This window comes from Actinomycetospora chiangmaiensis DSM 45062 (genome assembly GCF_000379625.1).
GTDB lineage: Bacteria > Actinomycetota > Actinomycetes > Mycobacteriales > Pseudonocardiaceae > Actinomycetospora > Actinomycetospora chiangmaiensis.
The window spans coordinates 56237-113727 of sequence record NZ_KB903247.1; the positions used below are offsets into that span (position 1 = coordinate 56237).

51 protein-coding genes and 1 riboswitch (2 of these 52 running past the window's edge) are annotated in these 57491 nt (G+C 73.9%); of the genes, 35 read left to right on the forward strand and 16 right to left on the reverse strand.

The window, feature by feature from the left end; all coding sequences use genetic code 11:
* Window positions 1-259 carry the 5' end (the start) of a DinB family protein gene (locus A3CO_RS0127100; protein WP_018335400.1) on the reverse strand. Its footprint begins 365 nt before the window's first position, so 259 of the gene's 624 nt are visible here — the first part of the coding sequence; it begins with the start codon at window positions 257-259; its stop codon lies beyond the left edge, outside the window.
* A 10-nt stretch (window positions 260-269) separates the two neighbouring features.
* Window positions 270-974, reverse strand: a complete 705-nt coding sequence (locus A3CO_RS34580) for a maleylpyruvate isomerase family mycothiol-dependent enzyme (RefSeq protein WP_157647873.1) — start codon at window positions 972-974, stop codon at window positions 270-272.
* Window positions 975-1088: 114 nt separating this feature from the next.
* Here A3CO_RS34580 and A3CO_RS39220 point away from each other — a divergent pair, with 114 nt between their 5' ends.
* A complete protein-coding gene (locus A3CO_RS39220; protein ID WP_026205056.1) occupies window positions 1089-1877 on the forward strand; it encodes a hypothetical protein in 789 nt (262 codons plus the stop codon).
* Between the two features lie 78 nt (window positions 1878-1955).
* Here A3CO_RS39220 and A3CO_RS0127115 read toward each other — a convergent pair whose 3' ends face one another.
* Both A3CO_RS0127115 and A3CO_RS0127120 read right to left on the reverse strand, forming a co-directional pair.
* Window positions 1956-4049, reverse strand: coding sequence for an NAD(+) synthase (locus A3CO_RS0127115; RefSeq protein WP_018335402.1), 2094 nt, complete (start codon window positions 4047-4049; stop codon window positions 1956-1958).
* Window positions 4050-4101: 52 nt separating this feature from the next.
* The gene (locus tag A3CO_RS0127120; RefSeq protein ID WP_018335403.1) at window positions 4102-5019 is read right to left on the reverse strand and encodes an aldo/keto reductase; all 918 of its coding nucleotides are present in this window, start codon (window positions 5017-5019) and stop codon (window positions 4102-4104) included.
* 196 nt (window positions 5020-5215) lie between these two features.
* On the opposite strand from A3CO_RS0127120, the gene tig reads away from it, so the two are divergent.
* The 4 genes from tig to clpX all read left to right on the forward strand — a co-directional run bounded on the left by tig (window position 5216) and on the right by clpX (window position 9631).
* Window positions 5216-6706: a trigger factor gene (tig, locus tag A3CO_RS0127125; protein WP_018335404.1), complete on the forward strand. Its 1491-nt coding sequence runs from the start codon at window positions 5216-5218 to the stop codon at window positions 6704-6706.
* Between the two features lie 166 nt (window positions 6707-6872).
* Complete coding sequence (locus A3CO_RS0127130) at window positions 6873-7478, forward strand: ATP-dependent Clp protease proteolytic subunit (RefSeq protein ID WP_018335405.1); 606 nt, start codon at window positions 6873-6875, stop codon at window positions 7476-7478.
* An 11-nt stretch (window positions 7479-7489) separates the two neighbouring features.
* On the forward strand, window positions 7490-8143 hold the full coding sequence (locus A3CO_RS0127135; RefSeq protein ID WP_018335406.1) for an ATP-dependent Clp protease proteolytic subunit: 654 nt from the start codon (window positions 7490-7492) through the stop codon (window positions 8141-8143).
* A 201-nt stretch (window positions 8144-8344) separates the two neighbouring features.
* Window positions 8345-9631 (forward strand): ATP-dependent Clp protease ATP-binding subunit ClpX, encoded by a 1287-nt coding sequence (gene clpX, locus A3CO_RS0127140; protein WP_018335407.1) that lies wholly within the window; start codon window positions 8345-8347, stop codon window positions 9629-9631.
* A 147-nt stretch (window positions 9632-9778) separates the two neighbouring features.
* Here clpX and A3CO_RS34585 read toward each other — a convergent pair whose 3' ends face one another.
* Together A3CO_RS34585 and fdhD are read right to left on the reverse strand one after the other, a co-directional pair.
* Window positions 9779-10729, reverse strand: a complete 951-nt coding sequence (locus A3CO_RS34585) for an alpha/beta hydrolase (protein ID WP_018335408.1) — start codon at window positions 10727-10729, stop codon at window positions 9779-9781.
* A gap of 62 nt (window positions 10730-10791) precedes the next feature.
* Window positions 10792-11634, reverse strand: coding sequence for a formate dehydrogenase accessory sulfurtransferase FdhD (gene fdhD, locus A3CO_RS0127150; protein WP_026205059.1), 843 nt, complete (start codon window positions 11632-11634; stop codon window positions 10792-10794).
* Window positions 11635-11735: 101 nt separating this feature from the next.
* Here fdhD and A3CO_RS34590 point away from each other — a divergent pair, with 101 nt between their 5' ends.
* From A3CO_RS34590 to ndk, 6 genes are all read left to right on the forward strand, one after another.
* Window positions 11736-13118 (forward strand): OFA family MFS transporter, encoded by a 1383-nt coding sequence (locus A3CO_RS34590; protein WP_018335410.1) that lies wholly within the window; start codon window positions 11736-11738, stop codon window positions 13116-13118.
* On the forward strand, window positions 13115-13234 hold the full coding sequence (locus tag A3CO_RS40510; RefSeq protein ID WP_018335411.1) for an MFS transporter small subunit: 120 nt from the start codon (window positions 13115-13117) through the stop codon (window positions 13232-13234). The genes A3CO_RS34590 and A3CO_RS40510 overlap by 4 nt, the downstream gene beginning before the upstream one ends.
* Before the next feature lie 22 nt (window positions 13235-13256).
* Window positions 13257-14798 (forward strand): bifunctional tetrahydrofolate synthase/dihydrofolate synthase, encoded by a 1542-nt coding sequence (folC, locus tag A3CO_RS0127165; RefSeq protein ID WP_018335412.1) that lies wholly within the window; start codon window positions 13257-13259, stop codon window positions 14796-14798.
* Window positions 14795-15178, forward strand: coding sequence for a DUF4233 domain-containing protein (locus tag A3CO_RS0127170; protein ID WP_018335413.1), 384 nt, complete (start codon window positions 14795-14797; stop codon window positions 15176-15178). The genes folC and A3CO_RS0127170 overlap by 4 nt, the downstream gene beginning before the upstream one ends.
* A 17-nt stretch (window positions 15179-15195) precedes the next feature.
* Window positions 15196-15363 carry a hypothetical protein gene (locus tag A3CO_RS0127175; RefSeq protein ID WP_157647874.1) on the forward strand — a complete coding sequence of 56 codons (168 nt, stop codon included), beginning with the start codon at window positions 15196-15198 and terminating at the stop codon, window positions 15361-15363.
* A 235-nt stretch (window positions 15364-15598) separates the two neighbouring features.
* Window positions 15599-16006: a nucleoside-diphosphate kinase gene (gene ndk / locus A3CO_RS0127185; RefSeq protein ID WP_018335416.1), complete on the forward strand. Its 408-nt coding sequence runs from the start codon at window positions 15599-15601 to the stop codon at window positions 16004-16006.
* 1 nt (window position 16007) lies between these two features.
* Here the strand turns inward: ndk and A3CO_RS0127190 are convergent, their stop codons facing one another.
* Window positions 16008-16919, reverse strand: coding sequence for an alpha/beta fold hydrolase (locus A3CO_RS0127190; protein ID WP_245561618.1), 912 nt, complete (start codon window positions 16917-16919; stop codon window positions 16008-16010).
* A gap of 59 nt (window positions 16920-16978) precedes the next feature.
* Here A3CO_RS0127190 and A3CO_RS0127195 point away from each other — a divergent pair, with 59 nt between their 5' ends.
* The 9 genes from A3CO_RS0127195 (at window position 16979) to A3CO_RS0127235 (ending at window position 29845) form a co-directional block, all read left to right on the forward strand.
* Window positions 16979-18985, forward strand: a complete 2007-nt coding sequence (locus A3CO_RS0127195; RefSeq protein WP_018335418.1) for a TIGR03960 family B12-binding radical SAM protein — start codon at window positions 16979-16981, stop codon at window positions 18983-18985.
* On the forward strand, window positions 18982-19830 hold the full coding sequence (locus tag A3CO_RS0127200) for a TIGR03936 family radical SAM-associated protein (protein WP_018335419.1): 849 nt from the start codon (window positions 18982-18984) through the stop codon (window positions 19828-19830). Before A3CO_RS0127195 ends, A3CO_RS0127200 begins: the two co-directional genes overlap by 4 nt.
* A gap of 129 nt (window positions 19831-19959) precedes the next feature.
* The gene (locus A3CO_RS0127205) at window positions 19960-23325 is read left to right on the forward strand and encodes an Rne/Rng family ribonuclease (RefSeq protein WP_018335420.1); all 3366 of its coding nucleotides are present in this window, start codon (window positions 19960-19962) and stop codon (window positions 23323-23325) included.
* A 169-nt stretch (window positions 23326-23494) separates the two neighbouring features.
* Window positions 23495-23794, forward strand: coding sequence for a 50S ribosomal protein L21 (rplU, locus tag A3CO_RS0127210; protein ID WP_018335421.1), 300 nt, complete (start codon window positions 23495-23497; stop codon window positions 23792-23794).
* 13 nt (window positions 23795-23807) lie between these two features.
* Window positions 23808-24065 (forward strand): 50S ribosomal protein L27, encoded by a 258-nt coding sequence (gene rpmA, locus A3CO_RS0127215; RefSeq protein WP_018335422.1) that lies wholly within the window; start codon window positions 23808-23810, stop codon window positions 24063-24065.
* A gap of 78 nt (window positions 24066-24143) precedes the next feature.
* Window positions 24144-25688 (forward strand): GTPase ObgE, encoded by a 1545-nt coding sequence (gene obgE, locus A3CO_RS34595; protein ID WP_018335423.1) that lies wholly within the window; start codon window positions 24144-24146, stop codon window positions 25686-25688.
* Window positions 25689-25696: 8 nt separating this feature from the next.
* The gene (proB, locus tag A3CO_RS0127225; RefSeq protein ID WP_033415119.1) at window positions 25697-26857 is read left to right on the forward strand and encodes a glutamate 5-kinase; all 1161 of its coding nucleotides are present in this window, start codon (window positions 25697-25699) and stop codon (window positions 26855-26857) included.
* A 562-nt stretch (window positions 26858-27419) separates the two neighbouring features.
* On the forward strand, window positions 27420-28673 hold the full coding sequence (locus A3CO_RS0127230) for an aldehyde dehydrogenase family protein (RefSeq protein WP_033415092.1): 1254 nt from the start codon (window positions 27420-27422) through the stop codon (window positions 28671-28673).
* 236 nt (window positions 28674-28909) lie between these two features.
* Complete coding sequence (locus tag A3CO_RS0127235) at window positions 28910-29845, forward strand: hypothetical protein (protein ID WP_018335426.1); 936 nt, start codon at window positions 28910-28912, stop codon at window positions 29843-29845.
* A 3-nt stretch (window positions 29846-29848) separates the two neighbouring features.
* Here the strand turns inward: A3CO_RS0127235 and wsfD (A3CO_RS0127240) are convergent, their stop codons facing one another.
* The 5 genes from wsfD (A3CO_RS0127240) to wsfD (A3CO_RS0127260) form a co-directional block, all read right to left on the reverse strand.
* Complete coding sequence (gene wsfD, locus A3CO_RS0127240; protein WP_018335427.1) at window positions 29849-31456, reverse strand: glycan biosynthesis hexose transferase WsfD; 1608 nt, start codon at window positions 31454-31456, stop codon at window positions 29849-29851.
* A gap of 63 nt (window positions 31457-31519) precedes the next feature.
* Entirely contained in the window at window positions 31520-33034 is a 1515-nt protein-coding gene (locus A3CO_RS0127245; protein WP_018335428.1) for a fatty acyl-CoA synthetase, read from the reverse strand.
* A 186-nt stretch (window positions 33035-33220) separates the two neighbouring features.
* Complete coding sequence (locus A3CO_RS0127250) at window positions 33221-33430, reverse strand: hypothetical protein (RefSeq protein ID WP_018335429.1); 210 nt, start codon at window positions 33428-33430, stop codon at window positions 33221-33223.
* Between the two features lie 37 nt (window positions 33431-33467).
* Window positions 33468-35612, reverse strand: a complete 2145-nt coding sequence (locus tag A3CO_RS0127255) for a RecQ family ATP-dependent DNA helicase (RefSeq protein ID WP_018335430.1) — start codon at window positions 35610-35612, stop codon at window positions 33468-33470.
* Window positions 35609-37168, reverse strand: coding sequence for a glycan biosynthesis hexose transferase WsfD (wsfD, locus tag A3CO_RS0127260; protein WP_018335431.1), 1560 nt, complete (start codon window positions 37166-37168; stop codon window positions 35609-35611). The genes A3CO_RS0127255 and wsfD (A3CO_RS0127260) overlap by 4 nt, the downstream gene beginning before the upstream one ends.
* 98 nt (window positions 37169-37266) lie before the next feature.
* Between wsfD (A3CO_RS0127260) and A3CO_RS0127265 the strand changes: the two genes are divergently transcribed.
* A complete protein-coding gene (locus A3CO_RS0127265) occupies window positions 37267-37905 on the forward strand; it encodes a GntR family transcriptional regulator (RefSeq protein WP_018335432.1) in 639 nt (212 codons plus the stop codon).
* Window positions 37906-37914: 9 nt separating this feature from the next.
* A complete protein-coding gene (locus A3CO_RS0127270) occupies window positions 37915-38925 on the forward strand; it encodes a 1-aminocyclopropane-1-carboxylate deaminase (protein WP_018335433.1) in 1011 nt (336 codons plus the stop codon).
* Here A3CO_RS0127270 and A3CO_RS34600 read toward each other — a convergent pair whose 3' ends face one another.
* The gene (locus A3CO_RS34600) at window positions 38926-39144 is read right to left on the reverse strand and encodes a hypothetical protein (RefSeq protein WP_018335434.1); all 219 of its coding nucleotides are present in this window, start codon (window positions 39142-39144) and stop codon (window positions 38926-38928) included.
* Between the two features lie 118 nt (window positions 39145-39262).
* Here A3CO_RS34600 and A3CO_RS0127280 point away from each other — a divergent pair, with 118 nt between their 5' ends.
* The 4 genes from A3CO_RS0127280 to A3CO_RS0127295 all read left to right on the forward strand — a co-directional run bounded on the left by A3CO_RS0127280 (window position 39263) and on the right by A3CO_RS0127295 (window position 42959).
* Window positions 39263-40153, forward strand: a complete 891-nt coding sequence (locus tag A3CO_RS0127280; RefSeq protein ID WP_026205063.1) for an AAA family ATPase — start codon at window positions 39263-39265, stop codon at window positions 40151-40153.
* Window positions 40153-41607, forward strand: coding sequence for a VWA domain-containing protein (locus tag A3CO_RS0127285; RefSeq protein WP_018335436.1), 1455 nt, complete (start codon window positions 40153-40155; stop codon window positions 41605-41607). Before A3CO_RS0127280 ends, A3CO_RS0127285 begins: the two co-directional genes overlap by 1 nt.
* 18 nt (window positions 41608-41625) lie before the next feature.
* Window positions 41626-42237, forward strand: a complete 612-nt coding sequence (nadD, locus tag A3CO_RS0127290; protein WP_018335437.1) for a nicotinate-nucleotide adenylyltransferase — start codon at window positions 41626-41628, stop codon at window positions 42235-42237.
* Between the two features lie 110 nt (window positions 42238-42347).
* Window positions 42348-42959 carry a YdeI/OmpD-associated family protein gene (locus tag A3CO_RS0127295; protein ID WP_018335438.1) on the forward strand — a complete coding sequence of 204 codons (612 nt, stop codon included), beginning with the start codon at window positions 42348-42350 and terminating at the stop codon, window positions 42957-42959.
* A 44-nt stretch (window positions 42960-43003) separates the two neighbouring features.
* Here the strand turns inward: A3CO_RS0127295 and A3CO_RS0127300 are convergent, their stop codons facing one another.
* Window positions 43004-44212 (reverse strand): FIST signal transduction protein, encoded by a 1209-nt coding sequence (locus A3CO_RS0127300; RefSeq protein WP_018335439.1) that lies wholly within the window; start codon window positions 44210-44212, stop codon window positions 43004-43006.
* A 59-nt stretch (window positions 44213-44271) separates the two neighbouring features.
* Between A3CO_RS0127300 and rsfS the strand changes: the two genes are divergently transcribed.
* The 5 genes from rsfS to A3CO_RS0127325 are packed head-to-tail and all read left to right on the forward strand — an operon-like array spanning window position 44272 to window position 49322.
* Window positions 44272-44655, forward strand: a complete 384-nt coding sequence (rsfS, locus tag A3CO_RS0127305) for a ribosome silencing factor (protein ID WP_018335440.1) — start codon at window positions 44272-44274, stop codon at window positions 44653-44655.
* A gap of 18 nt (window positions 44656-44673) precedes the next feature.
* Entirely contained in the window at window positions 44674-45270 is a 597-nt protein-coding gene (locus tag A3CO_RS0127310) for a histidine phosphatase family protein (RefSeq protein WP_051086114.1), read from the forward strand.
* The gene (gene octT, locus A3CO_RS34605) at window positions 45267-46052 is read left to right on the forward strand and encodes a diglucosylglycerate octanoyltransferase (protein WP_018335442.1); all 786 of its coding nucleotides are present in this window, start codon (window positions 45267-45269) and stop codon (window positions 46050-46052) included. Before A3CO_RS0127310 ends, octT begins: the two co-directional genes overlap by 4 nt.
* Window positions 46053-46062: 10 nt before the next feature.
* The gene (locus tag A3CO_RS34610) at window positions 46063-46962 is read left to right on the forward strand and encodes a ComEA family DNA-binding protein (RefSeq protein WP_018335443.1); all 900 of its coding nucleotides are present in this window, start codon (window positions 46063-46065) and stop codon (window positions 46960-46962) included.
* Complete coding sequence (locus A3CO_RS0127325) at window positions 46959-49322, forward strand: ComEC/Rec2 family competence protein (protein WP_018335444.1); 2364 nt, start codon at window positions 46959-46961, stop codon at window positions 49320-49322. The genes A3CO_RS34610 and A3CO_RS0127325 overlap by 4 nt, the downstream gene beginning before the upstream one ends.
* 8 nt (window positions 49323-49330) lie before the next feature.
* Here A3CO_RS0127325 and thrC read toward each other — a convergent pair whose 3' ends face one another.
* The gene (thrC, locus tag A3CO_RS0127330; RefSeq protein WP_018335445.1) at window positions 49331-50593 is read right to left on the reverse strand and encodes a threonine synthase; all 1263 of its coding nucleotides are present in this window, start codon (window positions 50591-50593) and stop codon (window positions 49331-49333) included.
* 12 nt (window positions 50594-50605) lie between these two features.
* A riboswitch (SAM riboswitch) is annotated at window positions 50606-50720 on the reverse strand.
* A gap of 137 nt (window positions 50721-50857) precedes the next feature.
* Between thrC and holA the strand changes: the two genes are divergently transcribed.
* The gene (gene holA / locus A3CO_RS0127335; RefSeq protein ID WP_018335446.1) at window positions 50858-51859 is read left to right on the forward strand and encodes a DNA polymerase III subunit delta; all 1002 of its coding nucleotides are present in this window, start codon (window positions 50858-50860) and stop codon (window positions 51857-51859) included.
* Between the two features lie 205 nt (window positions 51860-52064).
* Here holA and rpsT read toward each other — a convergent pair whose 3' ends face one another.
* Window positions 52065-52358 (reverse strand): 30S ribosomal protein S20, encoded by a 294-nt coding sequence (rpsT, locus tag A3CO_RS0127340; protein ID WP_018335447.1) that lies wholly within the window; start codon window positions 52356-52358, stop codon window positions 52065-52067.
* 157 nt (window positions 52359-52515) lie between these two features.
* Here rpsT and lepA point away from each other — a divergent pair, with 157 nt between their 5' ends.
* The 3 genes from lepA to A3CO_RS0127355 all read left to right on the forward strand — a co-directional run.
* Window positions 52516-54453 (forward strand): translation elongation factor 4, encoded by a 1938-nt coding sequence (gene lepA, locus A3CO_RS0127345; RefSeq protein ID WP_018335448.1) that lies wholly within the window; start codon window positions 52516-52518, stop codon window positions 54451-54453.
* 163 nt (window positions 54454-54616) lie between these two features.
* Entirely contained in the window at window positions 54617-56431 is a 1815-nt protein-coding gene (locus A3CO_RS0127350; protein WP_018335449.1) for a DEAD/DEAH box helicase, read from the forward strand.
* Window positions 56432-56551: 120 nt separating this feature from the next.
* Window positions 56552-57491: the 5' portion of an FAD/NAD(P)-binding protein gene (locus A3CO_RS0127355; RefSeq protein ID WP_018335450.1), read on the forward strand. It continues 995 nt past the right edge of the window; only the first 940 of its 1935 coding nucleotides appear in the window; its start codon is at window positions 56552-56554; the stop codon falls past the right edge of the window.

Sequence of the window (57491 nt, forward strand, 5' to 3'; positions counted from 1 at the left end):
CGTGGGCGGGCACCCAGAGGTCCGCCTCCGGCTCCGGGTGGGCCTCGAACCAGCCGACGGTCTCGACGAAGGGCCGGTCGAACACCTCGCCGAGGTAGCCGGACTCGACGATCGCGAGGTGCTTGACCAGCCCGAGGAGGTTGGTGCCGGTGGGGGTCAGCGGACGTCGGACGTCGTACTCACCCAGCCCCTCGAGCTTCCAGACGACGGCGTCGCGGGCCTGGGTGAGGTAGCGGTGCAGCGTCGCCTTCGGATCCACAGGCGATGGTCTACTCCACCAGGTCGGTGTCGCGCAGGGATCCGAAGCCCGAGATCACCGGCTCGTACTGCTCGGCGGCCAGCGGGTCGCTCCACGCCCACGAGCGCACCTGCGCGGCGGACCGCAGGCCGGTCAGCGCGCGCTGGAACTCGAACTCCTCGACGGCGACCCGGACGGCGGCCTCGCCGTCGCCGAACGTGCGCTGCCACGCCCCGGCGTCCACGTGCAGCGCCGGGAGTCCGTGCTCGCGCACCCGCCCGTCGAAGCCGTCGGCGAACACGTCGAGCGTGATCCGGTTGCCCGGCTGGTCCTTCGCGCCGGGCTGCCCGATCGCGCCCCGGAAGTCCTGCTCGTGGACCGACGCATCGACCACCATGCCGCCCTGCAGCGCCTCCGGGGCCTGCGCGAAGAGCTCGTCGGCGTGCTCACGGTGTCCGTCCCACTCGGCGAGCACCTCGGCCAGCGAGGCGTCGGCGCGCTGCCGGACGTGGGTGTCGGTCCAGCGGTCGGAGAAGTCGTCGTCGACGTCGCCGTTCCACGCGTCGGTGTCGACACCCGTCATGTGGGCGAGCAGGTCCTTGGCCGTCCAGTCCGGGCAGGCCGGCACCGTCGCCGCGGCCTGGGCGTCGGTGAGGGTCCGCGCGAGGCCCGCGACCCGTTCCTGGGTGTCCAGCCAGATCGCCTGGTGATCGGTCATGCGGCCGGGTAGCCGCATGGTCAACTCCGCATGCCGGGCCCCGCCCGGAGAGTGACCGGGTCCATGAGGCATCGTCGCGGCCACGGCACGTACCCGTGCCGCCACCGGCGAGAAGGGGAGCAGGGACCCGCGATGACCGAGGGACGCACGAGCGTCGGCCAGCCGGACGCGGAGGTCGAGCACACCTCGACGACGCCGGAGACCACGCCCGAGCACACGGACGCGGAGGGCTCCGACGTCGAGCACGCCGGCTCTGGGCCTGCCGATTCCGAGCACGGCGAGCACGGCGAGCACGGCGAGCACGGCGAGCACGCCGAGCACGCCGAGCACGCCGGCGCGGGGGAGGCGACCACGCCCGCCGTCGGGACCTCCGGGGAGCCGCAGCCGGGCGACACCGTCGCGGCCGCGTCGCTGCCCGGGGAGCAGGACGGGGCCGAGGGCCGACACGGCGCTCCCGAGGACGAGAACTCCTGGGCCGACGCCGAGGACAAGGCCTACAAGCAGGAGCTGCGCAAGGGCCTCGCCCTCGGGATCGCGGGCGGGCTCGTGCTGGGGGCGATCGTCGCGCTGCTGCTCGGCGCCTTCGTCTACCCGGGCTATCTCGGTGGTCCCGGCAGCCCCGACGACACGGCGAACCAGGTGGTCACCGCGCTGGCGGCGAAGGACGCGGCCGGTCTCCAGCAGGTCTCCTGCAAGGGGCCCGACGGCAACTCCGTCTCCCCGCTGTCCCCGCAGGTGCTCCAGCTCATCGCCTCGGTGAAGCCGTCCGGGCCGACGACGACGGTGATCGACACCGAGGCGCGCACCCCGGTCGACCTCACGCTCACCTACCAGGGCCAGACCCAGACGCTGCCCTCGGAGATCGTGCTGGGCCAGTCGCAGGGCTCGTGGTGCCTGAAGGGCCTCGCTCAGCGTCAGTAGCCGCACCCGGGGTTGACGGTGTGCGCCGCACCGGCGCACACCGTCCCCGGGTCGGACACCGCCGGCCCGACGTCCCGGTCAGTGCGGCCATGCCTCCGGGACCTCGCGAGCGATCTCGTCGCACCAGATGCGGGCCGAGGAGTCCGAGGGCGCGCGCCAGTCGCCGCGAGGCGAGAGCGAGCCGCCCGCCGAGACCTTCGGGCCGTTCGGGACCGCGGACCGCTTGAACTGGGCGAACTGGAAGAAGCGCTGCACGAAGACCTCGAGCCAGTGCCGGATCTCCGGGAGATCGTAGGCGACCCGGTCGTCCTCGGGGAACCCGGTGGGCCAGGCGCCCGCCTCGGCGTCGTGCCAGGCGTGCCAGGCGAGGAACGCGACCTTCGAGGGCCGCGACCCGTGGCGCAGGATCTGGAAGAGCGTGAAGTCCTGCAGGTTGTAGGGCCCGATCTGCTGCTCGCTCGACTGCACGGGGGCGTCCTCCGTGGCGGGCACGAGCTCGGGCGTGATCTCGGTGTCCAGCACCGACTGCAGGACCTCGCCCACCTCCTCGTCGAACTGGCCCGAGGAGATGACCCACCGGATGAGGTGCTGCATCAACGTCTTCGGGACGCCGCCGTTGACGTTGTAGTGCGACATCTGGTCGCCGACCCCGTAGGTCGACCACCCCAGCGCGATCTCGGAGAGGTCCCCGGTGCCCAGCACGATCCCGCCGCGCTGGTTGGCCGCGCGGAACAGGTAGTCGGTGCGCAGGCCCGCCTGGACGTTCTCGAAGGTCACGTCGTAGACCGGTTCCCCCTGCGAGAAGGGGTGGTCGAGGTTCTTCAACATCAGCCGGGCGGTCTCGGTGATGTCGATCTCGGCGAACGTGACGCCGAGGGCCTCGCACAGCCGCTGCGCGTTGCCCTTCGTCCGCTCGCCGGTGGCGAACCCGGGCAGCGTGAAGGCGAGGACGTCGCTGCGGGGACGCCCCGCCCGGTCCAGCGCGCGGGCGGCGACGATGAGGGCGTGGGTGGAGTCGAGGCCGCCGGACACGCCGATGACGATCTTCGGCTGGCCGATCGCGCGGAGGCGCTGCTCGAGGCCGGACACCTGGATCGAGTAGGCCTCGTAGCAGTCCTGCTCGAGGCGCGACGGGTCGGCGGGCACGAACGGGAAGCGCTCCACCTCGCGGCGCAGCCCGAGGTCGCCGTCCGCGGGGTCGAGCGTGAACTCGACGGTGCGCCAGCCCGCCAGCCGGTCGGCGTGGGCCCGGCGGTTGTCGTCGAACGTGCCCGCGCGCAGCCGCTCCGCACGCAGCAGGTCGAGGTCGATGTCGGCGACCGCGTGCTGCTGGCCCTGCGGGAAACGCTGCGTCTCGGCGAGCAGCCGGCCGAACTCGTGGATCGAGGTCTGGCCGTCCCAGGCCAGGTCGGTGGTCGACTCGCCCTCGCCGGCCGCGGCGTAGACGTAGGCGGCCGCGCAGCGGGACGACGCAGACCGGGCCAGGAGCTGCCGGTCGTCCGCGCGGCCCACGGTGATCGGGCTGCCGCTGAGGTTCGCGAGGACGGTGGCCCCGGCGAGCGCGGCCTCGGCACTGGGTGGGACCGGGACGAACATGTCCTCGCAGATCTCCGCGTGCAGCACGAACCCCGGGACGTCGGTGGCCGCGAACAGGAGGTCCGGGCCGAACGGGACGTCGGCACCGAGCAGCCGGATCGTGCCGTGCTGGTCGTCGCCCGCGGCGGCCTGCCGACGCTCGTAGAACTCGCGGTAGGTCGGCAGGTACGACTTGGGCGCCACCCCGAGCACGCGGCCCCGGTGGATCACGACCGCGCAGTTGTACATGCGGTGGCGGTGGCGCAGCGGGGCGCCGACGACGAGCACCGGGGTGAGGGCCGCGGTCTCCTCGACGACCGTGCCGAGCGCCGACTCCACGGCGTCGAGCAGCGTGTCCTGCAGCAGGAGGTCCTCGACGGAGTAGCCCGAGAGCGTGAGCTCGGGGTAGACGACCAGCGCCGCCCCGTCGTCGTGACACGTCCGGGCCATCTCCACCACCGCGGACGCGTTGGCGGGCGGGTCGGCCAGCGACGTCCGCAGCGTGGCGGCCGCGACGCGGGCGAACCCGTGGCGGTAGGCGTTCCTGAAGTCGTACGAGCCGATGCCGGGCAACGCGGGTCCCTCCCCGGTGATCACTGGACGACCGGAGTGTGCCCGACAGGTCCGACGACGACGCCGGAACTTCTCCTCAGACCCACGCCATCGCGCGCCGTGCGGTCCAGTACTCCGCCGCGGGCCGGGCCAGGGTGCCCAGCGTCGCGAGGTCGTCGTCGGTGAGGTGCACCGGGGCGAGGTTGGAGCGCAGCTGCGCCGGGTCCGCCGCCCCCGAGAGCACGACGTCGACGAAGGGCTGCGCGGCGATCGCGGCCAGCGCCACCGCGTCCGGGCCCACCCCGTGGTCCGCGGCGACCCGGGCCAGCGGAGCGGGCGGGTCGACGACGAGGCGGCCGTTCGCCACGCCCTCCTTCACCAGGACGAGTGCCCCCGCGTCGTGCGCCTCGGCGAGCGCCGGGCCGACGGAGGTCTCGAGCAGGTTCCACGTCGACTGGACCGCGGTGAACAGCGCCGACCCGCCGACCTCGAGGGCCAGCCCGCGCCGGACCGCGTCGGCCTGGTCGGCGCCCGACGTCGAGAAGCCGAGCCGGACCCCGTCGTCGCGCAGCCCGGCGAGCGCCCGCAGCAGGCCGTCGTCGTCGAACAGCGGCGAGTCCGTGGTGAGCGAGTGCACCTGGTAGAGGTCGGGCACGCCGAGCGTCGCCCGCGTCTCGGCCCACTGCGACTCGAAGTGCGCGAGGGAGTGCTCCTTGACCTCGTGGACGTCGGCGTCCGGGTCCCAGTCCGCGGTGTAGCGGTAGCCCCACTTGCTCGAGATCGACGCGTCCCGACGACGGGTCGGGTCGGCCGCGAGCCACCCCGCGAGGAACTCCTCGGCCCGCCCGTAGGACCGCGCGGCGTCGAAGCGGCGGACCCCGGCCTCCCACGCGGCGTCGAGCGTGGCGTGGGCGAGGGCGCGCAGCTCGTCGACGGAGCGGTGCACGCCGTCCCGGCCCACGTTGACGTAGGTCGGCCGCCCGAGTGCGGCGAGACCCAGGCCGATCGCGGTCATGTCCGCACCCTATCGGGCCCGTCGTGGGCGGACGGTGGCATCGGCGCTGGTCAGGGCCGCCACGGCGCGATGTCGGGGGGCACGTCTAGACTCGCGGCCAACGCCCGGGCGGGTGTCGACGTCGAGGCCCGTACGGGTCACCGTCGTACACCCCCGGGTCGCGATCTCAGAAGTCCCGCCCGGAGGAGAACGAGCTGTGAAGTCCACCGTCGAGCACCTGTCGCCGACGCGCGTCCGTCTCGCCGTCGAGGTGCCGTTCGACGAGCTCAAGCCGACCTTCGACCAGGCGTACAAGAAGATCGCCCAGCAGGTCCGCGTCCCCGGCTTCCGCCCGGGGAAGGCTCCCGCCCGCATCCTCGACCAGCGGCTCGGGCGCGGTGTCGTGCTCGAGGAGGTCGTGAACACGGCCGTCCCGCAGAAGTACGGCGAGGCCGTCGGCGAGGCCGAGCTGAACCCGCTGGGGCAGCCGGAGATCGAGGTCACCTCGATCGACGACGGCGACAAGATCGCCTTCACGGCCGAGGTCGACGTCCGCCCCGAGATCACGCTGCCGGACTTCTCGTCCATCTCGGTGTCGGTCGACGCCGCCGAGGTGACCGACGAGGACGTGGACGACCAGCTGAAGGGCCTCCAGGCGCGCTTCGGCACGCTCACCGGCGTGCAGCGGCCGGCCGCGCAGGACGACTTCGTGGTCATCGACCTCGCGGCCACCGTGAACGGTGAGGCCGTCGAGGAGGCGCAGACCAGCGGCATGAGCCACCAGGTCGGCTCCGGCCAGCTCATCGAGGGTCTCGACGAGGCCCTCGAGGGCATGTCGGCCGGCGACACCAAGACCTTCACCACGAAGCTCGTCGCGGGCGACCACGCCGGCGAGGAGGCCGAGGTCACCGTCACGGTGTCGCAGGTCAAGGAGCGTCAGCTCCCCGAGGCCGACGACGAGTTCGCCCAGCTCGCGAGCGAGTTCGACACGCTCGACGAGCTCAAGGCCGACCTGCGCGAGCGGCACGGTCGCGTCAAGAAGATGGAGCAGGCCGGCCAGGCCCGGGACAAGGTGCTCGAGGCGCTCCTCGAGGCCGCCGACATCCCCGCGCCGGAGGGCGTCGTCTCCTCCGAGGTCGAGGTCCGCGCCCACGAGGCGGTCCACGAGTTCGACCACGACGAGGACAAGCTCACCGCCTACGTCGAGTCGCAGGGACAGACCCGCGAGGAGTTCGACGCCGAGCTGCGCACCGCGGCCGAGCAGGCCGTGAGGACCCAGCTGCTGCTCGACGAGGTCGCCGAGAAGGGCGAGATCCAGGTCGACCAGCAGGAGCTGATGGAGCGCATCTTCATGCAGGCCCAGCGCTTCGGCATCAGCCCCGAGCAGTACATCCAGCAGGCCCAGGAGGCCAACCAGCTCGGCGCCATCTTCGCGGACGTGCGCCGCGGCAAGGCGCTGGCCTCCGTGGTGCAGGCCGCCACCGTCCTCGGCCCCGACGGCGAGCCGGTCGATCTCTCGGAGCTCTTCGGCACTGCGACGCCCGAGGACGGCGAGGAGGCGGCCGACGCCGCCGAGGTGGCGGACGAGACCGCCACCGTCGCGTCGGGGTCCGACCAGGACGAGGACGCGGTCGTCGAGGCCGGAGACGGAGCGGAGCGGAGCTCGACCGTCGAGTCGGCCGACACGGGCGCGCCCGCGTCGAGCTGACCCCCGCCGTCACGGGTCCGTGTGCCGTCAGCGAACACGGGCCCGCGACGGACGTTCGAGCCTCTCTCGATCGTTAGTGTCGGTGGCAGCGCTGCGTCAAGTACCCCAAACCCAAGGAAAGCAGGGACAGGTGAGCCAGCACCCCTCCGACCCAGCCGGGGCGGTCATGCGTTCCGCCGGCGGGTCGATGACGCTCAACGACTCGGTCTACGAGCGCCTTCTCCGGGAGCGCATCGTCGTTCTCGGCCAGGAGGTCAACGACGCGATCGCGAACCAGATCTCCGCGCAGCTCCTCCTGCTGTCCGCGGAGGACCCCAAGTCCGACATCCGCCTGTACATCAACTCGCCGGGCGGCTCGGTGTCCGCGGGCATGGCGATCTACGACACCATGCAGTGGATCGAGCCCGACGTGTCCACCGTGGCGATGGGGCTCGCTGCGTCCATGGGGCAGTTCCTGCTCTCGGCCGGAGCCCCCGGGAAGCGCTTCGCGCTCCCGCACGCGCAGATCATGATGCACCAGCCGTCGGGTGGTCTCGGCGGCACGGAAACCGACATCACGATCCGCGCGGAGTCGCTGCGCAAGCTCAAGCGCCAGCTCGCCGAGCTGATCGCCGAGCACACCGGGCAGAGCTTCGACCAGATCACGGCCGACTCCGACCGCGACCGCTGGTTCGACCCGTACGAGGCCCTCGAGTACGGCTTCATCGACCACGTCGTGACCCGGGCGAGCGACGCGAGCTCGAACGGCAACGGCAACGGCACCAGCGCCTGAGGAGACGCACGATGAGTGAGCTTCACGTTCCGGGTGGGCGTGCCTCGGCGTCGCCGGAGGCCCGGTACATCCTGCCGTCGTTCGTCGAGCGGACGAGCTACGGCGTCAAGGAGTCCAACCCCTACAACAAGCTCTTCGAGGAACGCATCATCTTCCTCGGGGTGCAGATCGACGACGCGTCCGCGAACGACGTCATGGCGCAGTTGCTGTTCCTGGAGTCCAACGACCCGGACCGCGACATCACCATGTACATCAACTCGCCGGGCGGGTCCTTCACGGCGCTCATGGCGATCTACGACACCATGCAGTACGTCCGGCCCGACATCGCCACGGTCTGCCTCGGGCAGGCCGCGTCGGCCGCCGCGGTCGTGCTTGCCGCCGGTGCCCCGGGCAAGCGCCTGGCCGTGCCGAACGCGCGCGTGATGATCCACCAGCCGGCCACCGAGGGCTTCTACGGGCAGGCCTCCGACCTGGAGATCCAGGCCAACGAGATCACCCGCATGCGCCGGCTGCTCGAGACCACCCTCGCGAACCACACCAACCGCACGCCGGACCAGGTTCGCGCGGACATCGAGCGCGACAAGATCCTGACGGCCGACGAGGCCAAGGACTACGGGATCATCGACGACGTCGTCGCGAGCCGGAAGCTCTCGGCGAACCGGTAGCGCTCGGCGGTGGGCGGTTCCCGATCGGGGCCGTCCACCGCGTCGCCCGGCCGGGACGGCGCGTCGCCGCTCGTCCCGGGCACTCGACCAGCAGGATCGCCGCACCCCGAAGCCTCCCGCCGTGGCGGAGTGGACGGGTACGGTCAATCACGACAGCGCGCACCGTCCGGGTGCGCCGGATGGGACACGGGGTCTGCTGCGATGGCACGCATCGGTGACGGCGGGGACCTGCTGAAGTGCTCGTTCTGCGGGAAGAGCCAGAAGCAGGTCAAGAAGCTCATCGCCGGTCCCGGCGTGTACATCTGCGACGAGTGCATCGATCTCTGCAACGAGATCATCGAGGAGGAGCTCGCCGAGGCCGGTGAGGTCAAGCTCGACGAGCTCCCGAAGCCGACCGAGATCCACGAGTTCCTCGACCAGTACGTCATCGGTCAGGACGACACGAAGAAGACGCTCTCGGTCGCCGTCTACAACCACTACAAGCGGGTGCAGGCGGGGGAGAAGAACCGCGAGAACTCGCGCAGCGACGACACCGTCGAGCTGGCGAAGTCGAACATCCTCATGCTCGGCCCCACGGGCTGCGGCAAGACCTATCTCGCGCAGACGCTCGCGAAGCTGCTCAACGTGCCCTTCGCGATCGCCGACGCCACGGCCCTCACCGAGGCCGGTTACGTCGGCGAGGACGTCGAGAACATCCTGCTGAAGCTGATCCAGGCCGCGGACTACGACGTCAAGCGTGCCGAGACCGGCATCATCTACATCGACGAGGTCGACAAGATCGCGCGGAAGTCGGAGAACCCGTCGATCACGCGCGACGTCTCCGGCGAGGGCGTCCAGCAGGCGCTCCTGAAGATCCTCGAGGGCACGACGGCGAGTGTGCCCCCGCAGGGCGGGCGCAAGCACCCGCACCAGGAGTTCATCCAGATCGACACGACGAACGTGCTGTTCATCGTGGCCGGGGCGTTCGCGGGCCTCGAGAAGATCATCGCCGAGCGGGTCGGCCGCGGCGGACTCGGCTTCGGCGCCGACATCCGGTCGAAGGCCGAGATGGAGTCCGCCGAGTCGTTCGCCGACACGATGCCCGAGGACCTCATCAAGTTCGGGCTCATCCCCGAGTTCATCGGCCGCGTGCCGGTGATGGCCTCGGTGTCGAACCTCGACCAGCCCAGCCTCGTCCAGATCCTCACCGAGCCTCGGAACGCGCTGGTGAAGCAGTACCGGAAACTGTTCGAGATGGACGGGGTCGAGCTCGAGTTCACCCCCGAGGCCCTCGAGGCGATCGCCGACCAGGCCATCCTGCGCGGCACCGGTGCGCGTGGTCTGCGGGCGATCATGGAAGAGGTCCTCAACCCGGTCATGTACGACATCCCGAGCCGTGACGACGTGGCCAAGGTCGTCGTCACCGAGCAGACGGTGAAGGAGAACGTCAACCCGACGATCGTCCCCCGTCAGCCCGCCCGCCGGGAGCGCCGCGACAAGTCGGCCTGATCCACCCGCACGTCCGGGCCGTTCGTCACCGTCACCGGTGACGGGCGGCCCGCCCGTCGTTCCGGGCCCGCCTCCGCTGGGTGTATGTCAGGCAGGTCCGGCGGCCCGGGAGCCTGCGTCACCTCACCCTCGCGGTGAGGGCACCGCCTACAGGTGCGGGAAGGCCGTCGTCGCCGGGGCGGGGCCGACCGGGAGCGTGGTCGGCGCGACGTGCTGGCCCAGGAACGCGAACACCTCGGGCAGGATCGTCCCGTAGTACGACCCGGTGTGGGCCCCGGGGCTGATCCGCGAGTACTGCGGCCGCGCGAGGGCGATGTAGCGGCGGACGGCGTCGACGAAGGAGTCGCGGTCCCCGCACCACATCCCGGTGGGGGTGCCGGCGAGCTCCGGGTAGAAGCGCAGCGGGTCGTTGGCCTGCCAGTCGGCGATCCCCGCGAACGGGCGCTTGGCGGCGACGGCCCAGTCGGTGAACAGGCCCGGCGACATGGCGGCCACGGCCTTCACCGGCGTCCCGCGCTGCGCGCGCGCCCGGGCGTACATGAGGGCGCCGGCCCCGCCCATGGAGACGCCCGAGGACAGCACGGGCGCGCCCCCGGTCTCCCGCGCCATCCCGCGCGCCACCAGCCAGCCGGGCAGCTCCTCGAGCAGCATCCGCATGGGGTTGTCGCCGGGGCGGAAGGGGTGCCAGTAGTTGTCCCCGCCGTCGAGGGCGGCGACGGCGAACGGCGGGACGCCGGAGGCCCACGCGAGCCCGAGGGCCCGACGCATGCCCGGGTCGCCCCACCAGAGGGCGTTGGCGTAGAGGCCGTGCAGGCCGACCGCGACGGGGAGGGGTCGGCGATCCACGCCGGCGGGGGAGGTGATGACGAGCCGGACCGAGCGGCCCCGGGCGACCGAGCTCACCCACTCGACCGTCGAGACCGCGTCGGGGACGCGGGCGGGGCGTGGCGGGGCCGGCACGCGCTGCGGGATCGGCGCGGGCGTCTCGACGGCCGACGCCAGGCTCGTCGCACCCGCGGCCAGCGCTCCGGCGCCGAGCACGGCCCCGCCACCGAGGAGGAGCCGTCGACGGCTCACCCGGCGTTCCTGCCCCGCCACGTCGCGTCCTCCAACCAGGTTTCGACACCGTCCGATCGGGTATCGGCCGACGCCGGAGGACGTTACCGCGCCGCCGCCTCGATCCCGGTCACCCGCGATGCTCCGGCGTAGATGTTCATCGACCGGCCACGCAGGAAGCCGACCAGGGTCATGCCCGCGTCCTCGGCCATCTCGGCGGCGAGCGACGACGGCGCCGACACCGCCGCCAGCGCGGGGATGCCGGCCATCACGGCCTTCTGGGTCAGCTCGAACGACGCCCGCCCCGAGACCATCAGCACGGTACCGGCGGCCGGGATGCCGCCCGAGAGCAGGGCGTGCCCGATCACCTTGTCGACCGCGTTGTGCCGACCCACGTCCTCGCGGACCGCGAGGAGCGTGCCGTCCGCGCGGAAGAGGCCCGCGCCGTGCAGCCCCCCGGTCGAGTCGAAGACCTTCTGCGCGGCACGCAGGGCGTCGGGCAGGCCGAAGAGGACCTCGGCCGGGATCGTCACGGGGTCGGCGGCGGGGGAGAAGGCGGTGCGGGTGCGCACCGCGTCGAGGGAGGCCTTGCCGCAGACCCCGCAGCTCGACGTGGTGTAGAAGCGGCGCTCGACCGAGTCGTCCGGCGGGGCGACGCCGGGGGCGAGGGCGAGGTCGAGCACGTTGTAGGTGTTGCGGCCGGTGTCGTCGACCGAGTCGCAGTAGCGCGCCGTCGCGATGTCGTCCGCCGTGGTGATGACGCCCTCGGTCAGCAGGAAGCCGTGCGCGAGCTCCACGTCGTGCCCCGGCGTGCGCATCGTCACCGCCAGCGGCTTCCCCTCGATCCGCAGCTCCAGCGGCTCCTCGGCGGCGAGCGCGTCCGGACGGCGGGCCACGCCACTCTCCCGGACGCGCACCACGGGTCGACGGACCGTCACCCTGCCCACACCGACCACCCCTTCCGTCCCGAATGGCTGGTTCCCACCACGCCTGCCATAGTGCTCCCGTTACGCAGCCGTCACACAACGGTTACTTCGGGTCGCGCACAGTGGAGGTCGCGTTGGGATTCCTGGACCGCTCGGCCATCGTCGCACCGCCGGGATGGGGCCGCTGGCTCGTGCCGCCGGCCGCCCTCGCCGTGCACCTCTCGATCGGCCAGGCGTACGCGTGGAGCAACCTCAAGACCGGCCTCGGGACGGGGGCCGGCAACCTCGGGTACTCCGGCGTCGCCACCGCACTGCCCTTCCAGCTCGCCATCGTGATGCTGGGGCTCTCCGCCGCCTTCGGCGGGACGACGGTGGAGCGTCGCGGTCCGCGCTGGGCCATGCTCGTCTCGACGATCTTCTTCTCCGGCGGGTTCCTGATCTCCGCGCTCGGGATGGCCCTGTCGCAGTACTGGCTCGTGGTGATCGGGTACGGCTTCTTCGGCGGGATCGGCCTGGGCATCGGCTACATCTCGCCCGTCTCCACGCTGATGAAGTGGTTCTCCGACCGGCCCGGCATGGCGACCGGCATCGCGATCATGGGCTTCGGCGGTGGCGCCCTCATCGCCGCGCCGATCGAGACCGCCCTCATGGCGACCTTCGGCAGGGACTACGGCGGCTTCTCGCTGACCTTCCTCGTCATGGGCGTCGGCTACGCGATCTTCATGTCGATGGGCTGGCTGCTCGTCCGCGTCCCGGCCGACGACTGGGCCCCGCCCGACACCCCGCGGCCGACCGCGCAGGCGTCCGGCACGACGACGGGTCCAGCGGGTCCGGCGGTGTCCGCCGCGACCGCCATCAGGCTGCCGCAGTTCTGGTTCCTCTGGATCGTGCTGTGCTTCAACGTGACCGCCGGGATCGGCCTGCTGGAGCGCGCCAACCCGATCTACCGGGACTTCTTCGCGACCACGGCGCCGAGCACCCAGATCGCCGCGGCCGCCGGGGCGTTCGTCTCGATCCTGTCGCTGGCCAACATGCTCGGCCGCTTCGTCTGGTCGTCGGCCTCCGACGTGATCGGGCGGAAGAACATCTACCGGCTCTACCTCGGCGTCGGCGCCCTGCTCTACCTGGTGATCCTCACCCTGGGCGAGGGCAACAAGGTCGTCTTCCTCGTCGCCGCGCTGCTCATCCTGTCCTTCTACGGCGCCGGGTTCGCGACGATCCCCGCCTACCTGAAGGACCTCTTCGGCACCTACCAGGTGGGCGCGATCCACGGCCGGCTGCTCACCGCATGGTCCGCCGCGGGCGTCCTCGGTCCGCTGGTGGTCAACGCGATCGTCGACGCGCAGGGCGACGTCCCGGGGCCGGGCAAGTACTCGGTCTCCTTCATGATCATGATCGGCCTGCTCGTGGTCGGCTTCATCGCCAACGAGCTCGTCAGGCCGGTCGACCCGAGGTTCTACGAGAGCACCGCCACCCCGGTGCGCGAGGAGGAGGCCGCGCGATGAGCCAGGCGACGAGCGGGACTCGGACGGCCCTCACGGTCGTGGCGTGGCTCTGGGTGCTGATCCCGTTCCTGTACGGGGTGTGGCAGCTGGTGATCAAGTTGCCGGCGCTGTTCTGAGCGGGTCGTAGGATCGGGGTCGATGCGCTACGAGCCCCACACCTTCGACGCGGACGCCGCGGGCGACACCGACCCGGACGAGATCGCGCAGCTCCTCGCGGCCGCCGGGGGAGACACGACGGCGGGCGGCGGTGCCCTGGCGGACGCGATGGTCCGCACGGGTCCCGAGCCCGACGCCGTCCCCGCGGCCGAGCACGACACCGCCGAGGACCTCGCGGCGCTCCGCGAGGTCGAGGCGGAGCTCGACCGGCGATGGCCGGAGACCCGCATCGCGCCGTCGCTCGACCGCATCCGGGCCCTCTGCGACGTCCTCGGGGAGCCGCAGCGTTCCTACCCGGTCGTCCACGTCGCGGGCACCAACGGCAAGTCCTCGGTGACCCGCATGATCGACGCGCTGCTCACGCGCATCGGTCCCCGCACCGGCCGCTACACCAGCCCGCACCTGCAGCGGGTCACCGAGCGGATCGCCCTCGACGGGCGGCCGATCTCGGCACGGCGTTACGTCGAGACCTGGCAGGAGATCGCCCCGTACGTCGGGGTGGTGGACCGGGCCCGCGACGCCGTCGACGGCGTGCACTGCTCGAAGTTCGAGGTCCTGACGGCGATGGCGTTCGCGGCCTTCGCCGACGCGCCGGTCGACGTCGGGGTGATCGAGACCGGACTCGGCGGGTCGTGGGACGCCACCAACGTCGCCGACGCGGCGGTCGCCGCGATCACACCGATCGGGCTCGACCACCAGGACTACCTCGGCTCGGACATCCTCGGGATCGCCCGCGAGAAGGCCGGGATCATCAAGCCCGGGTCGGTGGCCCTGCTCGCCCAGCAGACCCCCGAGGTGGCCCAGGTGCTGCTCGAGCGGGCGGTGGAGGTCGACGCCGAGGTCGCACGCTCGGGTGTCGAGTTCGGGGTGCTCGAGCGGTCGGTGGCCGTCGGCGGGCAGCAGCTGCGCCTGCAGGGGCTCGGCGGCGAGTACGACGACATCTACCTGCCGTTGTTCGGCGAGCACCAGGCCGGCAACGCCGCGTTGGCCCTGGCGGCCGTCGAGGCGTTCTTCGGCGCCGGGTCCTCCCGCAAGCTCGACATCGAGGCGGTGCGCGACGCCTTCGCCGCCGTCCGCGTGCCGGGTCGGCTGGAGCGGCTGCGGTCGGCGCCCACGGTCGTCGTCGACGCCGCGCACAACCCCCACGGTGCCGCGGCCGCGGCCGCCGCGGTGAAGGACGAGTTCTCGTTCCGCCGCCTCGTGGGCGTCGTCGCGATCATGGCCGACAAGGACGCCGACGGGATCCTCGCCGCCCTCGAACCGATCCTCGACGAGATCGTCGTGACGGGGATGTCCTCGCCCCGCGCGATGGATCCCGACCAGCTCGGAGCGCTCGCCGTCGCCCGGTTCGGGTCGGAGCGGGTCGTCGTCGAGACCCGCATGGACGCCGCGCTCGAGACCGCCGTCTCGATGTCGGAGGAGACCTCCGACGACGGGGCCACCGCGGGTGGCGGCGTCCTCGTCATCGGCTCCGTGGTCGCGGCCGGCGAGGCCCGCACCCTGCTCGGACGGGAGCCCGCATGACCACCCCCGGGACCGACGAGGTCCCCCGACCGGATCCACGCCGCGCGTTCCGCGGCCCGGCGTCGGCGTGCCTGGTCCTCCAGGCGATCGCGGTGCCGTTGGTCCTGCCGGTGATGAACTACGTCGAGGGCGGCATCACGGCGCCCAAGCTGATCCTCGTCGTCGTGCTCGCTGTCGGGATGATCGTGGGCTGCATCGTCATCCTGAGGCCATGGGGACTGCCCTTCGCGGTCGGGCTGCAGGTCCTCATGCTCCTCGGGTGGGTGCTCTCGCCGTCGCTCGGCGTGATGGGCCTGATCTTCTGCCTGGTGTGGGGCCTCATGCTCTGGATGCGCCGCGAGGTGATTCGTCGGCAGGAGGCCTGGTTCGCCCCGCAGTGAGCTGCGAGGGTGGGCTGATGGGCTCCGACAACCGCGCCCGCCGCGCGCAGCGCTCGCGGGACAAGACGCGTGAGGTACGACGCGCCCGTCGCACCGCGATCGAGGTCGACGACGCCGATCTCGACGTCGAGGTGCTCGACCGGCGGGTCCCGGAGGATCCCCTGCCGGGTCGCCCGGGCAGATGATCGTGACGAGCGCGACGTCGGGGATGTCGCGCCCGCCATGGTCCACTGCCTGGGCGTGACGTCGGACGAGATCGTCCGGTGGGTGCAGCGGTCCGTCGACCGGTGGGACCCGCCGCCCCGGACGGGGATGCCGCAGCCGCTCCGCCTCCCATCGCCGCCGGAGCCGGACGGCACGTGCGACGGGGGTCTCAGTAGGCTCGAGCCGGACTGTCGAGCATGAACAGAGAGGAGCGCCGTGTCCGACGAGCGCACCCTGGTGCTGGTGAAGCCGGACGGCGTGCAGCGCGGACTGGTCGGTGAGGTCATCTCGCGCATCGAGCGCAAGGGCCTGCGGCTGGTCTCGCTGGAGCTGCGCGACGTCGAGCGGTCGGTGGCCGAGCAGCACTACGCCGAGCACGCCGAGCGCCCGTTCTTCGGGGAGCTGATCGAGTTCATCACCTCGGGCAAGGTGGCGGCGATGGTCGTCGAGGGCCCGCGGGCGATCGCGGCCTTCCGGCAGATCGCGGGCGGGACCGACCCGGTGGAGAAGGCCACGCCCGGCTCGCTGCGCGGCGACCTGGCGCTGGAGACCGGCTCGAACATCGTGCACGGCTCCGACTCGCCGGAGTCCGCCGAGCGCGAGATCAAGCTCTGGTTCGGCTGACCTACCCGGTCGAGCTCCGCCCCGCGGCGTCTCCCGTCCCGGAGATCGCGACGATCCCGTCCACGACGGCGGGCCAGGAGGCGCGTGCGAGGTCGTGACCCATCCCCGGCAGCTCGAGCAGCTCGGCGCCGGGGATGGCGGCGGCGGTCGCGTGGCCGCCGCTGGGACGGATGACGGTGTCGTCGGCCCCGTGGATCACCAGCGCGGGCATCGTCAGGGCGCGCAGGTCGGCGGTGCGGTCCCGCTCGCCCACGCACGCCGCGAGCTGGCGCCCGCCACCCTGCCCGTCGTGGGCCACCGTGGCCTCGCGGCCGGCGGCGCGGCCAATCGTCACGCGCACGTCCTCGTCGTCCTCAAGGGTCCGGCCCGCCGACCCGATCCGGCGGAACGCCCGCACCATGTCCTCGACGGGGTCGGCCGCGGGCGGTCGCAGGAAGTCGGGCACGCGGCGCCAGGAGACCTTCCCGGAACGGCCGTCCCCGGGCCGCCCCATGATCGAGGTCAGCGACAGCGTCCGCCCCGGGTGCCGGATCGCGACCTCCTGGGCCACCATCGCGCCGAGCGAGGCCCCCACGACGTGCGCGCGACCGCTCGGCACGACCTCGGCGATCACCGCCGCCGCGTCGTCGGCCATGTCGCCCAGCGAGTAGACCGGACGGGCGCGCCGCGTCAGGAAGCCCCAGGGCGAGATGCCCCGCCCGCTGACGTGGGACGACCGCCCGACGTCGCGGTTGTCGAACCGGACGACGAAGCGGCCGCGCGCGGCGAGCTCGTCGCAGAAGTCCTCGCGCCACCAGTCGTAGGCGAGGCCCAGCCCCATGATCAGCAGGACGGCCGGGTCGTCGGGCGAGCCCGTCGTCGTCGTGCAGATCCGCAGGTCGCCGGAGCGGACGAAGCGCTCGGTGCCGGTCACGACCGGTCGTTCGCCCGCGCCCGCACCGCGGTTCAGGAGCACGTTTACCCTGGAGAACCATGACCGTCGATGTCACGACCTCGCCGCGGTCGGTGTACGACCGGCTCGAGCCGCTGCTGCCCCGGGTCCGCAAGCCCGTGCAGTACGTCGGTGGTGAGCGCAACGCGACGGTGACGCCGTGGGAGGACGCCGAGGTCCACTGGGCGCTCTGCTACCCCGACGCCTACGAGGTCGGCCTGCCCAACCAGGGCCTCATGATCCTGTACGAGGTCCTCAACGAGCGGTCGGACGCGCTGGCCGAGCGCACCTACGCCGTCTGGCCCGACCTCGCCGCGCTGATGCGCGAGCACGGGGTCCCGCAGTTCACGGTGGACGGGCACCGGCCGGTCGCCGCCTTCGACGTCCTGGGTGTCTCGTTCGCCACCGAGCTCGGCTACACGAACCTGCTCGAGATCCTCGACCTCGCGGGCGTCCCGCTCCACGCGGCCGACCGCACCGGCGAGCACCCCCTCGTGCTCGCGGGCGGCCACGCGGCGTTCAACCCCGAGCCGATCGCCGACTTCGTGGACCTCGTCGCCCTCGGTGACGGCGAGGAGGTCGTCGGGGACATCACCGACGTCGTCAAGGCGGCCAGGGCCGAGGGGCTCTCGCGCCACGCGACGCTCGAGCGGCTCGCCGGCGTGCCCGGCGTGTACGTCCCGGCGCTCTACGCCGTCGACTACCACGACGACGGGTCGATCGCCGCGGTCCGCCCGACGTCCCCGGCCGCGCCCGAGCGGATCCACAAGCGCACCACGAGCGACCTCGACGACTGGCCGTACCCGAAGCAGCCGCTCGTGCCGATGGCCGAGACCGTGCACGAGCGGATGAGCGTCGAGATCTTCCGTGGCTGCACCCGGGGCTGCCGGTTCTGCCAGGCGGGGATGATCACGCGGCCGGTGCGCGAGCGGTCGAAGCAGGGCGTGTCGGAGATGGTCGAGGCCGGTCTGGCGGCCTCGGGCTACTCCGAGGTGGGCCTGCTCTCGCTCTCCAGCGCGGACCACTCCGAGATCGGGGAGATCGCCAAGGGTCTCGCCGACCGCTACGAGGGCACCGGCACCGGGCTCTCGCTGCCCTCGACCCGGGTGGACGCGTTCAACGTCGACCTCGCCGAGGAGCTGACCCGCTCCGGACGCCGGTCGGGGCTCACGTTCGCGCCCGAGGGCGGCTCGGAGCGGCTGCGCCGGGTGATCAACAAGATGGTCTCCGAGGAGGAGCTCATCGCCACCGTGGCGACGGCCTACGAGCACGGCTGGCGCCAGGTCAAGCTCTACTTCATGTGCGGGCTCCCCACGGAGACCGACGAGGACGTGCTGCAGATCGCGGCGATGGCCCACGAGGTCGTCCGCACCGGGCGCAAGGCCGCCGGGCGCGGGGACGTGCGGGCCACGGTGTCGATCGGCGCCTTCGTCCCGAAGCCGCACACACCGTTCCAGTGGGCCGGGCAGACGGCGCCCGAGGTGGTCGACGACCGGCTGCGCAAGCTCCGCGAGGCGATCAACTCCGACCGGTCGCTCGGGCGCAACGTGGGCCTGCGCTACCACGACGGGCAGCCCTCGCTCATCGAGGGACTGCTCTCCCGCGGTGACCGCCGGGTCGGGCGGGTCATCGAGGCGGTCTGGCGCGACGGCGGGCACTTCGACGGCTGGAGCGAGTACTTCTCCTTCGAGCGCTGGGAGACCGCGGCGGCCGCCGAGCTCCCGCCGCAGGGCGTGGACCTGTCTTGGTTCACCACCCGCGAGCGCGACGAGCACGAGGTCCTGCCCTGGGACCACCTGGACTCCGGCCTGGACCGGGGTTGGCTGTGGGACGACTGGCAGGACGCGCTCGACTCCCGGGAGCAGGACGACTGCCGCTGGACGCCCTGCTTCGACTGCGGCGTCTGCCCGCAGATGGGCACCGAGATCCAGATCGGCCCGACGGCGGGTGCGATGGCCCCGGGCCGGATGCTGTCGCTGACACCGGTGGAGACGCGGACGTCGACGCCGGTGCACAACCCGAGGTTGGCGGGGCAGGACCCGGCATGAGCTACAAGGGGGAGGCCGCTCACCCGTCCGCGCCGACCGTGGCGAAGGTGCGGATGCGGTTCGCCAAGCGCGGCCGCGCCCGGTTCAGTTCCCACCGCGACGTCGCCCGGGCGATGGAGTGGGCGCTGCGCCGCGCGGGCGTTCCGGTGTCGCTCTCCCAGGGGTTCAGCCCGCACCCCCGGCTGTCGTGGATCGGGGCCTCGCCGACCGGCGCCGCGAGCGAGGCCGAGTTCGTCGAGATCGGCCTGACCGCCGACCTCGACCCGGCGGCCGTCGCCCGTGAGGTCGGCGCGGTCCTGCCCGAGGGCCTCGTCGTGCTGGACGTGGTGCGCTCCGGCCCCGGCGCCCTGGCCGACCGGATCGACGGGTCCGCCTGGCGGATCGAGCTGCCCGGGGTGGACCCCGCCGATCTGGCGTCCGCCGTGGCGGCGCTGCTCGCCTCCGACGTCGTCGAGGTCGAGCGGATGACCAAGAACGGCCCGCGGACGCTCGACGTCCGCTCGGCGCTCGTGGCGGTCACCGTCGAGGACGGCGTCACGGAGCCGCTCGACGAGCGTCACCCGAACGATGAACGCACCACGCGCGACACGCCGCCGACACGCCCGTCGGTCGAGAACGACCGCCGAGCGCATGCGCCATCGGCGGTGTGTGGGACACTGACGGCGGTCGTACGGCACACCACGCCGGCCGTACGACCCGACGACGTGGTGAGCGCGCTGCGTATCGTCGCCGGGCTGGAGCCGCCCGTCCCCGTCAAGGCGACGAGGACGGCGCAGGGCCGGCTCGACGACGACGGAGCGCTGCTCGACCCGCTCGAGGCGGACCGCGACCCGATCGGTCGCTGACCCCGCACCGCGCGGCACGTCCCGGGACTTCCGTGGTCGCCCCGAGCGGACGGCCACTCCAGGCGAGACCACGCGATGCCCTCGTGTGGCCGCGACCGCGAGGTCGCGCCCGGGGGCCGAAGGAGTTGCATGTCCGAGAACGACGCCCAGCCCGACGCGTCATCACCGTCCCGCCCCGACGAGGCCGCCCTCGCCGCGCTCCCCGCGAAGCTGCGGGTGCACGCCCTCGCCCGGCTGGTCGGGTCCTCCAGCCGTGAGGTCCTCGCCCTGCTGGCCCGGCTCGAGGTGCCCGCCCGCAGCGCCCAGTCCAGCGTGGACCGGGCGACCGTCTCGCAGGTGGTCGAGAACTTCTTCCCGAGCGAGCCGCTCTCGCCCGAGGCCGTCGAGGACGCGGTCGAGGCGTCCGAGGCCACGATCACGGCCGAGACGCTCCCCGAGATCCCCGAGGACCTGACCCTCGACGACCCGGCGGCCGACGCCGAGCCGCGGGTCACCGGCGCGATCACCGCCGCCCCGGCCGCGCCCGCCGCCCTCTTCCTCGCGCCCGACGTGACCACGCCGGCCGCCCCGTCCTCCTCGTCCTCCGACGAGGGCGAGACCGGCGGGGGCCGCCGTCGCCGTCGCGGCAGCCGCAGCTCCGGGGTCGTCACCCCGGGCCAGGGCGACGCGCCCGCCACCGAGGACCCCGCGGAGGACACCGCCGACGAGGACGCCGCGAGCGGCTCCGGCCCGGCCGCCGACGGCACGGACGCCGAGGGCGACGACGAGTCCGGCCGCCGCCGCCGTCGTCGGGGACGCCGGGGTCGCGGGCGCGGTCGCGGGGGCGACGAGACCACCGGCGACGACGACGCCGCGGACGACGCCGAGGACAGCGACGACGCCGAGGACACCGACGAGCAGGACGGTGACGACGCCGAGGACCAGGGTGACGCGTCGTCCGACGAGGGCTCCTCGGAGTCCGGGTCGTCGCGGCGCCGCCGCCGGCGCCGTCGGCGGGGGTCCGACGACTCGTCGGACGGGTCGTCGTCGACGAACGACGACCCGCCCAACACCGTCACCCACGTCCGCGAGAAGGCGGAGAAGAGCGAGAAGTCCGAGAAGGACGCGCCGCGACGCTCGAGCGACGACGAGGTCAAGGGCGTCAAGGGCTCGACCCGCCTGGAGGCGAAGCGCCAGCGGCGCCGCGACGGGCGGGAGGCGGGTCGCCGCCGCCCCTCGATCCTCTCCGAGTCCGAGTTCCTGGCCCGCCGCGAGGCCGTCGAGCGGACGATGGTCGTGCGCCAGCAGGCCGACCGGAACCAGATCGGCGTCCTCGAGGACGGTGTGCTCGTCGAGCACTTCGTCGCGGGCAGCGGCCAGAACTCGATGGTCGGCAACGTCTACCTCGGCCGCGTGCAGAACGTGCTGCCCTCGATGGAGGCGGCGTTCGTCGACATCGGCCGCGGCCGCAACGCGGTGCTCTACGCCGGCGAGGTCAACTGGGACGCCGCAGGGCTCGACGGCAAGCAGCGCAAGATCGAGCACGCGCTGTCCTCGGGCGACGCGGTGCTCGTCCAGGTCACGAAGGACCCGGTCGGCCACAAGGGCGCCCGGCTGACCACGCAGATCAGCCTGCCCGGCCGGTTCCTGGTGTACGTCCCCGGGGGCGGCGCCACCGGCATCAGCCGCAAGCTGCCCGAGCCCGAGCGCAAGCGGCTCAAGGAGATCCTCAAGCGGATCGTCCCCGACGAGGCCGGGGTCATCATCCGCACGGCCGCCGAGGGCATCGAGGAGGCCGAGCTCGAGGCCGACGTGCGCCGCCTGGCGGCCCAGTGGGAGGTCATCGAGAAGACCGGCCGCGACGCCGCCGAGGGCAAGGGGAAGAACAAGCCCAAGGCACCGTCGCTCGTGCACGAGGAGCCGGACCTGCTCATCCGGGTCGTCCGCGACATGTTCAACGAGGACTTCTCCTCGCTGGTCATCTCGGGGGAGCAGGCCTGGGAGACCCTCGAGGGCTACATCTCGCACGTCGCCCCCGAGCTGGTGCCGCGGCTCTCGCGCCACACCGGCCCGGAGGACGTGTTCAGCGCCTACCGGATCGACGAGCAGCTGATGAAGGCCCTCGACCGCAAGGTCTGGCTGCCCTCGGGCGGCACGCTGGTGATCGACCGCACCGAGGCCATGACCGTGGTCGACGTCAACACCGGCAAGTTCACCGGCTCCGGGGGCAACCTCGAGGAGACGGTCACCCGCAACAACCTCGAGGCCGCCGAGGAGGTCGTGCGCCAGCTCCGGCTCCGCGACATCGGCGGCATGATCGTCATCGACTTCATCGACATGGTCCTGGAGTCGAACCGCGACCTCGTGCTGCGTCGGCTCACCGAGTGCCTCGGGCGCGACCGGACCCGCCACCAGGTCGCCGAGGTCACCTCGCTCGGGCTCGTGCAGATGACCCGCAAGCGGGTCGGCCAGGGGCTGCTCGACGAGTTCTCCACGGTCTGCGAGCACTGCAAGGGCCGCGGCGTGATCGTCTCGACCGAGCCCGTCATCGGGCCCAACGGCAACGGCCACACCCACGAGCCGGCCAAGGTCGCCTCGGGTGGGTCGGGCGACGGGGGCTCCACCGAGTCCACGTCCGGCGGCTCGAACGGCTCGACCGGGTCGGGCGGCGGCCGTCGACGCGGGCGGGGTCGTCGGGGGGCGTCCTCCGAGGGCGGCTCGCCCAGCACCGTGGCGGCGAGCGCGAACGGCCACGACGGGCCCGTGCCGAGCCCGGCCGACGTCGCCGCCCGCCGGTCCTCGGCGGCGGACGACGCCGAGGAGTCCGAGGTGGCCCTCGAGACCGACCTCGCCCAGGAGTCGATCGGGTCGGTCGAGGAGACGGTCCCGACGACCGGGCCCGACGCCGACGCGGAGGACACCGCGGCCGCCGCGGGCGACCCGGAGGTGGCCCTCGAGGCAGACCTCGCCGAGGAGTCGACGGGCGAGGCCGACAACACCGCCGAGGCCGCCGGGGTGCCCGTCGAGGCGGCCCTGGCGGAGACGTCCGGGACGTCCGACACGGCAGCCGCGGACGGGACCGACGCCGACACCGACGCCGTGGCGGAGGAGCCGGAGGTGGCCCTGGAGGCCGACCTCGCGGCGGAGTCCGCCGGTACCCCGGAGCCGGTCGCCCCCGACGCCGACGGGCCCGTCACGGCGGACCCCGTCACGTCGGACACCACCGTCGAGTCCGACACCGAGGACACCGAGGAGTCCGCTCCCGCGGAGGTCGTGTCGGGCCCGGTGTCCGAGGAGCCCGACCAGCCCGAGGACCCCGACGAGCCGTTCATCACCGGGCGGATCGGGGCGATGCTGCCGCCGCAGGCGGTGGCCGCGCCGGAGGCCGAGGACGAGCCCGAGGAGTCCGAGGAGACCGCGCCCGTCGTCGGGGACGCGGAGCCGACCCCGAAGCGGCAGCGACGCCGGGCGGCGTCGCGTCCCGCCGGCCCGCCGGTGGCGGTCGCCGGGACCTGATCACCCGACGCCGGCCCGGCGACCCCGGACACGGGGGAGCCGGACCGGGCGGGTATCGTGGAGCGAGCAGTGCCGGGGTGGACCACGCCGGCACACGGTGAGGCGCCCTCGAGGGCGGGCCTCCCGACCCCGAACAGAACGTCCAGTACGACAGGAGCCTGCGTCCGAGATGTACGCGATCGTGAAGACCGGCGGCAAGCAGTACAAGGTCGCGGTCGGCGACGTCCTCGACGTGGAGCTGCTGGACGGCGACTCGGTCGACCTCCAGCCCGTGCTCGTCGTGGACGGCTCGACCGTCCTGTCCTCGGCCGACGACCTGGCGAAGGTGTCGATCACCGGCACCATCACGGGTGAGGTCAAGGGCCCGAAGATCAAGATCATGAAGTACAAGAACAAGACCGGCTACAAGCGGCGCGTCGGGCACCGTCAGCGCTACAGCCAGGTCGAGATCACCGGCATCTCGAAGTAGGGGAGCGGAACTCATGGCTCACAAGAAGGGTGCGTCCAGCTCCCGTAACGGTCGCGACTCCAACGCCCAGCGGCTCGGGGTCAAGCGCTTCGGCGGCCAGGTCGTCAAGGCCGGCGAGATCCTCGTCCGCCAGCGCGGCACCAAGTTCCACCCGGGCGTCGGCGTCGGCCGCGGCGGGGACGACACGCTGTTCGCCCTGATCCCGGGCGCCGTCACCTTCGGCACCAAGGCCGGGCGCAAGAACGTCAACATCGTGCCGGTCGAGGCCTGAGCCTCCACCAGCAAGCACCATCAGGCGAGGGGCGGGCCCGATCGGGTCCGCCCCTTCGTCTGTCTCCAGGAAGGCACCATGGCACGCTTCGTCGACCGCGTGACGCTCCACGTGACCGCCGGGTCCGGCGGACACGGCTGCGCCTCGATCCGCCGTGAGAAGTTCGTGCCGCTCGGCGGCCCGGACGGCGGGAACGGGGGCCGCGGCGGCGACGTCGTCCTCGTCGCGGACCCGGGCGTGCACACGCTCCTGGACTTCCACCACCGCCCGCACGCCGTCGCCGGCAACGGGCGCCCTGGCATGGGCGCGTTCCGCAACGGCGCCAACGCCGAGGACGTCGAGCTCGCCGTGCCCGAGGGCACCGTCGTGATGTCCCCCGAGGGCGAGGTGCTCGGCGACCTCAACGTCCCCGGCATGCGTTTCGTCGCCGTCGCCGGGGGCCGCGGAGGGCTCGGCAACGCCGCCCTGGCCGGCCCCACCCGCAAGGCGCCCGGCTTCGCGCTGCTCGGCGAGCCGGGTGACAGTCGCGACCTCGTGCTCGAGCTGCGGTCGATGGCCGACGTCGGGCTCCTCGGGTTCCCGAGCGCGGGCAAGTCGTCGCTGGTCTCCGCCCTGTCCGCCGCCCGGCCGAAGGTCGCCGACTACCCCTTCACCACGCTGACCCCGCACCTCGGCGTGGTGAGCGCGGGCGACTCGACGTTCACCGTCGCCGACGTGCCGGGCCTCATCCCCGGCGCGTCCGACGGCAAGGGCCTCGGCCTGGACTTCCTGCGCCACATCGAGCGGTGCTCGGTGCTCGTGCACGTCGTGGACTGCGCGACGTTCGAGACCGACCGTGACCCGGTCTCCGACATCCGCGCGCTCGAGGCCGAGCTGGCCGCCTACACCCCGGCGCTGGGCACCGACCTCAGTGAGCGGCCCCGCATCGTCGCGCTGAACAAGATGGACGTGCCCGACGCCGCCGACCTCGCCGAGCTGGTCCGGCCCGACGTCGAGGCGTTCGGATGGCCCGTCGTCGAGATCTCGACGGCGGCGCACACCGGCCTCCGGGAACTCACCTTCCTCATGGCCGGTGCCGTCGAGGAGGCCCGTCGGACGGCGCTCGTCACCGTGCCGCCGCGGGTCGTCCTGCGGCCCAAGGCGGTCGACGACGCCGGGTACACGGTCGCGCGCGACACCTCGGTCGACCCGACCGAGGGTCCGGCGTGGGTGGTGCGCGGCGAGAAGCCCGAGCGGTGGGTGCGCCAGACGGACTTCAGCAACGACGAGGCCGTCGGCTACCTCGCGGACCGGCTCGCGAAGCTGGGCGTCGAGGAGTCGCTGGCCGAGGCGGGCGCCGCGCCGGGCGACATGGTGACGATCGGCGTGCACACCTTCGACTGGGAGCCCTCGACCCCGGCCGGCGTGGCGGCCCTCGGGTCGCCGGTGCAGTCGGGCAACCGCGGCACCGACGCCCGGCTGGACAACGTGGGCCGCGCCGATCGCTCCTCGGCGGCCGAGCGCAAGGCCGCCCGCATCGAGCGCCGCCGCCACCGCGACGACGAGGAACTCGGTGTCGCCTCGTGGGCCGACGGGGGAGAGTCCGTGTCGTGGGAGAACCTGGCCGGGTGGGACGAGGAGTGAGCTCCGGCGTGGGCACCGGGGCACGCGGGACGGTCCAGGAGGCGCGGCGGCTCGTCGTCAAGGTCGGGTCGTCCTCGCTGACCAGCGTCTCCGGCGGGCTCGACATCGCGCGGCTGGACGCCCTCGTGGACGCGGTCGCCGCACGGGCGACCACCGGGACCCAGGTCATCCTGGTGTCGTCCGGCGCCATCGCCGCGGGGTTGTCCCCGCTCGGGCTGGCGCGGCGTCCCCGGGATCTCGCCACGCAGCAGGCCGCCGCCTCCGTCGGCCAGCTCCACCTCACCCGCGCCTACGCCGACGCGTTCGCCCGGCACGAGCGGGTCGTCGGGCAGGTGCTGCTGACCAGCCACGACGTCGTCCGCCGGGCCCCGTACCGCAATGCGCAGCGGACCTTCGAACGGCTGCTCGGGCTCGGCGTGGTGCCGGTGGTCAACGAGAACGACACGGTGGCCACCGACGAGATCCGGTTCGGCGACAACGACCGGCTGGCCGCACTCGTCGCCCACATCGTCGGCGCGGACGCGCTGGTGCTGCTCTCCGACGTCGACGGCGTGTACGACGACGACCCCCGCGCCCCCGGGGCCGCCCTGCTCGACGAGGTGCACGGCATGGCCGACCTCGCCGCCGTGCGCATCGCGAAGCCCGGGGCCTCGTCCGTCGGCACCGGGGGCATGGCCTCGAAGCTCGCGGCCGCGGACCTCGCCTCCGGGGCGGGCGTCCCGGTCCTCGTCGCCGGCGCCGCCCATGCCGCGGCCGCGCTCGGACCGGGCGACGTCGGGACGGTCTTCGCCCCGACCGGTCCCCGGCTCTCCGCCCGCCGCTTCTGGCTGCGCCACATGGCCGGATCCCGCGGCCGGCTCCATCTCGACGACGGGGCGGTGCGGGCGGTGACGTCGGGCTCGGCCTCGACGCGGCGCTCGCTGTTGGCGGCCGGCATCACCGGGTCGGACGGCGACTTCGAGGCCGGCGACGTCGTCGAGCTCGTCGGCCCTCACGGCGAGACCGTGGCCCGCGGGGTCGTGGCGTTCGACTCCGAGGAGATGCCCGAGCTCGTCGGCCGCAAGACCCGCGACCTCGCGCCCGAGCAGCGCCGCGAGGTGGTGCACGCCGACGACCTGGTGCCGGTCGGTCGCCGGTCGGTGCCGGCCGCGGCGACGTCGGCCCCCTGATGTCAGCGGTGGCCCACGGCTGCCACCGGGTGTCAGCGGTGGCCCACGGCTGCCCCCTGATGTCAGCGGTCGCACACGACTGACGGGCCCGACTGTCCGAGATCCTGACGAGCCGCGCGACGTGCTCGCTCAGCGACCGTCTCGCGCGGCACGTCGAGATCTTGTGCTGCGGCTCCGATCCGACCCCACCCGCCGTCGGGAAAGGTGCGTCTGCCGGTGCGGATCGGCGGCCCCTCGGCCGCGGGCAGGACCGACCGGAGCTGCGCGTCGCGCACACAGTCCGGCGGCGGCGTCGAGGTCCGGCAACCCCTGCGCGTCGCGCACACACGTCGCGGCCCGGAGCGAGTGTGTGTGCCACGCGTCGAGGTCGTCGGGGTTGGGTCGTGGGCGGCCGGAGTGTGTGCGTGGCGCGTCGGGTTCCTGGGGTCTGCTCGTCGTGGCGGCCGGAGTGTGCGCGTGGCGCGGAGGAGCCGACCGGGGGAACGGCTGACCGGCAGTCGAACCCGAGCCGGCCCCACCCGCCACCGGGAAAGGCCCTGGCGGAGATCGGCATACTGGTCCGATGCGTACTCCCGCCGACATCGTGACCGACTGTGGCGAACGGGCGGCCGCGGCCGCACCGGCCATGGCGGCGGCGACCGACGCGCAGATCGCGACGGCGCTGCGGGGGATGGCCGACCTGCTGGTGTCGAAGGCGCCCACGCTCGCGGTCGCGAACGCCGCCGACCTGGCCGCGGCTCGGGACGCGGGGATGACCGGCGCGCTGCTCGACCGGTTGCGGCTCGACGAGGGCCGGCTCGCGACGATGGCCGAGTCGCTGCGGGTGCTCGCGGACGTGACCGTGCCGCCGCGGGACACCGTCGTCGAGGAGCGGCCCGACGGGCTGCGGCTGATCGAACGCCGGCGGCCGGTCGGCGTGATCGGCGCGAACTTCGAGGCGCGGCCCAACGTGGTGGTCGACGTGGCCTCGCAGCTGGTGAAGTCGCGCAACGCGGGCGTGCTGCGCACCGGCGGTGCCGCCCTGGCGTCGGCGAGCGCGCTGATGGCCGACGTCGTGGGCCCGGCGCTCGCGGGTGCCGGGCTGCCCGCGTACGCCGTCACGCTGGTCGGAGACGCGAGCCGGGAGTGCGCGGTGGAGTTGGTGCGCCGTCCTGGGCTGATCCCGCTGGTGATCCTGCGCGGGTCGGGGGAGACGACGCGCTCGCTCGGGCTCGAGGCGGCGCAGCACGGGGTGCGCACGCTGGCCCACGCCGACGGCGGCGGGGTGCTCTACGTCGACCGCGCGGCCGACCGCGAGGTGGCGGCGCGGCTGGTGACGGACTCGGTCGACCGGCTCGGCGTCTGCAACCGGCTGAACCTGCTGCTCGTCGACGCGCCCCAGTGGGACACGGTGACGCCGGTCCTGGTCAAGCTGCTGGCCGACGCCGGTGTGACTGCCTCGCTGCCGCCGCACGAGCACGCCCTCGGCCACGAGTGGGCCCTCGACGACGGGCACGAGGCCACGGTGACGGTGGCTCCCGCGCAGGGGCCCGCCGACGCGGCCGCGATCGCGAACCGGGAGACCTCGGGGCTCGCCGCGACCGTGGTGACGGCCGACGAGGCCGCCGCCCGCATCTTCCTCGACACCTACGCGGGGACCGGTGCCTTCTGGAACGCCACCACGCGCCTGCTCGACGGGTTCAAGCTGCGCCGCGTGCCGGAGACCGGCATCAACGTCGACCACGTGCCCGGCCCGCGCGGCCCGGTCGTGTTCACCGACCTCGTGCTGCGGCAGTTCGTGGTGGTGCCCGCGTCGACGGCCGTCGGGCTCGGGTAGACGCCGCCGTCTCGGCACGTCCTCGCCGGCCACGGCCGGGCACCGTGGTGCCCGGCCGCTCCCCCCGGCGGCCACGGCCGGTCGGAGCCGGCCGCGGGTGACGGCCCGCCCCCCTCGCGCCGTCGGGTCCCTGGATACCGAGAAGATCGGGTCGCGCACCAGACGCGCCGAAAAGATCGACCCTTCCAACGCTCCGACCTGCGTTTTCTCGCGGTCGATCCGGCATAGTGACGGGCATGGGGGAGCAGGGGCCCCGGCAGGGGGAGCCGGGTCGGCGGCCCGTGCCCGTGCCGCGGGACGGGTCACCGCGCCGCGAGCTGGCGCACTGGTTGCGGCGCAGCCTCGCGGCACACGGCGAGCCGACGCTCGAGGCGATGCTCACCGGCATGCCCGACGAGGTCCGGCTCAGTCGTTCTGCGCTCGCGAAGGCGTTGCGCGGGGAGACGTTCGCCTACCTGCCCCTCGTGCAGGCGGTCCTGCGGACCGCGGGTGCCGACGAGGCCGAGGTCGCGGCCTGGACCACCTACTGGCACGAGCTCGACGACCTCGAGCAGCGGCGCCGACGCAACGAGCCGGTGACCGCGTACCCGCCCCCGTGGGCCGTCGCGGTGGCGCCGCAGGAGGTCCCGGCGCCCCCCGAGGCCGACCGGGACGAGGTGGCCGCCGCCCCGGCGCCCCGACGACGGCTGCCGATGGCGGTCGTCGCCGTCGTCTCACTGCTGCTCGGGGTCGCGCTGGCCCTGGGTGGGGTCGCCCTCGTGGCGCGGGCGTCGGAGCCGTCGCAGCCCCCGTCGGCGACGGTGCTGGACCCGGTCACCAGCACGGTGCCGAAGACGTTCCGCCTGGTCGGCTCGTCGCGGAACCTCCGTGACGGGACGCTGCTGTGGGCCACCACGTACGACCCGGGCACGAACCGCTACTTCCCCCAGGACAAACCGTGCCTCGTGCGTCCCGACGACACGTTCGACTGCGGCCAGTACTACCTCGGCCGGCAGTTCGACCCCGACACGGCCCCCTACCGCATCGACCTGTTCGTCGCCGACTCCGACGCGAGCAACGCCCTGCTGCAGTACCAGATCGACAAGGGCGGGCCCGACGGCGCGAACCCCGGCGTCCCGGCCCTGCCGCCGGGCACCACCGTGATCGGCGGCCGGTGGTACGCCCGGTCCTGACCCTCAGGCCCGGCGTCGGTACCGCGCCGTGATCGCGGCGGCCGCGGCCACCAGGTCGGTGACACCCGCCGTCAGGACGAGGTAGGAGCCGAGCCAGACGTGCTTGGAGAGCTCGTAGTAGCCGTCGCCGGCGACGGCGAGCGCGACGATGCCGAGCCCGAGCAGCGCCATGGCGCCCGCGACGCGGACCAGGCCGACGACGAGCGGGTCGCCGCGGCGGACCACGGTCGCGGCGGCGGCCCCGAGCGCGAGGACGACGAGCGCGAGCGGCAGCCAACCCAGCTCGATCGTGTCCAGCCACCGCAGGAGCAGGCTCGTCTGCGGGCCCGCCTCGGGGTAGATCGTGCGGCCCTCGAAGTGCTCCGGGGCCGTGCCCCTCGGGGCCGACGGCAGGTAGGTCAGCTGGGGCCGCAGCGTGGCGGTGAGGCCGCGCCCGACCATCGTCGCGAAGGCCCCCGGGTGCTCGAGCAGCAGGTCACGGGCGGTGGCGCGGGCCTGCTCGGGGCGATCGCCGACGGCGGTCGCCCAGCCGGGGATGCCGACGCCGCCTGCCCAGTAGTAGCCCTCGCCGGAGTGGGCCGCGGCGGCCGGTGGCAGGCCGACCGCGCGGGCGACGACGTCCGGGCCGACCTCGGGCATGACCGCCGTGAAGAGCAGGTTGTGGGCGTTCACCGCGGCGTAGCTCCGGTCCTGGCCCACCATGGCGGCCTCGACGGGGTACGCCGCGCCGGCGACCAGGGCGACCGCGACGAGCGGCCCCGCGAGGCGCCACATTCGCCGTCGGGACCGGGCCCGCACGACGACGAGCGCGGCGCAGCCCGCCGCGACCAGCCCGATGGGCACGAAGCCGGGCTTCGCGGTGGCGCCGACGAGTCCGCCGAGGCCGAGCAGGACGAGCGCGGCCAGCCGTTGCCAGCGGTGTTCGGGGCGGGTCCCGGCGACCACGAGGAGGCCGACGAGCACGGCGACGGTGGCCACGAGGGCGGTCGGCTCGGCGTAGAGCGACACCAGGAAGCGCGACCACCACGAGACGCCCAGCAGCCCGACCAGCGGGATCGCGACGATCGCGGCGCGCCACGGCCGGACGGTGGCCAGCGTCGCTGAACCGATCCCGATCACGAGCGCGGTGATCCCGGCGAGCAGCCAGGCGTAGGACGTCAGCGACCACGTGCCGGGTCCGCCCGGGACGACGAGGCGGAGCAGGACCGCCGCGGACGAGGGCGCAGCGGTGCAGGGCTCGGCGCCCGTGGTGAAGGCGGTGACCACCACCCCGCGCCACAGCGACACCCGCGACGGCGTGTCCGGCGTCAGGCCCGCGGTGCAGAAGAGCCGGTAGGCGTCACCGTTGTCGCCCGCCCCGATCAGACCGCCCCCGAGACCGGGCAGCGTGAGCAGCCCGATCCGCAGGGCGAGCCCGAGGAGGGTCGCGAGCGCCGCCGAGAGTCCGATCGCGATCGGGACGGCGACGGCGCGCGGCACCGCCCGGGCGGCGTCGTGGAGCTCGCTCGCCGCGGTGCGCAGACCGTCGCGCAGGGCGGAGCCCCGCCGGTCGCCGGCGGGGAGGGTCGTCAGGTCGATCCGCCGACCGTACGAAACGCTCTCAGCGATCACTCATCCGGGTCCCCGGGTACCGTGTCGGTTGGAGTGCGATCGGCCGATCGCGTACCGGCCGGGTCAGACGGTGTCCCGCAGGACCCGCTTGAGGAGCTTGCCCGACTGGTTGCGCGGCAGTTCCTCGATCAGGTGCACCGCCTTGGGCACCTTGAACCTCGCGAGCCGCCCCTTCGCGTGCTCGATGAGGGCGGCCGGCCGGAAGCCCTCGGCGTGTTCCGGACGCAGCACGACGAAGGCCGTGACGGCCTCGATCCACGTCTCGTCGGGCGTGCCGATCACGGCGACCTCGGCGACGGCCTCGTGGGTGTAGAGCGCGTCCTCCACCTCACGGGAGGCCACGAGGATGCCGCCGGTGTTGATGACGTCCTTGATCCGGTCGACGACGGTGATGAACCCCTCCTCGTCGATGCGGACGAGGTCGCCGGAGTGGAACCAGCCGTCGCGGAACGCCTCCGCGGTCTCCTCGGGCTTGTCCCAGTAGCCCTCGCAGAGCTGGGGGGAGCGGTAGACGACCTCGCCGGCCTCGCCCGGGGCCACGTCGTCGCCGTGCTCGTCGATCACCCGCAGCTCGACGAAGAGGACCGGCCGGCCGCACGACTCGGGGCGCTCGTCGTGCTCCTCGGGCTGCAGCACCGTGGCGAGGGGGCCGATCTCCGACTGGCCGAAGCAGTTGTAGACGCCGAGCTCGGGGAGCCGTTCGCGCAGCCGCGCGAGGATCGGGCCGGGCATGATCGAGGCGCCGTACTGGGCCTTGCGCAGGCTCGACAGGTCGCGCGTCGCGAAGTCGGCGTGGTTGACCGCGGGCACCCACACCGTCGGGGCGAGGAAGAGCGACCCGATGCGTTCGGCCTCGACGCGGCGCAGGATCTCCGGGACGTCCGGTGCCTCCATCATGCGCACGGTGGCGCCGACAGCGAGGTAGGGCAGCGTGAACACGTGCATGCCCGCCGAGTGGTAGATCGGCATGCAGACCAGCGGGTCGTCGTCCTGCTCCAACGTCAGGGCGTGGACGCAGGACACGTAGTGGTGGACCAGGCCGCGGTGGGTCATCATCGCGCCCTTGGGCCTCGACGTGGTGCCGCTCGTGTAGAGCAGCTGGACGAGGTCGGTGTCCTCGACCGTCACGTCGAGCTCCGGCACCTCGCCGGTGCGGGCGGCCTCGAGCAGGCTGCCGGGCGCGTCGCGCAGCGGGACGACCTGGTCGGGTCGGTGGTCCAGCGCCTCGACGTGACCGGCGAGCCCCGGGTCGACGGCGAGCACCTTCGAGCCCGACTGGTCGATCAGGTACGCGAGCTCGTCCCCGGTGAGCGCGTAGTTGATCGGGACGTGGACCGCGCCGATCCGCGCCGCGCCGAGGAAGCTCAGGACGTAGGCGTCGGAGTTGCGCCCGTAGGTGGCCACCCGGTCGCCCTGGGACACACCGAGCCCGCGCAGCCACCCGGCGGTGCGGGTCGTCGCGTCGTCGAGCTCGCGGTAGGTCCACGTGCGGTCGGCGAAGACGAGCGCGGGGCGGTCGGGCGTACGGCGGGCGCTGCGGCGCAGGACGCCGTCCACGGTGTTGGCGCGGGTGTCCACGTCGTCCTCTCGTGAGCCGTGCGTGTGCCCGGTCACTCTCGCCGCTCGACCGGTACGCGTCCAGTCGCCGGGCGGCACCCGGGCGCTGGCGCCGTGAGGGTCTGGGGCAGGTCCCTCGGCCTGCCAGGTGTGCGTATCGCGGTGCGGAGGCCCGAGCTCGACCGCCCCCCCGGGTCCGACCGGCCTTCAGCGCCCGCGAGGCGGGTCACGGCGGAACAGGCCGCCGGAGGCCACCAGGATGCCGAGCACGACCAGCACGATCCCGATGATCAGCCACAGTCGCTGCCCGGTCATGAAGCTGCCACCCACCAGGCCGAGGCCCTGCAGGGCGAACAGCAGGCCGAGCAGGGCGGCGACGATCCCGACGACGCGGAGTGGTGTCCGGGCGCTTCTCATGAGCCGACGATAGAGACGGGCGGCTCGGCGGGCCCGCTCAGTTCGTCGTCGCGAGCGTGAGCGGCAGGACGGCCGGGGCGCCCGCGCGGCGCAGCAGCATCGCCGCGACGGTGAGCGTCCACCCGGAGTCCGACACGTCGTCGATCAGCAGCACCGGTCCCGCCCCCAGCGCGCCCGGGTCGAGCCCGCGCGGCACCGACAGCCGCCGGTACACCTCGGCGAGCCGCTGGGCGGAGTTCGGCGGCTCCGGCTCGCTGTCGTCCTCCGGGTCGGAGTAGACCGGCGGCGCGTCGTCGGCCAGGGCACCGAGCAGCGGGAGCCGGCCGATCGACGCGATGCGCTGGGCGAAGCTCTCGACGAGCGCGGGCCGGGTCCGGCTCGGCAGCCACACGATCCCGGACGGCCGCTCCGACCACCCCCAGCCCTTGAGGACCTCGACCGCGGCGTCGACCACCGCGTCGGGCACGAGGTCGTCGGCCCGGAGCAGCGGGCGCAGGCGCGGGCCCCAGCCCACGTCGGTGAGCCGGCCGATCGCCCGCCCCTCCTCGGCGGCCTCGTCGGGCTTGATCTTGCCCTTGAGCGGTACGTCGAGGGCGTCCATCCCGCTCGGCCACTGCTTGCGCGGGGCGAGCGGCACGCCCGGCCGGTCGAGCACCTCCTGGGCCTGCGCCCGGACGTCCTCGCCGACCGACGGGTCGTAGTGCCTCCCCGTGCAGTTGTCGCACCGACCGCAGGGGGCGGCCCCGGGGTCGTCGAGCTGGCGGCGGAGGAACTCCATCCGGCAGCCGGACGTGGTGATGTAGTCGAGCATCGCCTGCTGCTCGGCGCGCCGGGCCTTCGCGAGGCCGAGGTAGCGCCGGCCGTCGTACTCCCAGGGCTCCCCGGTGGCCTCCCAGCCGCCCTTGACCCGCTTCACCGCACCGTCGGTGTCGAGGACCTTGAGCATCATCTCGAGGCGCCCGCGGGACAGCTCGACCCGCGGCTCGAGCGCGGCGGTGGACAGCGGGCGCCCGGCGTCGCCGAGCACCGACAGCGCCGTCCGCACCTGGGGCTCGCCGGGGAACGCCAGCGACGCGAAGTAGGCCCAGATGTCGCGGTCCTCCGGGCCGGGCAGCAGGAGGACCTCGGCCCGCTCCACGCCGCGGCCGGCGCGGCCGATCTGCTGGTAGTAGGCCACGGGCGACTGCGGGGCCCCGAGGTGGACGACGAAGCCGAGGTCGGGCTTGTCGAACCCCATCCCGAGTGCACTCGTGGCGACCAGTGCCTTCACGCGGTTGGCCAGCAGGTCGTCCTCGGCGCGTTCCCGGTCGGCCGGGTCGCTCTTGCCGGTGTAGGCCGTGACCGCGTGGCCCCGCTCGCGCAGGAACGCGGCCAGCTCGTCCGCGGCGCTCACGGTGAGCGTGTAGACGATGCCGGAGCCCGGCAGCTCGTCGAGGTGCTGCGCGAGCCAGGCGAACCGGTCGGCGCCCTTCGCCAGCGACAGCACGTTGAGGTGCAGCGACTCCCGGTCGAGCTCGCCGCGCACCACCAGCGCGCCGTCGCCGTCCCCGGACACGCCCAGCTGGTCGGCCACGTCGGTGGTCACCCGGTCGTTCGCCGTGGCCGTGGTGGCGAGGACCGGGACCCCGTCGGGCAGCTCGGAGATCAGCGTGCGGAGCCGCCGGTAGTCGGGCCGGAAGTCGTGCCCCCAGTCGGAGATGCAGTGCGCCTCGTCGACCACGAGGAGCCCGGCGGTGCGGGACAGCTCGGGGAGCACCTGGTCGCGGAACTCCGGGTTGTTCAGCCGCTCCGGGCTCACCAGCAGCACGTCGACCTGCCCGGCGCGCACCTCGTCGTAGACCGCGTGCCAGTCGTCGGTGTTCGCGGAGTTGACCGTCACGGCGCGGATCCCGGCCCGCTCGGCCGCCTCGATCTGGTTGCGCATGAGCGCGAGCAGCGGGCTGACGATGACCGTCGGCCCCTTCCCGCGGGCCCGCAGCAGCGCCGTCGCCACGAAGTACACCGCGGACTTGCCCCACCCCGTGCGCTGCACGACCAGCGCTCGCCGCCCGTGCGCGACAAGCGCCTCGATCGCCCGCCACTGGTCCTCGCGCAGGCGCGCCCCGGACCCGGCCAGGCGCTGCAGCGTGGCCTCGGCGTCGTCCCGCAGATCGGTGGCCAGACCGGGAGGCAAGGTGGTCATGGCTCCACGAAAGCACAGGGGTCCGACACCGTGGGGCGGGATCCCGCGGTCCGGTCCTCCGACGTCCCGGACCCCCGCGCCCGCCGGCGGACCGCGGCGAGCCCGGCGGCCACCACCGCCGCGATCAGCAGGGTCCCGGTCACCACGAGGAGGTACGAGGCGAGCCACACGTGCTTGGCGAGCTCCACGTAGCCGTCGCCCAGCACGGCGAGCACCACGGTCCCGAGGGCGCCCACCGCGAGGACGCCCGCCACGCGCAGGAGCCCCCGACCCGCGCCCAGGCGGCGCGTCGCCCGCGGGAACAGCACCGTCGACGCGGCGCCGAGCAGTGCGACGGCCAGGACGAGGGGCGGGACCGGACGCCCGGGCAGCCGGTCCAGGTAGGCGAAGGTCACGCCCATCCGCTGGGCGGCCTCCGGGACCTCCGGCACCGGCAGCGAGCCGTCGACGGTCCGGTCGCCCGCCGTCGTCGACACCAGGTAGGGGATCTGCGGGCGCACCGTGATGACCAGACCCCGGTGCACCATCCGCGCGAGCAGGACGGGGTGCTCCGCCACGTAGCGCCGCGCGGCCGAGCGCAGCTCGAGCGTGCGCGGCCCGGGCGTCTCGTCCCAGCCCCGCACGTCCCGCCCCTCGTACAGGTAGTAGTGCTCACCGGAGGCCCGGAACGCCGCGGCGGGCAGCCCGAGAGCGGGGAGCGGAGCGGGGCCGGACTCCGGCAGGATCGCCGTGAACACCAGGTCGTGCGTGTTGGGCACCTCGTAGAGCGCGTCCTGGTAGCGGATGCCGGCGAGGACGGGGGACGCGGCGATCCCGACGGCGAGCGCGGCCGCCACCTGGGCCGGCCCGCGGCGCCACCACCACCGCCGCCCCGTCCCGACCGTCACGAGGGCGACGGCGGCGACCGCCGCGACGCCCACGGGCATGAAGCCGGGCTTGGCGGTGGCCGCGACCACCCCGCCGACCGCGACCAGCCCGATGGCCGCGAGGCGGGCCGACCGGTCGACCGGGCGCGTCAGCGCCACGACGAGCAGCCCCCACACGCACCAGGCCGCCCCGAGGAGTCCGGCCGGCTCGGCGTAGGTGGAGACGAGGAACCGGCTCCACCAGGGCACGACGAGCAGGGGGAGCAGCGGCGGGACGACGACCGCGACGGCGGGCCCGGGCCGCCGCCCGGCCGCCCACGCCGCGACCCCCGCGCCCAGTCCCAGCAGTGCGGCGTAGGCCGTGGCGAGCCGGCTCAGGTCGAAGGCGTCCCCGGCGGTGAGCGCGACGGTCGCCCGCAGGATCACCCCGCCGGAGGTGACGGGGGCCGGGAGACGGCACTCCGGACCGCCCGTGCGGAACGCGTCGACGACGATGCCGTGGCCCGAGGCCCGGCCGTCCGTGGCGTCGGGGGCGAGGCGGGCGGTGCAGAAGAGGCGGACCCCGTCGGCGTTGTCCGCGGCCCCGACCGGTTCGCCGGCCACCACGCCGATCCGCCCGAGCACCGCGATCGTGACCACGAGCGCGATCCCGACCGCCACCAGCACGCGGCGTGCGGCCCCCGGCGTCATGCCCGCAGCGTGGCAGGAGCCCCTGACGGCCCGCACCCGGACCCGCCGTCGGGAAGACGTCCTTGACGGGGGACGACATCCGAGATGCGATATATCGCATGCCGGTCCCGAGCTCCGACGCCGCTGCCTCGCGCACGTCGCTGCGCGAGCAGGTGTTCACGCGCCTGCGAACGGCGATCGTCGACGGCACGTTGGAACCGGGGGAGCGCCTGCACGACGCCGAGCTCTGCCGCTGGCTCGGGGTCAGCCGCACCCCGGTGCGCGAGGCGATCGCGCGGCTGGAGTCGGCGGGCCTCGTCGTCGTGAAGCCGGGGAGCTCCACCGTCGTCAGCCCGCTGGACCACCGCGCCGCGCGCGACGCGGCGCAGGTCGCCGCGGCGATGCACGAGCTCGCCACCCGCAGCGCCGCCCCGCACCTCACCGTGGATCACCGGCAGGCGATGACCGCCGCCAACGACCGGTTCGCGCGCGCCCTCGCCCGCGACGACGTCGACGCCGCGATCACGGCCGACGACGCCTTCCACCGCATTCCGGTCGAGGTCGCCGCCAACCAGGCACTCGGGGACACGCTCGACCAGGTCACGCCCCTGCTCCGCCGCATGGAGCGCACCCGTTTCGCCTCGCTGACCGGCCGCGCGTCGGTCGCCCAGCACGCCCGGATCGTCGAGCTCGTGGCGGCCGGCGACGCCGACGGGGCGGGCCGCGAGGCCCGCGCCAACTGGCTCACCCTCACCTAGGAGACCGCCGTGTCACTCGACGACTTCGACCGCTACCCGCTGCTCTTCGGGCCGAGCCCGGTCCACCGGCTCGACCGGCTCACGGCGCACCTCGGAGGCGGGGCGCAGATCTGGGCCAAGCGCGAGGACGTCAACTCCGGCCTGGCCTACGGCGGCAACAAGACGCGGAAGCTCGAGTACATCGTCCCGGACGTCCTGGCCAGCGGCGCGGACACGCTCGTCTCCATCGGCGGGGTGCAGTCCAACCACACGCGCCAGGTCGCGGCGGTCGCGGCGAAGCTCGGGCTGAAGGCGCGGTTGGTGCAGGAGCGCTGGGTCGACTGGCCGGACAGCGTCAACGACAAGGTCGGCAACATCCTGCTCTCGCGCATCCTCGGGGCGGACGTGCGCCTGGACCCGGCCGGCTTCGACATCGGCCTGCGCGACTCCTACGAGCGCGCCCTGCAGGAGGTGCGCGACGCGGGCGGCGTCCCCTACGGCATCCCCGCCGGCGCGTCCGAGCACCCGCTGGGCGGGCTGGGGTTCGCGCAGTGGGCCCGCGAGGTGGAGGCGCAGGAGGCGGCCCTCGGCGTCTTCTTCGACACCGTCGTCGTGTGCACCGTCACCGGCTCGACCCACGCGGGGATGATCGCGGGCTTCGCGGCGTCCGACCGGCCCCGCCGGGTCATCGCGATCGACGCCTCGGCGACCCTCGAGAAGACCCGCGACCAGGTGGACCGCATTGCGCGCCACACCGCGAAGCTCATCGGGCTCGAGCGCGACCTGCGCGACGACGAGGTCACGGTCCTCGAGGGCTGGGCCGGCGACCGCTACGGCATCCCGGTCGCCTCCACCCGGGCCGCGATCGAGCTGACCGCCCGCCTGGAGGGGGTCATCCTCGACCCGGTCTACGAGGGCAAGTCGATGGCCGGGCTCGTCGACCTCGTCGTCGGCGGGGAGATCGACCGCGGCTCGACGGTGCTCTACGCCCACCTCGGCGGGCAGCCCGCGCTCAACGCGTACGCGGGGGCCTTCGTCTGATCAGGCCTCCTCGAGCGCCCGGCCGGCCTCCCGGACCGAGGGGTCGGAGCGGTCGGCGGCGAGCACGTGGCCGGCCCCGAGCACCAGCGCGATCGGCCACTCGAGGACGCCGAGCGCGCCGAGCACGGCGACACCTCCCACGAAGACGAGCTGCGGGCGGGACAGCCGGAGGGGGCCGACCCAGGGGAGCGTGACGGTGGTGGTCGGTGGCGCGGTCATCGCCCGGGATGGGCGCCGGGCGCCCCCGGCTACACCTCCGTTCCCGACGACGGGTGCGACGTGGACCGCACCCGCGTCCCGTGATCAGCGGGGGACAACTCGTCGATCTCCGGGCAGGATGCGAATCGTGGGCAGCGACGCGACCGGCCGGACGACATTCTTCGACTCCGTCGACGACGTCCTGGCGCGCCTCGGCGAGGTCGGCTACCTCGCGTCGACCGCCGTGGCGACGACGGTGTTCCTCGCCGACCGGCTCGGCAAGCCGCTGCTGGTCGAGGGGCCGGCGGGGGTCGGCAAGACCGAGCTCGCCCGCGCGGTGGCCGAGGCGACCCACGCCGGTCTCGTGCGGCTGCAGTGCTACGAGGGCATCGACGAGGCCCGCGCGCTCTACGAGTGGAACCACGCGAAGCAGCTCCTGCGCATCCAGGCGAGCCAGGGCCAGGACTGGGACGCCACGCGCGACGACGTGTTCTCCGAGGAGTTCCTGCTCACCCGTCCACTGCTCACCGCCATCCGCCGCGACGAGCCGACCGTGCTGCTGGTCGACGAGACCGACAAGGCCGACGTCGAGGTCGAGGGACTGCTGCTCGAGGTGCTCGGCGACTTCCAGGTCACGGTGCCCGAGCTCGGCACGATCACCGCCACCCAGCGGCCGTTCACGCTGCTCACCTCGAACGCGACCCGCGAGCTCTCCGAAGCGCTCAAGCGCCGCTGCCTCTTCCTCCACCTCGACTTCCCCGACGCCGAGCTCGAGCGCCGGATCGTCGCCTCCCGCGTCCCGCAGCTCGGGGAGGCGCTCGCCGAGGAGCTGGTGCGCATCATCGGGGTGCTGCGCGGGCTGGACCTCCGCAAGGCGCCGTCGGTGTCGGAGACGATCGACTGGGCCCGCACCCTCGTCGCGCTCGGTCTCGACACCCTCGACGACGACGCGGTGCGCCGGAGCCTCGGCGTCGTCCTCAAGCACCGCGCGGACCTGGTCAAGGCCTCCTCGGAACTGCGGCTGAACTGATGACCGCCACCACCCCGGAGCGGGGTCTCCCGGCCCACCTCGTCGACTTCGTGCAGGCGCTGCGCCGTCACCACGTCGACGTCGGCCCGGGGGAGACCGTCGACGCCGCCGCGGTGATGGCGGAGATCGACCTGCTACGCCGCGAGCAGCTCCGCGAGGGTCTCGCCGCCGCCCTGCTGCGCCGCAGCGGTCAGCGCCAGACCTTCGACGCGCTGTTCGAGCTCTGGTGGCCGCTCGGGCAGGGCGCGGCCCTCGGCGAGGTCGCGCTGCCCTACAGCGAGGACGGTTCGGTCGACGTCGACGCCCTGCGCGACCTGCTCGCCGAGCTGCTCGTCGACGGCGACACCGCCGCGCTCTCCGAGCTCGCCCGCGCCGTCGTCGACGGCCTCGGCGCCCTCGGGGCCGGCCGCGGCCCGGGGTCGGGCGGCTCCGGGGGCGAGGGCCGGGACGGGCAGGGCGGCCCGCCGTCGGGCTTCTCCTCCTACCAGGCGCTGAACAGCGTGAAGCCCGAGACGCTGCTCGCGCGGGTGCTGGCCGAGCTGCGCACCCGCCGGCAGGCCGACGCGGCGGACAGCCCCTTCGCCGAGGAGGTCGCCCGTCGCGAGACCCGCGCGCGGATCGCGGAGTTCCGCCGCATGGTGCAGGGCGAGACGACGCGGCGCGGCAGCGAGATCCGCGGCCGGGAGGCCGCCGCGCGCACCGGGGTGCGCCGCCAGGCCGAGCAGACCGACTTCCTCTCCGCGGGCGCCGACACGCTCGCCGACCTGCGACGGCGGGTGGCGCCGCTGGGTCGCCACCTCGCCACGCGACTCGCGGCCCGCCGTCGTCGGGCGCACCGCGGGCCGATCGACATGCGCCGCACCCTGCGCCGCTCGATGTCGACCGGCGGCGTGCCGGTGAACCTGGTGCACCGGCGCCCGCGCCCCGGCCGCCCCGAGCTGGTCCTGCTCTGCGACGTCTCCGGTTCGGTGGCGGGCTTCAGCCACTTCACGATGATGCTGGTCCAGGCGCTGCGCGAGCAATTCTCCCGCATCCGGATCTTCTGCTTCGTTGACGGCTGCGTCGAGGTCACCGACCTGTTCACCCCGGGCGCCGACCTCGCCGGGATCCTCACCGAGGTGCACTCGCGCCGCGGGCTCGTCGCGTGGAGCGGCCACTCCGACTACGGACGTGCCTTCGAGCGCTTCGCCGACCGCTGGCCCGACGCCGTCACCGACCGCAGCTCCCTGCTCGTCCTCGGCGACGCCCGCACCAACCACCAGGACCCGGGGCTCGGCGTCCTGGGCGCCGTCGTCGCGCGGGCCCGCCACGCGCACTGGTTGAATCCTGAACCGCAGCGGCAGTGGGGGACCGGCGACTCGGCGGCGATCGAGTACGGCCGGGTCATGCCGATGCACGAGTGCCGCACGGCGGCCCAGCTCGCCGGCGTGGTCGGCGGACTGCTCCCGGTCTGAGCTGGAACGGAGACGACGATGCGCGTCGGCGTGATGGGCGGGACGTTCGACCCGATCCACCACGGGCACCTGGTGGCGGCCAGCGAGGCCGCCCTGCGGTTCGACCTCGACGAGGTCGTGTTCGTGCCCACCGGACAGCCGTGGCAGAAGACGAAGAAGGACGTGACCGCCGCCGAGGACCGCTACCTGATGACGGTGGTGGCCACCGCGTCGAACCCGCGCTTCACGGTCAGCCGCGTCGACGTCGACCGCGACGGCCCGACCTACACCGTCGACACGCTGCGCGACCTCGCCGAGGTCTTCCCCGACGACGAGCTCTTCTTCATCACCGGCGCCGACGCGCTCGAGCAGATCCTCTCCTGGCACCGGGCCGACGAGATGTTCGAGATCGCCCACTTCGTCGGCGTCACCCGGCCCGGGTTCGAGCTCGTGTCCGACCACCTGCCGAAGGGCGCGGTGTCGTTGATCGAGGTGCCGGCCATGGCGATCTCGTCGACCGACTGCCGCGCGCGGGTCGGGAAGGGCGAGCCGGTCTGGTACCTCGTGCCCGACGGCGTGGTGCAGTACATCGCCAAGCGCGGGCTCTACCGCAACGGCGGCTCCCCGTCGCGCCTGGAGCACCTGGGGTAGTCGCGCCCCGCCGTGGCAGCGAAGCGTCGTCGCTGTCATCCAGTGGGAGGGAAGCCGCATCGTCGGCCTTGCCTGGTGTCCGCCTCGCGGTGGCGGCAGGATGTCGCGCCGTGGACCAGCCGGAGCTCCTCCTCCCCGACGCCGGGTCCTGGCGGCGCTGGCTCGAGGCCAACCACGCCGACCCGACCGGGGTGTGGCTCGTGCTCGCGAAGAAGGCGGCGTTCACGGCCGTCGACCCACCGACGACGCTGGTCTACGCCGAGGCTCTCGACGAGGCCCTGTGCTTCGGCTGGATCGACGGGCAGGTCCGCCGGCGGGACGAGCTCTCGCTGTTCCAGCGGTTCACGCCCCGGCGGGCGCGGTCTCCGTGGTCGGCCCGGAACGTCGGGCACGTCGACCGGCTCGTCGCGGCGGGGCGCATGCACGACGCCGGGCTCGCCGAGGTCGAGCGGGCGCGGGCCGACGGCCGGTGGGAGGCCGCGTACGCGGGGCCCGCCACGGCGACGGTGCCCGAGGACCTCGCGGCCGCGCTCGCCGCGTCACCGGCCGCGACGGCCATGTTCGAGACCCTCACCAGCCAGAACCGGTACGCGCTCACCCACCGGCTCGGCCAGCTGAAGACGGCCCGCACGCGGGAACGCCGCGTCGCCGAGTACGTCGCGATGCTCGAGCGCGGCGAGACGATCCACCCGCAGGGTGGCCGTCGGCCCCGTGAGCAGTGATCCGTGCCGGAACACGGAGAAATGCACCCGGGCGCGGCGGGCTCCTAGCCGAACGCCAGCACCGACGCCGTGAAGCCGTGCAGGTGGTTCTTCGACGCGACCGGCCCGATCTCGCCGTCGGCGAAGAACCCGGCGACCCGGGGCGCGAGGCCGCGCCTGATCGCCCGGACGTCGTGCGACGTGTCGTCCCCGAACATCACGCGGCCGCGGCCGGTGCAGGAGAACAGCAGCGCCCCGCCGGCGGGGGCGTCCTCGGCGGTGAGCGCCATGAGGGCGTCGAGGTCCTCGCCCGCGGTCGACGCGTCGCGCACGTGGAAGCGCACGGTGCGGCCCACCTCCACGATGTCCCCGACGGTGACCGTCCCCGCCTCCTCGTCGGCGCCGACCACGCCGCGGACCAGGAAGTCACCCCGGCCGTGCTCGTCGGCGTACTCGTCCATCGCGATGCCGAGGTGCAGCCCCCGCATCGCGAGCGCCGAGTCCTCCTCGCCGAGGTCGCGCAGGATCTCCTCGAGCTTGCGGTAGGCCGGCTGCCCCGCGAGCGAGGTCAGCTGCGAGCCCGACGAGCCCGTGACCGTCATGGCCGGGCCGATCGGCCGGCACCCCTGGCTGACGAGGGTGCGCACGGCCACGTCGCCGCCGAGCAGGACCCCGACGGCGCCGCGGTCGTGCACCTCGCCGTCGAGGAAGAGCCGGGCGCCGCCGGGACCGGGGCGCGCCGGGCCGAGCGCGGTGCTGCCGACCGGCGCCGTCGCAAGGCCCCCCACGAGCGGCAGGCCGGGCAGCGCCTGCCCCGACTGCTCGACGAAGCCCTGCGCCGGGAACGTGAACGGATCGGCCAGCAGGACGGCCACGGCGTCGTCCGGCGCGGGCACCGGCATCCCGCCGACCGAGATGCCGCCCTCGTGGCGGGCGGCCTGCAGGTGGAACGGCGTGACCCGCACCCCCGGCAACGTCGCCGCCCACACCGCGACGGCCGGCGCGTCCTCCACGCCGCGCCCGTCGCCGATCACGCCGGACGCCCGGCACCCGAGCGTGGTGGTGGCCCCGGCGACCTGCATCGCCTGCCGGCCGACGGCGGCGGCCACCTCCGGGTCGGGGTGCGAGACGAACACCGACATCAGATCGGGCCGGCGGCCCTGCAGGGGAGCGGTGGCGGCGGCCACGGCTGTCTCGGCGGCGGCCTCGAGATCGGGCCCCTGCGCGAGCCCGTCCCCGAACGCCGAGGTCTGCGTCGTCGCGGCGTCGTGCATGACGGGAGTATGAACGCCACCACCGACAGCGAAACCCGGGCAGCGGTAAGCTCACCGCGATGGCCGCCACCGATCACGCGCGCCGCCTGGCCGAGGTCGCGGCCCTGGCCGCCGCGGACAAGCTCGCCCTGGACGTCGTCGCGATCGACGTCTCCGAGCGCCTCCCCCTCACCGACTGCTTCGTCATCGCCTCCGCGCCCAACGAGCGCCAGGTGCAGGCCGTCGTCGACAACGTCGAGGAGAAGCTGCGCGGCGAGGACGTCAAGCCGGTGCGCCGCGAGGGCACGCAGGAGGCCCGCTGGGTGCTCCTGGACTTCGGCGACGTCGTGGTGCACGTGCTGCACTCCGACGAGCGCGACTTCTACGGCCTGGAGCGGCTGTGGAAGGACTGCCCGCACATCGACCTGCCGGCCGAGGTCTCGCTGCCGCACAGCGCGGAGTGAGCTGAGTGAGCTGACGTGGTGAGTCGCATCGTCCTGCTCCGGCACGGACGGACCGCCTGGAACGCCGAGCGGCGCATGCAGGGCCGCCTCGACCCGCCGCTCGACACCACCGGGCAGGCGCAGGCCGAGGCGACCGCACCCGGCATCCGGGACCTGGCACCCGTCGTCGTGATCGCCTCCGACCAGGCACGGGCCTGGCAGACGGCGGCGGCCGCGGCCGAGGGTCTCGACGTCGAGCCGCGCAAGGAGCCGCGGCTGCGCGAGACCGACGTCGGGCAGTGGCAGGGGCTCGTCGACGCCGAGGTGGACGCGACCTGGCCCGGGGGGATCGACGCCTGGCGGGTCGACGCGCACTACCGCCCGCCCGACGGCGAGTCGCGCCACGACGCGTACCTGCGCGCGCTGCCGGTGCTGCACGAACTGCTCGACGCCGACCTCGACGGGACCGCCCTGCTCGTCGCCCACGGCGGCGTCATCATGGCGCTGACCTGCGGTTTCCTCGGTCTGCCGCCGGAGCACTGGGGCGCACTCGCGCCGCTGGGCAACTGCCGCACCGCCGTCCTCGAGTACCGGGTCGACCGCTGGCGCCTGGCCCGGTGGGGCGCCGAGGCGTGACCCTGCTGGTGCTGGGGGACTCGCTGAGCTTCCACGGGCCACGCACCGCGCACCCGGTCGACGAGCCGCGGCTGTGGCCGCAGGTCGCCGGCGCCTGCCTCGGCACGACGACGGACCTGCACGCCGGCCTCGGCTGGACCGCCCGGCACGCGTGGAGCGCCGTCCGCACCGACCCGCGGGTGTGGGCCTCGGTGCGGACCGCCGACGCCCTCGTGCTCGGCGTCGGGGGCATGGACTCGCTGCCCTCCCCGCTGCCCACGGCGGTGCGCGAGCTCATCCCGGTGCTGCGCCCGGCGCCGCTCGCCGCGCGGGCGCGCCGGCTCTACCGCGATCGGCACGCCCGCCTGGTGCGCCTCTCGCGAGGGCGTCCCACCGCGTTGCCGCCCGCCGAGACGGTGCGGTGCCTGGAGCAGATCCGGGTGGCGGTGACGACGCTGCGCCCGCAGGCGCCGGTCGTGCTGCTCCTGCCGTCGGTGCACCGCTCCCCGCTCTACGCCGGGGCGCACCCCGGACGGTCGGCGCACGTGGACGCGATGCGGACGTGGGCGGCGTCGTCCGGTGTGCGCACGCTGGACGTGGCCCCGCTCGTCGTCGAGCACGTGCTCGGCGGCCACGGCAACCCCGATGGCATCCACTGGGGCTGGCCGGCCCACCGGGTGGTCGGGGAGGCGGTGGCCCGTCTGCTCCGTGCGGAGCAGCGAGTTGTCCCCAGTGGCACCGGCGGGGGCAGTTGTCCACACGACGAGGCGCTGACCTGGGAGGACGCAGCGCAGCAGTCCTAGCGTCGGCCGGGTGACCCAGGATCCCCGCCTCCGGCTGCAGGCCGCCGTCGTTCCCGACGGAGTGGCCGAGCACGGCGACGGGGGGCCGGCGCGGCCGGGGCGCCAGGGCTGGCCCACAGCCCCGCCGGGGACACCGGGGGCGTCGCTCGCCTACGACGAGGGGCTCCCGGACGACCCGCCGGAGGCGTCGGCCGGGTGGGACCCGCCGGCGCGGCCGAGCGCGTGGGACCCGCCGGCGCGGGGCCTCGCCCGGTGGCTCCCCGCGTCGTGGACCGCCGCGCGCTGGGACCCGGGCCGGTGGGGCGCGGTCGCGCTGGCGGCGGTCGTGGTGGTGGCGGCGCTCGTGGCCGGGGTCGGCCTCTGGGGCGGGCGCCCGGTCGCCGAGCCCGTGCCCGCGTTGCCCGTGGTGGCGGAGGCGACCGCGGCGCCGACGGCGGTGCCGGTGTCCCGCGGGCCGGTCGTGGTGCACGTCGCGGGCAAGGTGCGCCGGCCGGGGCTGGTGACGCTGCGGGACGGTGCCCGGGTCGGGGACGCCGTCGAGGCGGCCGGCGGGGCGCTGCCGGCGGTCGATCTGACCCCGCTGAACCTCGCGGCCCGGGTGACGGACGGGCAGCAGATCGTCGTGGGCGCCCCGGCGGCCCCGGCGGCTCCGGCGGCTCCGGCGGCTGCGGCTCCGGGGGCTCCTGCGGCTGCCGCGGCACCGGCGGGCCGTGGGGACGGGAAGCTCGACCTGAACGCGGCCACCCTGGAGCAGCTCGACGGGCTGCCCGGCGTGGGACCCGTGACGGCGAAGAAGATCCTCGACTGGCGGACGCAGAACGGCCGGTTCGCCGCGACCGAGCAGCTGCGCGAGATCCCGGGCATCGGTGAGGCCCGGTTCGGCACCCTGCGCGAGCTGGTGCGGGTGTGACCGGCCCGGACGAGGACCGGCCCCGCCTCGACGCACGGCTGGTCCCCGCGGCGCTCGGGGCGTGGGGCGCGGCCCTCGTGGCCCTCGGCCTCGGGTGGGGGCCGGGCGCGGCGGTGGTGGTCACGGCCCTCGTCGTGGTGGGGTTCGCCGTCGTCCGGCGGGATCGTCGCTGGGCCGCGGGGCTCGTCGCGGCGGGAGCCTGTGTGGTGGCCGTGGGCGGCGTGGCGTCCGCGGCGGCGTTCCGGGTGGCCGACCACCCGGTCCACGCCGCGGCGGCCTCCGGCTCGGCGGCGACGCTGGAGGTGGTCCTCACCGACGACCCGGCGCCGCTGCGCTCGTCGGGCCTCGGCGGGCCGCGGGTGGTGGTCCACGCCGACCTCGTCGTGGCGCAGACCGGTGGCGGGCGGTGGGCGGGGGAGGGGCACGTCGTCCTGCTGGCGCCCGCCGAGGGATGGGTCGGGCTGCTCCCGGGGCAGCGCGCCACCGCGAGCGGCTCGCTCGCGGCGTCGTCCCGCGGCGACCTGACGGTGGCGGTGCTCCGGACCCGCGGTCCGCCCCGGGACGTCGGCCCGCCCCCGGCCGTCCAGGTGGCGGCCGGTGACCTCCGGGCCGGCTTGCGCGACACCGCCCGCGCGGTCCTCGACGAGGACCCGGCGGGGTTGTTGCCGGGCCTCGTCGTGGGCGACACCTCGGGGGTCGGCGCCGACCTCGCCGACGACTTCCGGACGGCGGGGCTGACCCACCTGACCGCGGTCAGCGGCTCGAACGTGGCCTTCGTGCTGGGGGCGGTCCTGCTCCTGGTGCGTCTCGCCCGGCTCGGGCCGCGGACGGCGGCGGTACTGGCGGCGCTCGCCCTGGTCGGGTTCGTGGTCCTGGCACGTCCCTCGCCGAGTGTGCTGCGAGCGGGCGCGATGGGGGCGGTGGTGCTGCTGGCACTGGCCCTCGGACGCCGCCGGTCGGTGCTGCCGGCGCTGGCGGCGACGGTCGTCGGGCTGCTCCTGGTCGACCCGGCCCTGGCCACCGACGCCGGGTTCGCCCTGTCGGTACTGGCCACGGGGGCGCTCGTGATGCTCGCGCCGCCGCTGGTCGCCGCGCTACGGGCCCGACGGGTACCGCCGGTCGTGGCGGAGGCCCTCGCCGTCCCGGTGGCGGCCCACGTGGTCACCGCGCCGGTGGTCGCCGGGCTCTCGGGCGAGGTCAGCCTCGTCGCGGTGCTCGCGAACCTGCTCGCGGCGCCGGTCGTCGCGCCGGCGACCGTGCTGGGCGTGGTCGCCGCGCTGTGTGCCCCGTGGTGGGCCTGGGGCGCGCAGGCCGCGGTGTGGCTGGCCGGGCCGGAGGTGTCCTGGCTCGTGTGGATCGCCCGGCGCTGCGCCGGCGTCGACGGGGCCGCCGTGAGCTGGCCGGGCGGTGTCGTGGGCGGCCTGGCCCTGGCCGGGTTGGTGGTGCTCGGGGCGGTCGCCCTGCGGTGGCGGCCGGTGCGGCTCGTGGCGATGGCCGCGGCGATCGGACTGCTGCTGGTGTTCGTGCCCACCCGGGTGGTGCCGGTGGGCTGGCCGCCGCCGGGCTGGGCGATGGTGGCGTGCGACGTCGGGCAGGGCGACGCGCTCGTGCTGGCGACCGGGGAACCGGGGCGTGCGGTGCTCGTCGACGCGGGGCCCGACGCCGGACCGGTCGACCGCTGCCTCGCGCGGCTCGGGGTGCGGTCGCTCGCGCTGGTCGTGCTCTCGCACCTGCACGTCGACCACGTCGGCGGGCTGGCGGGAGCGCTGCGGGGCCGGTCGACGGGCGCCGTCGCGGTGGGTCCGGTGCGCGAGCCGGTCGCGACCCTGGCCCAGGTGACGGGACGGGCCCGGGCGGCGGGAGCACCCGTCGTCGGGATGGAGCGGGGGATGGTGCTGCGGTGGCCGGGGCTCGTGCTGGAGGTGCTCGGGCCGGTGCACCCGAGCGTGCACGTCGACGGCGACGACGGGTCGCAGGTGAACGACACGTCGCTCGTGCTGCGGGCGAGCACGCCGCTGGGCCGCGTCCTGCTGCCCGGCGACGCCGAGCGGTCCTCGCAGGACGCACTGCTCGCCGCCGGGGTGGACCTGCACGCCGACGTCCTCAAGGTGCCGCACCACGGCTCGCGGTCGTCGCTGCCGTCGTTCCTGGTGGCCCCGGGCTCACGCCTGGCGCTCGTGAGCGTCGGGCGCGGCAACTCCTACGGCCACCCGAACCCGTCGGTCCTGGGGCTGCTCGCCGGGACGGGCGCGCTGGTGCGCCGTACCGACGAGAGCGGCGATCTCGCGCTCGTGCCGGGGTCGCGGGGCCCGGCCGTGGTCGCACGGGGCGACCCGTTGCCGGACCCGCGACGGCGCTAGCGACCCGACTAGATCCCGAGGGCCTCGCGGACGGCCTTCGAGGTCGCGGGCACGGTGGCCTTCGGGCCGACCTGGTGCTCGATGGCGTCGAGGGTCTTCAGTCCGTCGCCGGTGATGAGCAGGACGGTGTCCGCGTCGGGGTCGAGCTGCCCGGTCTCGACGAGCTTCTTCGCGTTCGCGACGGTCACGCCGCCCGCAGTCTCGGCGAAGACACCCTCGGTGCGGGCGAGCAGGCGGATGCCGTCGCGGACCTCGTCGTCGGTCACGTCGGTGACCGCGCCGCCGGTGCGGCGGACGGTGTCGAGCACGTAGGGGCCGTCCGCCGGGTTCCCGATCGCGAGCGAGCGGGCGATCGTGTCCGGCCGCTGCGGGCGGACGACGTCGGTGCCCTCGCGGAAGGCGGTCGACACGGGGGAGCAGCCCGCGGCCTGGGCGCCGAAGATCTTCCAGTCGGCGCCGTCGACGAGGCCGAGCGAGACCAGCTCGCCGTACGCCTTGTCGATCTTCGTGAGCTGCGAGCCCGACGCCACGGGGATCACGGTCTGCGCCGGGATGCGCCACCCGAGCTGCTCGGAGATCTCGTAGCCCAGGCTCTTCGAGCCCTCGGCGTAGTACGGGCGCACGTTGACGTTGACGAACGCCCAGTCCTCCTGCTCGAACGCGAGCTCGGTGGCGAGGCGGTTCACGTCGTCGTAGTTGCCCTCGACGGCCAGCAGGTTCGTGTCGTACACCGCGGTCATGAGGACCTTGGCCCGCTCCAGCGAGGAGGGGATGAGCACGACCGACTCCCACCCGGCGCGGGCGGCCGCGGCAGCGGTGGCGTTGGCCAGGTTCCCGGTGGAGGGGCAGGCCAGGACCGTGAAGCCGAGCTCACGGGCGGCGGCGAGCGCCACGGCGACCACGCGGTCCTTGAAGGAGTGCGTCGGGTTGCCGGTGTCGTCCTTGACCCAGAGGTTCCGGATGCCGAGCTCGGCGCCGAGGCGGTCGGCGCGGATCAGGCGGGTGAAGCCCGGGTCCATGTTCGGGTGGTCCTGCACCGTGGTCGGCACCGGCAGGAGCTTCTGGTACCGCCAGATCGACTTCGGACCGCGCTCGATCTCCTCCCGGGTGATCGACGGGAAGTCGTAGGCGATCTCGAGGGGACCGAAACACTGCGGACACGCGAACTCCGGGGCCAACGGGGTGCGGTGGCCGCAGGCGCGACACGAGAGGGCGGCGGCCGGGCCGAGGTCATAACCGGTCGACGTCTGGTCGGGCGCAGTCAGGGTCATGGAAGAGTGTTCTCCTCATCTTCCCCGCGTGTCGCGGGTCGGAATTGGCACCGGTCTTGCGCACGGACGTGCGCCGCCGGTTGCCGGGGTGTCGTCGGGCCGTTCCCTCTACCCCTCTGGATGAGCCGTATTCGGTTGTGGGCGCCGCGCGGGTCGACACCCGCGGTCGCGCTACGGGCACGTTACGGCACCCGGAGCACACGAGGCCACAGCCGGACGCGTTGCCCACGCCACGCTGTCGGGGGGCGGTGCGAGGATGAGGACGTGCCACCCCGCGCCCGCAGCAGGCCCGCCGACGAGCTCGTGCCGGTGCGGCTGGTCGTCGGCGACGAGGGCCTGCTCGTGGAGCGCGCCGTGTCCACGGCGATCACCGCGGCCCGCCGTCAGGACCCGGACGTCGAGGTCCGCACCCTCAAGGCCAACGAGATCACCGCCGGCGTGCTGGCCGAGCTCGTCAGCCCGTCGCTGTTCGCGGAGTCGCGGGTGGTGGTGCTGGAGGCGGCGCAGGACGCGAACGCCGAGGTCACGACGGTGCTGGTGGAGTACGCGAAGGCGCCGACCGACGGGGTGGCGCTCGTCGTCGTGCACCCGGGCGGCGCGAAGGGCAAGGCCCTGCTCGACGGGCTGAAGAAGGCCGGCGCCGCCGTGAGCGAGGCGGCGAAGTTCAAGCCCTGGGAGAACGACCGGCGGGCCGACTTCGTCCGCAACGAGATCCGGCAGGCGGGCGGCGGCATCACGGGGGAGGCCCTGAGCCTGCTCATGGAAGCGGTCGGGGCCGACCTGCGCGAGCTCGCCGCGGCCGCCTCGCAGCTGGTCAGCGACTCCGGCGGCCAGGTCGACGCCGAGTCGGTCCGCCGCTTCCACCGCGGGCGCGCCGACGTGACGGGGTTCGCCGTGGCGGAGAAGGCGGTGTCGGGCGACCGCGCGGGTGCCCTCGAGGCGCTGCGGTACGCCCTCGACACCGGCGTGCCGCACGTGCTGGTCGCCGACGCGCTGGCCGACGCGGTGCGCACCATCGCCCGGGTGTCGGCGGCGGGGCGGGGCGACCCGGGCGCGCTCGCGAGCCGGCTGCGGATGCCGCCGTTCAAGGTGAAGAAGGCGATGGGCCAGGCGCGCGGATGGGACGCGCCGGGCCTCACGCGCGCGATGGCGCTCGTCGCCGACGTCAACGCGGACGTCAAGGGCGTGGCCGCGGACGCGTCGTACGCCCTGGAGCGGGCCACCTCGGAGCTGGCGGAGCTCGCCGGGCAGTCGCGCCGGCGCTGAGCGGTCGGGCCCGGGGGTCGTGCGTGGCACACCCCTGACGTCGGACGTCAGGACGGCGCCACTCACGCAGGCAGCCGCCGCGCGGGGGTGAGGCATGGAGACCGACGACCTGCGTCGTGTGCACCTCGCCGAGCGGCAGCGCACCCCTGGAACGACGACGGGCGCCCTCCGGTCGGAACCGGAGGACGCCCGTCGTCGGGAAGAGCTAGGCCGGGGTCTTGCCACCCTTGGCGTCGACCGTGTGGGTCGAGGCGCGGTGGGCCATGCGCGACTTCTTGTTCGCGGCCTGGTTCTTGTGGATGACGCCCTTGCTCACGGCCTTGTCGAGCAGGCGCGCGGCGTGACGGCGGCGCTCGTCGGCGGCGGTGGCGTCGCCGGTCTCGGCGGTCTCGCGGTAGCGGCGGATCGCCGTCTTGATCTCGGACTTGACCGCCTTGTTGCGCTGGCGGGCTTCCTCGTTCTTCCGGTTACGCTTGACCTGCTGCTTGATGTTCGCCACGGGGCTTTCGAACCTCTTGATCGCTGGGGTGTCTTCGTGCGGGCGCGCACCAGGCCAGCCGGCCCGCACGGCGCAATGGCTTCCAGGTTACCAACGGCCCTCGCCGACGATGTCGGTCGGGGTCACGTGGGACGATGGGCCGGAGATGTCCGAAGACATGGAAGGCGAGACCTCGTTGACCGAGACCACCACCCAGCAGTCGACCAAGACCCCTGGCCGACCGGGCACCGTGGGCTACGCCGACGAGACGTTCACGCCCCCGGACCGGATCCGCAACTTCTGCATCATCGCGCACATCGACCACGGCAAGTCCACGCTGGCCGACCGGATGCTGCAGCTCACGGGCGTCCTGGGCGACCGTGCCTATCGCGCGCAGTACCTCGACCGCATGGACATCGAGCGGGAACGCGGCATCACCATCAAGGCGCAGAACGTCCGGCTGCCGTGGTGCGCCGCGGGTCCCGACGGCGAGCTGCGCGACCACGTGCTGCACCTCATCGACACCCCCGGCCACGTCGACTTCACCTACGAGGTGAGCCGGTCGCTCGCGGCGTGCGAGGGCGCGATCCTGCTGGTCGACGCGGCGCAGGGCATCGAGGCCCAGACGCTCGCGAACCTCTACCTCGCGCTCGACCACGACCTGGAGATCATCCCGGTCCTCAACAAGATCGACCTGCCCGCGGCGGAGCCCGAGAAGTACGCGGCCGAGATCGCGCACCTCATCGGCTGCGAGCCCGACGACGTGCTGCGCATCTCGGCGAAGACCGGTGACGGTGTCGCGGCGGTGCTCGACGAGGTCGTGCGGCGCATCCCGGCCCCGGTCGGCGACCCCGACGCCCCGGCGCGCGCGATGATCTTCGACTCGGTCTACGACACCTACCGCGGCGTCGTCACCTACATCCGCGTGGTCGACGGGAAGATCACCCCGCGCGAGCGCATCCGGATGATGAGCACGAACGCGGTCCACGAGCTGCTCGAGGTCGGGATCATCTCGCCCGACCAGAAGGCCTCCCAGGGCCTCGGGGTCGGCGAGGTGGGCTACCTGATGACCGGCGTGAAGGACGTGCGCCAGTCCCGCGTCGGCGACACCGTCACCACCGAGCGCAAGGGCGCCACCGAGTCGCTGGGCGGCTACCAGGATCCACAGCCGATGGTCTTCTCCGGGCTCTACCCGATCGACGGCAGCGACTACCCGCTGCTGCGCGACGCCCTCGACAAGCTGCGTCTCAACGACGCCGCGCTGTCCTACGAGCCGGAGACCTCGGCCGCGCTGGGCTTCGGCTTCCGATGCGGCTTCCTCGGCCTGCTCCACCTCGAGATCACCCGCGACCGGCTCGAGCGCGAGTACGGCCTCGACCTGATCTCCACCGCGCCGAACACCGTCTACCGGGTCGAGCTCGACGACGGCGGCGAGGTCGAGGTGACCAACCCGGCCGAGTGGCCCGAGGGCAAGGTCAAGGAGGTCTACGAGCCGGTCACGAAGGTCTCGGTGCTGGCCCCGGCCGACTTCGTGGGCTCGATCATGGAGCTCTGCCAGTCGCGGCGCGGGCAGCTCGAGGGCATGGACTACCTGTCCGACAGCCGGGTCGAGCTGCGCTACTCGATGCCACTGGCCGAGATCATCTTCGACTTCTTCGACGTGCTGAAGTCGAAGACCCGCGGCTACGCCTCGCTGAACTACGAACCGGCCGGGGAGCAGCCCGCCGACCTGGTGAAGGTCGACATCCTGCTGCAGGGCGAGCCGGTGGACGCGTTCTCCGCGGTCGTGCACAAGGACGCCGCCTACGCCTACGGCAACACGATGGCCGGCAAGCTGCGCGAGCTCATCCCGCGCCAGCAGTTCGAGGTGCCGATCCAGGCCGCGATCGGCTCGCGCATCATCGCCCGCGAGACGATCCGCGCGATCCGCAAGGACGTGCTCTCCAAGTGCTACGGCGGCGACATCACGCGCAAGCGCAAGCTGCTGGAGAAGCAGAAGGAGGGCAAGAAGCGAATGAAGACGATCGGCCGGGTCGACGTCCCGCAGGAGGCCTTCGTCGCCGCGCTCTCCACCGACCAGAACGCCGTCGACAAGGCCAAGTCCGGCAAGAAGTGACGCATGACCCGCCGTCGGGAAGCCCCTTCCCGACGGCGGGCCGGGCCGCTTCGCGTACGATCGTCATGTAGGTGCCGAGCTGTCGGCCTGGGATGGACCGCGTGTGTGTCGGGTCCGCGGACAGCTCTCACCGTCCGATGAACCCCTCCCTCGAAAGAGTTCTGTGACCGACGCTGCTGTCCTGTCCGATTCCGATCTCCCGCTCGACCCCTTCCTCGAGGACTCCCTCGACGGTGACGCCGACGCCGAGCCGGCCAACGGCTTCGCCCCGCTCGGCCTCGACGACCGCGTGGTCGCCACGCTGGTCGAGTCCGGGTTCCACACCCCGACGCCGATCCAGGCCGAGACGATCCCGCTGCTGCTCGCCGGCCGCGACGTCCTCGGTCTCGCCCAGACCGGCACGGGCAAGACGGCGGCCTTCGCGCTGCCGCTGCTCTCGCGGCTCGACGCGAGCGTGCGCGCCCCGCAGGCGCTGATCCTCACCCCCACCCGGGAGCTCGCGATCCAGGTGGCCGAGGCCATCGAGTCGTTCGCCACCGGCCTGCCGCACGTGCACGTCGTGCAGCTCTACGGCGGTGCCCCCTACGGCCCGCAGCTCTCGTCGCTGCGCCGCGGTGCGCAGATCGTCGTGGGCACGCCCGGTCGCGTCGCCGACCACCTCGAGAAGGGCACGCTCGACCTCACCGACGTCGGGTACTTCGTGCTCGACGAGGCCGACGAGATGCTCAACATGGGCTTCCTCGAGGAGGTCGAGAACATCTTCGGCCTGCTCCCGGCCGACCGTCAGGTGGCGCTGTTCTCGGCGACCATGCCGACGGCGATCCGCGAGGTCAGCCGCAAACACCTGAACGCGCCCGCCGAGGTGTCGATCAAGGGCAGGACGACCACGGCGGCGAACACCCGCCAGCGCTACGTCGTCGTGCCCGAGCGGCAGAAGGCCGACGCCCTGGCCCGAATCCTGCAGGTCGAGGACTTCGACGCCGCCCTCGTGTTCGTGCGCACCCGCCAGAACACCACCGACGTCAGCGAGGCGCTGAACCGTCGCGGGTTCTCCTCGGTCGCGATCTCGGGCGACCTGTCGCAGGCCCAGCGCGAGAAGACGATCGCCGACCTGCGCGCCGGGAAGATCGACGTCCTGGTCGCCACCGACGTCGCCGCGCGCGGGCTCGACGTCGAGCGCATCAGCCTCGTCGTCAACCACGACCTGCCGACCGACCCCGAGTCCTACGTGCACCGCATCGGTCGCACCGGGCGCGCGGGCCGTTCCGGCGAGGCGATCTCGTTCGTCACGCGCGGCCAGATCCGGCTGATGCGCGCGATCGAGAACACCACCCGCCAGAAGGCGGAGGAGATGTCGGTGCCCGGCACCGACGAGGTCAACGACCGTCGCCGCGCCCGCTTCGCGAGCCGTATCACCGCCGAGCTCGAGGGTCACGACGACGGGGGCGACTCCATCGACGTGTTCCGTCGCGTCATCGACGAGTACGTCGCCGAGCACGACGTCGACCCGCTCGCCCTCGCCGCGGCCCTCGCCAAGATGGTCCAGGGCGGCAGGCCGCTGCTGGTCGACGAGCTCCCCACCGCCCCGGTGCGCGGGGACAAGCGGGGCCGCGACGACAAGCCCGCCCGCGGGCAGGGCAAGCGTCCGACCACCGTCTCGTCGTGGAACGTCGGGTCGGCCACGGACACCTACCGCATCGAGGTCGGGCACAACCAGCGCGTGAAGCCCGGCGCGATCGTGGGTGCCATCGCCAACGAGGCCGGCCTCGACTCGGCGCACATCGGTCACATCGACATCCGCACCGACCACACCCTGGTCGAGCTGCCCGCCGACGTGCCCGGACCCGTCGTCAAGAAGCTCCAGCGGGCCCGCGTCGCCGGCCGCCCGATGGGCCTGCGCCGTGCCTCCGAGGCGGGCGGCTCCGCGCCGTCGCGTCCCGAGAAGCGCGGCCCGCGTCGGGACCGCCAGCCCCGATAGTCCGAGCACGTACCGGGCCCCGTCGCAGACCTGCGGCGGGGCCCGTCGTGTGTCCGGGGCCGGCCGGACCACACCACATCGGGTGGCCGCAATCGGATCCCGCGCCTACCGTCGGATGACATGACGCGTTCGGTCGTGATCGTCGGTGGCGGACCACGCGGGACCGGGGTGCTGGAGCGGCTCGTCGCCGGCGCGCCCGGCGCGGGGGTCGACGCCGAGCACCCGCTCGACGTCCACCTCGTCGACCCGTACCCGGCCGGGGCCGGCCGCATCTGGCGCACGCGGCAGTCCGAGCTGCTGTGGATGAACTCCATGGCGGCCGACGTCACGATGTGGACCGACGACTCGGTCACCTGCACCGGTCCGATCGTGCCGGGGCCGAGCCTCATCGAGTGGGCCGAGGAGGTCCGCGACGCCCACGCCGAGCCCGAGGGCCGCGTGGGCGAGGAGATCCGCGGGCTCACGGCGTCGACGTTCCCCACCCGGCAGCTGCAGAGCCACTACCTCGCGGCCGTCCTGCAGCGGGTCCTCGACTCGCTGCCCGAGGGCGTGCGCGTCCACGTCCACGAGCAGAAGGCCACCGGGATCGAGGGCGGGGACGTCCGCCGGGTCCGGCTCGAGGACGGCGAGACGCTCGACGCCGACGTCGTGGTCCTCGCGTCCGGTCACCTCGACGCGTCACCGACCGACGACGAGGCCGCCCTGCTGCGGTGCTCGAAGCGCCTCGGCCTGCGCTACTTCGCCCCCGAGCAGACCACCGACTCCGACCTCGACGCGATCCCGCCCGGCGAGACGGTGATCGCCCGCGGCATGGGTCTCGCCTTCATCGACCTCATGGTGCTGCTCTTCGAGGGCCGCGGCGGGCGCTTCGAGGAGGAGCCGGAGGGTCCCGACGACGGGTCCGGGCGCGGCCGGCTGGTCTACGTCCCGTCGGGCCGGGAGGTGTCCCTGCACGTCGGGTCCGGCCGCGGGGTGCCCTACCACGCCAAGACCGAGTACACCCTCATCGGCCCGCGCCCGCCGCTGCCGCGCTTCTTCGGACCCGACCAGGTCGCCGAGC

Bases quoted from the DNA above. Each gene is read 5' to 3' on its own strand.
- A3CO_RS0127130 (WP_018335405.1), top strand. From the start codon at position 6,873: ATGCGTTCCGCCGGCGGGTCGATGACGCTCAACGACTCGGTCTACGAG.
- A3CO_RS0127265 (WP_018335432.1), top strand. From the start codon at position 37,267: ATGCCGGTCCCGAGCTCCGACGCCGCTGCCTCGCGCACGTCGCTGCGC.
- A3CO_RS0127170 (WP_018335413.1), top strand. From the start codon at position 14,795: ATGACCACCCCCGGGACCGACGAGGTCCCCCGACCGGATCCACGCCGC.
- A3CO_RS34580 (WP_157647873.1), bottom strand. From the start codon at position 974: ATGCGGCTACCCGGCCGCATGACCGATCACCAGGCGATCTGGCTGGAC.
- A3CO_RS0127230 (WP_033415092.1), top strand. From the start codon at position 27,420: ATGCGTACTCCCGCCGACATCGTGACCGACTGTGGCGAACGGGCGGCC.
- clpX (WP_018335407.1), top strand. From the start codon at position 8,345: ATGGCACGCATCGGTGACGGCGGGGACCTGCTGAAGTGCTCGTTCTGC.
- A3CO_RS34600 (WP_018335434.1), bottom strand. From the start codon at position 39,144: ATGACCGCGCCACCGACCACCACCGTCACGCTCCCCTGGGTCGGCCCC.
- A3CO_RS0127200 (WP_018335419.1), top strand. From the start codon at position 18,982: ATGAGCTACAAGGGGGAGGCCGCTCACCCGTCCGCGCCGACCGTGGCG.
- rplU (WP_018335421.1), top strand. From the start codon at position 23,495: ATGTACGCGATCGTGAAGACCGGCGGCAAGCAGTACAAGGTCGCGGTC.
- A3CO_RS40510 (WP_018335411.1), top strand. From the start codon at position 13,115: ATGAGCCAGGCGACGAGCGGGACTCGGACGGCCCTCACGGTCGTGGCG.
- A3CO_RS0127255 (WP_018335430.1), bottom strand. From the start codon at position 35,612: ATGACCACCTTGCCTCCCGGTCTGGCCACCGATCTGCGGGACGACGCC.
- A3CO_RS0127300 (WP_018335439.1), bottom strand. From the start codon at position 44,212: ATGCACGACGCCGCGACGACGCAGACCTCGGCGTTCGGGGACGGGCTC.
- A3CO_RS0127250 (WP_018335429.1), bottom strand. From the start codon at position 33,430: ATGAGAAGCGCCCGGACACCACTCCGCGTCGTCGGGATCGTCGCCGCC.
- A3CO_RS0127235 (WP_018335426.1), top strand. From the start codon at position 28,910: ATGGGGGAGCAGGGGCCCCGGCAGGGGGAGCCGGGTCGGCGGCCCGTG.
- A3CO_RS0127175 (WP_157647874.1), top strand. From the start codon at position 15,196: ATGGGCTCCGACAACCGCGCCCGCCGCGCGCAGCGCTCGCGGGACAAG.
- thrC (WP_018335445.1), bottom strand. From the start codon at position 50,593: ATGACCCTGACTGCGCCCGACCAGACGTCGACCGGTTATGACCTCGGC.
- A3CO_RS0127280 (WP_026205063.1), top strand. From the start codon at position 39,263: ATGCGAATCGTGGGCAGCGACGCGACCGGCCGGACGACATTCTTCGAC.
- nadD (WP_018335437.1), top strand. From the start codon at position 41,626: ATGCGCGTCGGCGTGATGGGCGGGACGTTCGACCCGATCCACCACGGG.
- wsfD (WP_018335431.1), bottom strand. From the start codon at position 37,168: ATGACGCCGGGGGCCGCACGCCGCGTGCTGGTGGCGGTCGGGATCGCG.
- lepA (WP_018335448.1), top strand. From the start codon at position 52,516: ATGGAAGGCGAGACCTCGTTGACCGAGACCACCACCCAGCAGTCGACC.
- A3CO_RS0127285 (WP_018335436.1), top strand. From the start codon at position 40,153: ATGACCGCCACCACCCCGGAGCGGGGTCTCCCGGCCCACCTCGTCGAC.
- A3CO_RS0127195 (WP_018335418.1), top strand. From the start codon at position 16,979: ATGACCGTCGATGTCACGACCTCGCCGCGGTCGGTGTACGACCGGCTC.
- A3CO_RS0127135 (WP_018335406.1), top strand. From the start codon at position 7,490: ATGAGTGAGCTTCACGTTCCGGGTGGGCGTGCCTCGGCGTCGCCGGAG.
- obgE (WP_018335423.1), top strand. From the start codon at position 24,144: ATGGCACGCTTCGTCGACCGCGTGACGCTCCACGTGACCGCCGGGTCC.
- A3CO_RS39220 (WP_026205056.1), top strand. From the start codon at position 1,089: ATGACCGAGGGACGCACGAGCGTCGGCCAGCCGGACGCGGAGGTCGAG.
- rpmA (WP_018335422.1), top strand. From the start codon at position 23,808: ATGGCTCACAAGAAGGGTGCGTCCAGCTCCCGTAACGGTCGCGACTCC.
- folC (WP_018335412.1), top strand. From the start codon at position 13,257: ATGCGCTACGAGCCCCACACCTTCGACGCGGACGCCGCGGGCGACACC.
- rsfS (WP_018335440.1), top strand. From the start codon at position 44,272: ATGGCCGCCACCGATCACGCGCGCCGCCTGGCCGAGGTCGCGGCCCTG.
- A3CO_RS0127120 (WP_018335403.1), bottom strand. From the start codon at position 5,019: ATGACCGCGATCGGCCTGGGTCTCGCCGCACTCGGGCGGCCGACCTAC.
- A3CO_RS0127205 (WP_018335420.1), top strand. From the start codon at position 19,960: ATGTCCGAGAACGACGCCCAGCCCGACGCGTCATCACCGTCCCGCCCC.